33 protein-coding genes and 5 pseudogenes are annotated in these 55721 nt (G+C 53.6%); 17 read left to right on the top strand and 21 right to left on the bottom strand.

Going from position 1 to position 55721, the window contains the following annotated elements; all coding sequences use genetic code 11:
- Positions 1-189: hypothetical protein (locus CLV80_RS18570; RefSeq protein WP_207766611.1), on the bottom strand; the 189-nt coding region annotated here is incomplete at its 3' end.
- Between the two features lie 319 nt (positions 190-508).
- Between CLV80_RS18570 and CLV80_RS17385 the strand changes: the two genes are divergently transcribed.
- Positions 509-1612, top strand: a complete 1104-nt coding sequence (locus tag CLV80_RS17385; protein WP_106359215.1) for a Fic family protein — start codon at positions 509-511, stop codon at positions 1610-1612.
- On the opposite strand, the gene CLV80_RS17380 is transcribed toward CLV80_RS17385, so the two are convergent.
- Together CLV80_RS17380 and CLV80_RS17375 are read right to left on the bottom strand one after the other, a co-directional pair.
- Positions 1591-1962 carry a metallophosphoesterase gene (locus CLV80_RS17380; protein WP_106359214.1) on the bottom strand — a complete coding sequence of 124 codons (372 nt, stop codon included), beginning with the start codon at positions 1960-1962 and terminating at the stop codon, positions 1591-1593. The two genes, CLV80_RS17385 and CLV80_RS17380, sit on opposite strands and share 22 nt — an antisense overlap.
- A gap of 181 nt (positions 1963-2143) precedes the next feature.
- Complete coding sequence (locus CLV80_RS17375; RefSeq protein ID WP_133169795.1) at positions 2144-2986, bottom strand: hypothetical protein; 843 nt, start codon at positions 2984-2986, stop codon at positions 2144-2146.
- Between the two features lie 91 nt (positions 2987-3077).
- Here CLV80_RS17375 and CLV80_RS17370 point away from each other — a divergent pair, with 91 nt between their 5' ends.
- Complete coding sequence (locus tag CLV80_RS17370) at positions 3078-3311, top strand: helix-turn-helix domain-containing protein (protein ID WP_106359212.1); 234 nt, start codon at positions 3078-3080, stop codon at positions 3309-3311.
- Positions 3312-3691: 380 nt separating this feature from the next.
- On the opposite strand, the pseudogene CLV80_RS17365 reads toward CLV80_RS17370, so the two are convergent.
- A pseudogene (locus tag CLV80_RS17365) lies at positions 3692-4317 on the bottom strand (IS3 family transposase); the annotation flags it as partial.
- On the opposite strand from CLV80_RS17365, the gene CLV80_RS17360 reads away from it, so the two are divergent.
- Positions 4279-4935: a zinc-binding metallopeptidase family protein gene (locus CLV80_RS17360; protein WP_165793413.1), complete on the top strand. Its 657-nt coding sequence runs from the start codon at positions 4279-4281 to the stop codon at positions 4933-4935. The pseudogene CLV80_RS17365 and the gene CLV80_RS17360 sit on opposite strands and share 39 nt — an antisense overlap.
- 242 nt (positions 4936-5177) lie before the next feature.
- Here the strand turns inward: CLV80_RS17360 and CLV80_RS17355 are convergent, their stop codons facing one another.
- Positions 5178-6098, bottom strand: coding sequence for a LysR substrate-binding domain-containing protein (locus CLV80_RS17355; protein ID WP_106359210.1), 921 nt, complete (start codon positions 6096-6098; stop codon positions 5178-5180).
- A gap of 133 nt (positions 6099-6231) precedes the next feature.
- On the opposite strand from CLV80_RS17355, the gene CLV80_RS17350 reads away from it, so the two are divergent.
- Both CLV80_RS17350 and CLV80_RS17345 read left to right on the top strand, forming a co-directional pair.
- Positions 6232-6873 (top strand): glutathione S-transferase, encoded by a 642-nt coding sequence (locus tag CLV80_RS17350; RefSeq protein ID WP_106359209.1) that lies wholly within the window; start codon positions 6232-6234, stop codon positions 6871-6873.
- Positions 6874-6905: 32 nt separating this feature from the next.
- Positions 6906-8546 (top strand): FAD-binding oxidoreductase, encoded by a 1641-nt coding sequence (locus CLV80_RS17345; protein ID WP_106359208.1) that lies wholly within the window; start codon positions 6906-6908, stop codon positions 8544-8546.
- A gap of 365 nt (positions 8547-8911) precedes the next feature.
- Here the strand turns inward: CLV80_RS17345 and CLV80_RS17340 are convergent, their stop codons facing one another.
- The 6 genes and pseudogenes from CLV80_RS17340 to CLV80_RS17310 form a co-directional block, all read right to left on the bottom strand.
- Entirely contained in the window at positions 8912-9511 is a 600-nt protein-coding gene (locus CLV80_RS17340) for a hypothetical protein (RefSeq protein ID WP_106359207.1), read from the bottom strand.
- A gap of 677 nt (positions 9512-10188) precedes the next feature.
- Entirely contained in the window at positions 10189-10488 is a 300-nt protein-coding gene (locus CLV80_RS17330) for a CcdB family protein (RefSeq protein WP_106359206.1), read from the bottom strand.
- Entirely contained in the window at positions 10488-10718 is a 231-nt protein-coding gene (locus CLV80_RS17325; protein WP_106359205.1) for a type II toxin-antitoxin system CcdA family antitoxin, read from the bottom strand. The genes CLV80_RS17330 and CLV80_RS17325 overlap by 1 nt, the downstream gene beginning before the upstream one ends.
- A gap of 351 nt (positions 10719-11069) precedes the next feature.
- Positions 11070-11294, bottom strand: a pseudogene (locus tag CLV80_RS17320) (HPP family protein); the annotation flags it as partial.
- 388 nt (positions 11295-11682) lie between these two features.
- Positions 11683-11796, bottom strand: a complete 114-nt coding sequence (locus CLV80_RS17315; RefSeq protein WP_207766610.1) for a helix-turn-helix domain-containing protein — start codon at positions 11794-11796, stop codon at positions 11683-11685.
- A gap of 7 nt (positions 11797-11803) precedes the next feature.
- A pseudogene (locus tag CLV80_RS17310) lies at positions 11804-12623 on the bottom strand (IS3 family transposase); the annotation flags it as partial.
- A gap of 76 nt (positions 12624-12699) precedes the next feature.
- Between CLV80_RS17310 and CLV80_RS18325 the strand changes: the two are divergent.
- Complete coding sequence (locus CLV80_RS18325; RefSeq protein WP_133169792.1) at positions 12700-13074, top strand: hypothetical protein; 375 nt, start codon at positions 12700-12702, stop codon at positions 13072-13074.
- A gap of 53 nt (positions 13075-13127) precedes the next feature.
- Here CLV80_RS18325 and CLV80_RS17300 read toward each other — a convergent pair.
- A pseudogene (locus CLV80_RS17300) lies at positions 13128-13255 on the bottom strand (IS6 family transposase); the annotation flags it as partial.
- A 121-nt stretch (positions 13256-13376) separates the two neighbouring features.
- On the opposite strand from CLV80_RS17300, the gene CLV80_RS17295 reads away from it, so the two are divergent.
- Entirely contained in the window at positions 13377-14186 is an 810-nt protein-coding gene (locus tag CLV80_RS17295; protein WP_165793416.1) for a phosphotransferase family protein, read from the top strand.
- Here CLV80_RS17295 and CLV80_RS17290 read toward each other — a convergent pair.
- From CLV80_RS17290 to CLV80_RS17265, 6 genes are read right to left on the bottom strand one after another with little or no spacing between them, the layout of a single operon-like run.
- Positions 14183-16657 carry a hypothetical protein gene (locus tag CLV80_RS17290; RefSeq protein ID WP_106359202.1) on the bottom strand — a complete coding sequence of 825 codons (2475 nt, stop codon included), beginning with the start codon at positions 16655-16657 and terminating at the stop codon, positions 14183-14185. The genes CLV80_RS17295 and CLV80_RS17290 overlap by 4 nt on opposite strands.
- Positions 16658-16663: 6 nt before the next feature.
- Complete coding sequence (locus tag CLV80_RS17285; RefSeq protein WP_106359201.1) at positions 16664-21754, bottom strand: hypothetical protein; 5091 nt, start codon at positions 21752-21754, stop codon at positions 16664-16666.
- Positions 21751-22797 (bottom strand): hypothetical protein, encoded by a 1047-nt coding sequence (locus CLV80_RS17280; RefSeq protein WP_106359200.1) that lies wholly within the window; start codon positions 22795-22797, stop codon positions 21751-21753. The genes CLV80_RS17285 and CLV80_RS17280 overlap by 4 nt, the downstream gene beginning before the upstream one ends.
- Positions 22790-24514 (bottom strand): hypothetical protein, encoded by a 1725-nt coding sequence (locus CLV80_RS17275; protein WP_106359199.1) that lies wholly within the window; start codon positions 24512-24514, stop codon positions 22790-22792. Before CLV80_RS17275 ends, CLV80_RS17280 begins: the two co-directional genes overlap by 8 nt.
- 49 nt (positions 24515-24563) lie before the next feature.
- Positions 24564-29687: a DUF6603 domain-containing protein gene (locus CLV80_RS17270; protein WP_106359198.1), complete on the bottom strand. Its 5124-nt coding sequence runs from the start codon at positions 29685-29687 to the stop codon at positions 24564-24566.
- Between the two features lie 4 nt (positions 29688-29691).
- A complete protein-coding gene (locus CLV80_RS17265) occupies positions 29692-31734 on the bottom strand; it encodes a hypothetical protein (RefSeq protein WP_106359197.1) in 2043 nt (680 codons plus the stop codon).
- A gap of 357 nt (positions 31735-32091) precedes the next feature.
- Here CLV80_RS17265 and CLV80_RS18760 point away from each other — a divergent pair, with 357 nt between their 5' ends.
- The 4 genes from CLV80_RS18760 to CLV80_RS17245 are packed head-to-tail and all read left to right on the top strand — an operon-like array spanning position 32092 to position 42496.
- Positions 32092-33306 carry a hypothetical protein gene (locus CLV80_RS18760; RefSeq protein ID WP_165793415.1) on the top strand — a complete coding sequence of 405 codons (1215 nt, stop codon included), beginning with the start codon at positions 32092-32094 and terminating at the stop codon, positions 33304-33306.
- 24 nt (positions 33307-33330) lie between these two features.
- Positions 33331-34599 carry a hypothetical protein gene (locus CLV80_RS17255; protein ID WP_106359195.1) on the top strand — a complete coding sequence of 423 codons (1269 nt, stop codon included), beginning with the start codon at positions 33331-33333 and terminating at the stop codon, positions 34597-34599.
- Between the two features lie 2 nt (positions 34600-34601).
- Complete coding sequence (locus tag CLV80_RS17250; protein ID WP_106359194.1) at positions 34602-41714, top strand: type I polyketide synthase; 7113 nt, start codon at positions 34602-34604, stop codon at positions 41712-41714.
- On the top strand, positions 41711-42496 hold the full coding sequence (locus CLV80_RS17245; protein WP_165793414.1) for an aspartyl/asparaginyl beta-hydroxylase domain-containing protein: 786 nt from the start codon (positions 41711-41713) through the stop codon (positions 42494-42496). The genes CLV80_RS17250 and CLV80_RS17245 overlap by 4 nt, the downstream gene beginning before the upstream one ends.
- 307 nt (positions 42497-42803) lie before the next feature.
- Here CLV80_RS17245 and CLV80_RS17240 read toward each other — a convergent pair whose 3' ends face one another.
- Together CLV80_RS17240 and CLV80_RS17235 are read right to left on the bottom strand one after the other, a co-directional pair.
- Complete coding sequence (locus tag CLV80_RS17240; RefSeq protein ID WP_106359192.1) at positions 42804-43895, bottom strand: ParB/RepB/Spo0J family partition protein; 1092 nt, start codon at positions 43893-43895, stop codon at positions 42804-42806.
- Between the two features lie 10 nt (positions 43896-43905).
- Entirely contained in the window at positions 43906-45237 is a 1332-nt protein-coding gene (locus CLV80_RS17235; RefSeq protein WP_106359191.1) for an AAA family ATPase, read from the bottom strand.
- A gap of 475 nt (positions 45238-45712) precedes the next feature.
- Between CLV80_RS17235 and CLV80_RS17230 the strand changes: the two genes are divergently transcribed.
- Positions 45713-46396 carry a hypothetical protein gene (locus CLV80_RS17230; RefSeq protein WP_106359190.1) on the top strand — a complete coding sequence of 228 codons (684 nt, stop codon included), beginning with the start codon at positions 45713-45715 and terminating at the stop codon, positions 46394-46396.
- 77 nt (positions 46397-46473) lie between these two features.
- Entirely contained in the window at positions 46474-47556 is a 1083-nt protein-coding gene (locus CLV80_RS17225) for a Fic family protein (protein ID WP_106359189.1), read from the top strand.
- Positions 47557-47693: 137 nt separating this feature from the next.
- Here the strand turns inward: CLV80_RS17225 and CLV80_RS18675 are convergent.
- A pseudogene (locus CLV80_RS18675) lies at positions 47694-47982 on the bottom strand (hypothetical protein); the annotation flags it as partial.
- A 439-nt stretch (positions 47983-48421) separates the two neighbouring features.
- Between CLV80_RS18675 and kdsA the strand changes: the two are divergent.
- The 4 genes from kdsA to CLV80_RS17205 all read left to right on the top strand — a co-directional run bounded on the left by kdsA (position 48422) and on the right by CLV80_RS17205 (position 55579).
- Positions 48422-49255 (top strand): 3-deoxy-8-phosphooctulonate synthase, encoded by an 834-nt coding sequence (kdsA, locus tag CLV80_RS17220; RefSeq protein WP_106359188.1) that lies wholly within the window; start codon positions 48422-48424, stop codon positions 49253-49255.
- Positions 49256-49443: 188 nt separating this feature from the next.
- Positions 49444-50439: a KpsF/GutQ family sugar-phosphate isomerase gene (locus CLV80_RS17215; protein WP_106359187.1), complete on the top strand. Its 996-nt coding sequence runs from the start codon at positions 49444-49446 to the stop codon at positions 50437-50439.
- A gap of 164 nt (positions 50440-50603) precedes the next feature.
- The gene (locus CLV80_RS17210; protein WP_106359186.1) at positions 50604-51752 is read left to right on the top strand and encodes a glycosyltransferase; all 1149 of its coding nucleotides are present in this window, start codon (positions 50604-50606) and stop codon (positions 51750-51752) included.
- Positions 51753-51793: 41 nt separating this feature from the next.
- Positions 51794-55579, top strand: a complete 3786-nt coding sequence (locus CLV80_RS17205; RefSeq protein WP_106359185.1) for a capsular polysaccharide export protein, LipB/KpsS family — start codon at positions 51794-51796, stop codon at positions 55577-55579.
- Positions 55580-55721 lie beyond the last annotated feature (142 nt).

Genomic DNA, 55721 nt, shown 5'->3' with positions numbered 1-55721 from the left:
CGGAATTCTGGGGTTCGTTGTGGTGATGCCATTTCGTTTCTCCTTTGAGGCAAAATACCAAGTCAAAGGAGCGGAACAAATCCGCGACAGGTCCAGAACGAGCTGGTCAATCTTTGAATGCAGCTTGTGCACTTCGGCGGCACTCATCTGCTCAGGGGCTGAACCCGGTCGTGTAAATGCGGTCGCCATATTCTCTATCGCCGCTCGATTTTAAGTACCGATCTGAGTTGGATGCACGTCATACTTCTTGGGCAACTCTGCCAGCGTCATGTGATCCACCTCAATGACTGGTTTGAATCTCCGTGACCGCCGCTGTTGGGCGAGGCAGCAGTATGAGGTGCCAAACAGTGCTCATAATGTATCATTCTGAATGCAGTTTTATCAGACTTCCAGTGGTTAAATACTGATTTGCGGAGAATAAAGTTAGTTTCTCCGCAATATATGCGGAGATTATTCTTGTCTTTTGCGGAGATTAAGCACTACAATCTCCGCAAAAAGTGCGGATAAAATGTTTTATATTCATGAACACTCAGACTGGCCAACATTCACATGGGATAAGGCAGCACTAGCGGCGCAGTTGGCCGCTGTGCGCTATCGGCAGGGCAGATTGCTCGGGCGGATGGAGGATTTGGGCTTTGATCTGCGCAATGAGGCGATGTTGCGGACGTTGACCAGTGACGTTGTCAAAAGCAGCGAAATTGAAGGTGAGATGCTTGACAACGACCAAGTACGGTCATCCATTGCAAAACGGTTGGGGATCGATATTAGCGGATTGATCCCAGCTGATCGCAATGTTGATGGTGTGGTCGAGATGATGCTGGACGCCACCCAAGGTTATGACCAACGTCTTGATGCTGAACGGTTGTTTGGCTGGCATGCGGCTCTCTTCCCGAATGGACGCAGTGGCATGCAAAAGATCACTGTGGGCGCTTGGCGGCCCGCAGAGGTAGGACCGATGCAGGTCGTTTCCGGCGCAATAGGGCGCGAGCGTGTTCATTTTGAAGCGCCGCATGCTGACCGGCTTGATGGAGAGATGGCAATATTCCTCGATTGGTTTGCTGCGCCGCCCGAAACGGACCCTGTGATCATTGCCGCGATTGCGCATTTTTGGTTTGTCACGATCCACCCCCTTGAAGATGGAAACGGACGCATTGCACGCGCGATTGCAGATATGGCGCTGGCCCGATCCGAGGCAAGCCCACAGCGGTTCTATAGCATGTCGACTCAGATCCGGCATGAACGCAAGGCCTACTACGACATGCTTGAGAAGACGCAAAAAGGTGGTCTTGATATCACGCCTTGGCTGCACTGGTTTTTACAGTGTCTTGACCGGGCTTTCGATGGAGCCGACGAGATTCTGACGACGGTCTTTGCCAAGGCCCGATTCTGGGAAAAACATGCAAAAGCATCATTGAATGTGCGGCAACAAGAAATACTAAACCGGCTTTTGGACGGATTTGACGGCAAACTGACATCATCCAAGTATGCCAAGATCGCGAAATGCTCTCAGGACACGGCGGGCCGGGACATTCGCGAATTGATCGAGATCGGTGCTTTGCAAAAAGATGAAGCGGGTGGGCGGAGTACGAGCTACTCGTTGGTTGCGGGATAGTGGCACAACGTATGGGCCTGCTTATTGGGTCCATCGCGAACTTCTGCCAGGTGCGAGATGCTCGTCCATGGCAGCGCGAGCGTCGGCTCGAGATCATGGTTGCCAACGATCAGATGCTTCTCGGCGCCGGGCAGTTTTGCGAATAGTTTTTCCAGCCAGTCGCGGTCCTTGGCTCTTTGCCCAAACGCAAAGTCGCCAACGATCCACAAAGCGTCCCTAGGTCCTACCCTCGCCCAAAGGTTCTGCATGAGAACCGCATCCATGTGATTGGCAGACCGAAACGGGCGGTCGCAAAACTGGATGATGTTCTCATGCCCGAAGTGCGGGTCAGCAGTGTACCAATTTGTCATTGTTCGTCTCCGTCGTGCGATGGTGGCGCGGACGACTTTGAACAGGACAACGAGGGTGATGATCTCGGCGAACAGCGCGAAGCCGCCCGCCGTAAATGGGGCGCTAGGTGGGGGTGATATGTTTGCGCGATATGATCATGCGGGCATCATAACGGCTTCTAATGTGTCTGGCTATCCATGATCACAGATCCATATCTGACGCTTCGACTTCTTCGCCTGTCAGGGCCTCGACGATCTGACGATCAAGTTCATGCATGTGTATCCGTCCGAGTTCGTAATCCACCAACGAGAAGCCGATCAGGGTGCTGCCGGGTTCGCCACGATAGGTCAAGGTGAAGCTGGCAAGGCATCCGGGTTTGATCTCCTTGTTACGCGGATGTTCGAAACGGTAGTCCACCTCATTTAGGTAATGTCGCGCGTTGCCGCAGAGTTCATATTCTGTCTGGCGGACACTACCAGTGGCGCTGGTTTCCTCGTGGATTGCCGAGGGCAAAGCAGCCAGATCTGGGATGAAACCGTCCATACTCCATACATAGGTCAGCTTCATGTCCCGACCGTTGATCTCAAATCGGGACGGTGGGCCGTAGGTCTCTTCGATCTGTGCTTTCAGCTCCAGCGGTTCGGGCAGGTCGTCACTTGGCTGGCGGATACTGCGATGGATCGCCATTGGGCGCTGTTCCATTATATCGGATGAGAGTGTGGATGTCAGTTGATCCTGATCCATTTTGGCCAGGCGTCCGTTTACGCCGACATCGCCGTCAGGTGATTGCACTCGAAGCACTTCGCTTTCACTGGTTGAGTCACGCTCACTACGTTCTGCATAGAGTGCCATGACATCGTCCAGCGGATCGCCGGGCTGGAGACCGAGGATCTCGTAAGGGTAGGGGCGCTCAGCAGTCGGGGGCAGAGCGGTAAGGTTATTTTCTGCAATGGCTGATGTTGCCATTGCGACAGACATGACAGCGGCGATTGAGAAACGGATCATGCGGCCGCCCTTGGTAGCGAAGAATGTAATTATGTGCATGCGTAAACCTTCCTCATGAAATTCATAATATACTTCATTATTCATAAAATACTTCATGGTGGCAAGCATATGTTAGCTGCTCAGTCAAATTATGAAAAACGAAGATGATAAAGAGCTTTTGGATGCGTTTAGCAAGACGCTCAGACGGTTGCGTACAGAGGCTGGGCTTTCTCAGGAAGAGCTGGCCCATCGGGCGGGTAAGAGCATCCGCTATGTGTCGTTACTTGAGAGTAGGAAGCATCAGCCGAGCCTCGCAACTCTCAAAAGAATTTGCGATGGGCTAGGCGTGACGATGACAGATTTTATAGCGGAAGTCGAAGCCTGATAAGCTAAATTATGTTAAATGTATATATTTTCCATTGGGTGCTTCAGTAAAATCAGAAGTTTGACGATTCTTAGGCCACTGATGTTATCATAAAAAATCTTAGAGTGCTTTCTGCACTGAGCCGTAGTCGACCCCCCTCCTATGTTCTCGTGGGCGATCAAGGGGACATTTGCAGTACGGGGTGAAATGACACTCTAAGCAAAGCATGTCACACAGGTCGCGAGAGATGCGTCAACCCAGCATGAACTGCTCGGGCTCCACCAGCGCAAAGAGATCGACAAGTTGATACGCTTCCGCCACTTCTTCGACTGGGCTTATTGCAATGTGCCCAAATACAGCACAATTGCGACCAAGACTTGTAGAACGCCAAGCATTCCCTTGTCCCATGTGTCCCGCCAGATCAATTCGGCTTTGATGGTTTTGAAGAAGGTCTCGACGGCGGCGTTATCATAACAATTGCCCTTGCCGCTCATCGATACCTTGAAGCCATGCTGACGCAGGATCTTTTGATAATCGTGCGAACAATATTGGCTGCCACGGTCGATATGATGGATGCCGCCCTTGGACGGTGCCCGGAAGGCGATGGCCATCTTCAACGCTCGGATTGCCAGGTCCCGCTTCATTCGATTGCTCACAGCCCAGCCGATCACGCGCCGAGAATGCAAATCCAAGATCACAGCCAGATAGAGCCAACCTTCGCGTGTCCAGATGTAGGTAATGTCACCAGCCCACTTCTGGTTTGGCTGATCCGCTGAGAAGTTACGATCCAACAAGTTCGGGGCGATGTTGAACTTGTGATTACTGTCTGTCGTAGCCTTATGTTTGCGCGTTCTGACAACAGATATTCCGTTCTGGCCCATCAACCTGCCGACGCGGCGGGCCCGACATTTAAGCCGATCTCTTTCAGTTCTTCCGTCATCCGTGGCCTGCCGTAGCTGCCAAGGCTGAGACGGGATTGCTCTTTGATATGCGCCAGCGTGACTATGTCAGATCGCTGCCTGCGGCTGTACGCTATTACGGATGCCCCGCCGAAGAGGGGGGCGCGGGCAAGACCTTTATGGTTGCTGCAGGGCTGTTCCGCGATGTCGGTATCGCGATCACCTGGCACCCAAGCTGTATCACCCAGATCATTCGCGGCAGTTCTTTGGCCTCATCGCGAATTGATTTCACCTTTCATGGTCGCTCGTTCCACGCCGCCAGCCTACATCTTGGCCGGTCGACCCTGGATGCAGGCAGTATCAAAGCCGCCTATGAATTCGTCGGCTGCACCAAGAGCGAAGACAAAGCCCTGTATGACGTTCTGTTACCCGAAGACCATTCACCGAAATCGCTGGCGGCATCGACCGATGTTGGCGACGTCAGTTGGTGCGTTCCAACGGTGCAAATCTGGGGCGCGAACTATGCGATCGGCACGCCCTTTCACACATGGCAGATGGTCGCCCAGGGCAAGAGCCGTTTGGCCTATCGCGGTATGTTCCACGCCGCCAAAGTCATGGCCATGACTGCCAAAGAAGCCTTTTGCGATCCCGACCTGGTGCGCGAGGCCATGGCCGAGCTGGTGCAACGCGTCGGGACCGGTTATACCACCCTTCTGCCCGCTGACGCGCGTCCCGGTTTTGATTGACATCCAGGGGCCGGACCCGCGCGGGTCCGGGGCGCGAGTGATGGCTTTTATGACAATCTTTCCGACATCCCCGCGCATTTGTGGGTCCAGTGGGCGCAACTGCCGATGCGCGAACTTGACGGAACAGTTGACCTGTAAGGCGGCATGCTAGAGCGAGGTCTTACCCAACTCGAAATCAAATGGAGCAGGCCCATGCGCCGCCCTTTCCTCCGGTTTAATCTTCGTCACTATCTCTATTGCTTTCAATCTTTTACCGACGGCCCTTGCTCATATCGCAACGCACCGATCTGTCGCAGTCGATTGGCGGAAAAGTCCAGAAATGCGCGCAGTTTGGCGGGTGCCTTGCGGCCCAGGGGATGGACCAGGTGCACCGGTATCGGGTGTGGTTCGTCATCTGTCAATACAGCCACAAGGCTACCTTTTCGCAGATCATCTGCAATCTGGTACGACAGCACACGGGCGAGGCCCCATCCTTGTCGCGCGATCGCGATCGCGGCGGCAACGCTATTTACCGTCAATCGCGGGTAAATGCGGACGATTGTCGATTGGTCAGGCCCAAAATGCCATTCCTGCAAGGCGGCGCCTGTTACCACGACACGGTGATGTTTCACCAGATCCGCCGGAACAGACGGATGACCAAAGGCTTCAAGGTAGGCAGGTGCGCCGCACACAACCCGGCGCACTGCACCGACCCGGGTTGCCGAGAGGCCCGAGGCGGGCAATTCGCCAATGCGCAGCGCCACGTCATACCCTTCCTCCACCAGGTTGACGTACCGGTCCACCATCAGCACCTCGGCCGTGATTTCCGGATAGGCCTCGAGAAAGTCAGCGACAAGCGGGGCGACATACATCCGCCCGAACTCTTGCGGACAGGTGATACGAAGCCGGCCCACGGGTGTTGCCGCCGCGCCAGACACCGAGTCTTCTGCAGATTGGAGCTGTGCAAGAATATCGCGCACCTCCTCGGCAAAGCGATGGCCAACATCCGTCAGCCGGACGCGCCGCGTGGTTCTGGTGAACAAACGGGCCCCCAGAGCATCTTCCAGCGTACTGATGGCCCGTGTCGCAGAGGGGGCGCTCAGCCCAAGCGACCGTGCGCCCGCTGTGAAGCTCTTGGTCTTTGCCACAGCGACAAAAACTCTGAGCGCCTGTAGATGATCCATGTGCCGTGCCTTATTGCTTCGTATTCGGTAATAATGAACTTCTGTTTTACGGTATTATTATTCCCTTTGATATCTATTAACTTCTGCCCCAACGGCAATTGCCGTGACATATGACTGACGAGAGGACGACACAATGACTGACGCAGACGCCCGCAATGGCGCTCCCATCACTCTCTATCGAAACCCGAAATCCGGGCATTGCCACCGGGTTGAACTGATGATGGCACTGCTTGATGTCCCGTATGAGACCGTTGATCTCGATATGGAAAACGCTGCGCATAAGGCGCCGGAATACCTGAAAATCAGCCCCTTCGGGCAGGTGCCCGCAATCGACGATAACCACCTGACCCTGAGCGATTCAAACGCCATCCTAACCTATCTGGCGTCCCGCTACGGCGATTTGGACAACTGGGCGGGGCGGTCCCCGATAGAGCGGGCAGAGATACAACGCTGGCTTTCGGTCGCGGCCGGTGAGATTTACCAGGGGCCATGCTCGGCCCGTCTTGTCACATTGTTCGGTGCGCCCTTTGATCATGAAACAGCAAAAGCCAAGGCACATGCTCTCTTTGCAGTGATGGAAGCGCATCTTGAGAAGCGCGACTGGCTCGCTGCGGGGCGTGTCACCCTCGCCGATGTTGCAGGGTATAGCTATATCGCACATGCACCAGAGGGCGGTGTGTCCCTGTCTCCCTATCCGAAGATACAGGCCTGGCTTGCCCGGATCGAAGCGCTGCCCGGTTTCGTTGGCATGGCTCGCTCTCCCGCCCTCGCCTGATTGTGTCAATGCGATCTAATCCGGACATAACGATGACCCGACAGATCAGCCCCTTTCACGCGGGTGAGATTGAAGCGCAGCACCGTGCCGGGGTAGCGGCGCGCGCTTCACAAGGCGGCCGCTTCATTCGCGATCATATGCCCCTGCAACACCGTGATTTCTTTGCCGCGCAACCGTTTCTTGTGGTGGCGGGGTCCGATACGTCAGGCAAGCCTTGGGTGTCGATCCTTGAAGGAAAGGACGGCCCTGTCGCGGCACATACTGAGCGCAGTCTGATATTGGTGGGCCAGCTGGCCGCTAATGATCCGCTGGCGCAGGGCGTCGTGCCGGGGGCACCCATCGGCATACTGGGGATCGAACTGGCGACAAAGCGACGTAACAGAGTGAATGGCCGATTGCGATCCGGCACCGCCGGAGCGCTGGTTCTGGATGTGCAGCAAAGCTTTGGCAACTGCGCGCAGTATATTCATGAACGGACGTTGCGCCGCGTTGACCACTCCCAGCACACCCCCGAACCGGCCTTGGTAACAACCTCGCTCAACGAAGATCAAAAGCAATGGATTGCAGCCGCCGACACATTGTTCATCGGTTCCGGCTTTTCTTCGGGTGCGGGGCACAGCACCGAAGGATTTGATGCCTCACACCGGGGGGGCGAACCGGGCTTTGTCGGCATTGATAGTGACGGCAAGTTGCATATACCCGACTATGCGGGAAACAACTTTTTCAACACCATCGGCAATCTGGTGCGTGATCCAAAAGTTGGCCTGTTGTTTGTAGATTTCGCGACCGGCGGCCTGCTACAGCTGAGCGGTCATGTACAGATTATCTGGGATGGCAGCCAAAGCCATGATCCACAAGCGCGCCGAAAGGTTGTTGTGACGGTGGACAGCGTGGTAGAGCGGCCACAGGCTCTGGCCCTTCGATGGCATACGCCGGATGCGGGCACGATGCAGCTGCTGGTCACGGACAAGGTTGTGGAAAGCCCGGAAATCATGTCGGTCTATCTCGCGCGGCAGGATGGGCATGCAATGGCCGACTTCACGCCGGGCCAGCATCTGCCCCTTGCCCTGAAAGTCCCCGGCCAGCCAGGTCCGGTGCGCCGGAGCTATTCGCTTTCGGGGCCAGCAGATGCAGAGACCTACCGGATCAGCGTCAAGCGCGAGGCGCACGGCATAGCCTCACGGTTCCTGCACGACGTGCTGAAATCCGGCGATATGATCGACGCCAGTTCCCCTTCAGGCGATTTTATCCCACCTGAAGGAGCCGATCCGCTGGTCCTGGTCAGCGCGGGCGTCGGTGTGACGCCGATGCTATCTATCTTGCACGGGGTAGTGGATGCGGCGTCGGGGCGTCCGGTCTGGTTTGTGCACGGCACGCGCAACAGAGATACCCATGCCTTTCGACAAGAGGTTGCGGATTTAGGGCGCCGCGCGAAGAACGTAGCGCAACACCTCTATTATTCTGCGCCCAGCCCGGATGACCAAACGCAGAACGCCCACGTTTCACAGGGGCGCGTCACGGCTGACGCTTTGCTGACCCTTGGCGCAGGACCAAGGGCGCATTACATGATCTGCGGGCCCACCCAGTTTGTCGCTGATCTCAGCGATGGCCTTGAAAGGCTGGGCGTTTCACCTGCGCAGATCCACTACGAAACCTTCGGCCCGGTGGGCTGACCGCGCGGCGATCATCGCGTCTTACGGTTAGAAACGGGCTCACCACATCGGGGATAACATTCGATGCGAGTTGGAGTTTCTTACAGATATGGTCTCTCTGGAGATATGGAAGTTGATAGAAGACATCCGCCACCTAGGAAAATTCGGGTGGCTCGGGCTCGATCTCGGCATTCCCGGCGTCCTGCATTAGCGGCGGGTCTAGAATGAACCACCTTTCGCTGCGGCGCGCATGAACTGGCATGACGCGGACGGAGCTGCCGTTCGCGGTTCACGCACCACTGTCCAGCTTAACCAACCGTTTAACAAATGGTCGTTGTTTGAGAAGGTGGTGCCGGTGCCGCGAAAATCTATCGTCTAGGGCATCCTTACAAATTTTTGTCCTTACGTTTACGTCGCCATAAGAACCAAGCAAACAAATTGATCACGAGTAAACTGCTGACTGACGGCACAATTGCCGCCATACCTGCATCCTGTCCAAAGACAACGCTGACAATAATTTTTAGGACCGTGCCTGCATTGATAAGAGCCAGCCCATACCAAGGGTTTCGCTGCCAGAACGCATAAAAAAACAGCCCCAAAAAAATAATAACCCCAGAAACGAATGCGACGAGGGGCAGCTTGTTGTTGTTAATAAAGAACAACTGCTTTTCCCATTCTAGGTACTCACTAACAGACTGTGGAACTGTGACTGGCGCTTCAAACCAAAATAGGCTGGTCGCCAAGAGGGCCATGAATCCAACGACATGCCACACCCTATGGCGGTAGGCATAAAAAGCCGCTGGGATCACAAATAGCGGGCGTGAATACCAAGAAAACTGGTTCTGATGACGTTCCCAAACCCACGCGCCCATATCTGCACCTGAGAAATAGGCAGCGAAAAAAATGACCGCCGAATACAATAAGATCAGCCCTATAAGCCACAGAACGAGCTGATCTAGTGTTTGACGGCCTGCTGTTTCTGACATGCGTTTGGCTCCAACCGAGGAAAGCTTGTATTGAGAATAAAGTAAGACGACCCACGTGGTCCGACAACCGTTGCCTTTGTTCCCCCCGATCTGGCGGCAAGTGGAAACCCCGTTCATCGCCGAAGTCGATGTAAAAGGTGTTTGGGTCATCAGATTGGTCTCATGATGCGGCGCGTTGTCCGTGACGTAAGCAACGCCTCCTCAATCAATTCTCGTAAGGAATGGACGTGGCTTGGACGATCTTTTGATATATGAGAGTTCTGTCTTCAAACTTGCCGGCCCGGAGCCAATAACGCCCGCGAACGAATTTGCGCTCCAACCTGTCCAAGATCGCGCTGATATCGACATTAGCTGACCCGAGTTCAACTTCGTACGTTCAATCCGCGTTTACGATGTCCTAATTGATGACGACCGAGACGATGGGGATTGCGATAGGTATGCCCGTGTTCGCATCGGAACTTATGACACTCAAGGAGGTTTCAGCTGGCAAAGATCCAACAGAAGCGCAGTTCCGACAGCATTCGGGCGCACCAGTCATGGATGTTCCCTCTTCGCCAGAGCGGTGTTCGTAGATTGGCGAGACTATGTTGGCAACTATGATTTCAAGCGTGTCGATTACTGACCGTGCGCAATGATTATTATGTAAAATGGATGGCAAGTGGATAGATTTTGATTACCTAAAAACCTTGTATTAGCATGTCAATCGCGGTTGTGACTTTCTCAAATTCATCATCGAGATTTCCAATGGCGCTCTTAAGAATGCCAGTTGGCACCGCCGCCATGAACTGAGTGACCATCACGACCGGCCGATCATCGAATTCGAAAACTGGGTTGAGCCTCGTCGCCGGCTTCGGTGCGCTTGATGGTGGCAGCAATGGCACGACAACGCGGGTGTTCAGATCACTCAGCAGATCGGTTTGAACATCCAAAAGATAGCCGTCTCCGGACGGATTGGGAAATACGTCATACTTGGGCATTAGAACTGACGATAACGATCGAGCGGCAAACCAAGCTTCTCGACGTATGAGTTGGAACTCCGAATTGCGGCAGCATTCTCAGCCGTCCACTGTTCCGCTTTAGCTGCAGCAACTGCACTCTGAATCCCGTTCTCAGCCGCTCGAGACAGATTCACCTTCAATGCTTTGGCTTCTGTAAGCAAAGTTACGTCTAAGGACAGATTTGTAGGCTTTCGAGTATGAGAGTTCATGATTCTCCCTCCTAAAAAGAGATTACACCTTAGGAAAATGCGCGTCAATCATGTGCATCGATTATGCGCATGATTGCCAGCCTTATGAAAAAATTGTGACCGTCACGTAGTACTCTTCGCTCCGGGTTAGGGCGTAACATATTGAAAATTATGCGAATTTTATCATGCATCCGGGCACATTTCATTTTGGATTTCCAATCAAGTTACCCTCCCCTGCTGGGAGCAACCCGACTTTCGCTAAGTTAGCGAACATTCCGCGTGCCAATTCGTGAGTTGAGCGGCAGCAGGCTGGGAAAATTGGACCTGTCGCGGTTTGATGCCGCTCCTTTCATAGCACTGACCAGTGGGCTTAGCCGACCACGGCTGCGCCAAAGGGCTGTTCGGGACAGCAAAAAGAAGAACTGAACTCGCCCCGAACGGCGCGACTAAATATAAACCTAGTTGCAGGTCAATTGTTGGCGACAGAATAAATGCGCCGGCCAATGCCAATCCGGTGAAGGCCCCAAGCCCCGCGCGCAGGGCTCCTCCAGGCGAGCTTTTCGCTACGGCGGGGCCAAATGAACCAAGATGAAGCAGAGAAAAGCCTTTCAGTTGTTGGCAAGCATGGTTTTTCAAAACTAAATTTAATTTGCAATGCCTGCTAAGCTTGCGATCCAAGCTAAACCTATCAGGTCATAGCTCTGTCGTTTCCGAATTACTAAGAAAATAAGCGCTACTGGTGCGGCCTTAGAGGGATTGTGATTGGGACAGGCCTATCACGTTACTGGTTAAAGGTTTCCAGACACCACGACCAAACGGTATCCAGCATTGGGCGAGGCCGCTGCGACTTCTTTCGAACAACTTACGCAACTATCGGTAGGTTTCAATACCAAATATTGCCCTAGAAACGGTAGGATTTTGAGTTGATGAACTTTGACGGATTTGGTCCAGTCCGCGAGGCTTGTAATGCATTGTCCAACGATGGTCACCGTGGCAAGGCTCTGCCTTCGTGTATTTTCAGTGTCCGGTAGACAGTGGGCCGTGATACGGAAAACACCTCGGCCAAATCGCTGATGGAATAGTCACCGGTGCCATGCATCCGACAGAGCTCTGAATGCAATTGCCATGTTCAACGCCCGGATCGCCAGATCGCGTTTCATGCGATTGCTAACGGCCCATCCAATCACGCGCCGAGAATGCAGGTCCAAGATCACAGCTAAATACAGCCATCCCTCACGCGTCCAAACATAGCTGATGTCGCCCGCCCATTTCTGGTTTCGCTCGTCTGCTGTGAAGCCCCGATCCAGCAGGTTCGGCGCAATGTTGAACTTGTGGTTGCTGTCGGTCGTCACCTTGTGTTTACGAGTTCTGACAACGGATATGCCGTTCTGGCGCATCAGCCTACCAACGCGTCGGTGCCCGACATCCAGACCAATCTCTTTCAGTTCTTCTGTCATCCGCGGCCTACCATAGCTGCCCAGGCTGAGCCGTGACTGTTCTTTGATATGCGCCAGTGTGACTAAATCAGACCGCTGTCTGCGACTGGCTGACCGGCTTCGAAATGCGCGTAGCTCACGTGTGCTGACGCCAACGACATCACACAGCCGATTGGCTGGGAAGCTGCATCTGTGTTCTTCGACAAACCTAAATCTCATTGCTTTAGGCCCGCAAAGAACTGGGTGGCCTTTTTAAGATTTCCCTCTCCTCCTTCAAGAGGCGGTTCTCCCGTCGAAGTCGATCATTCTCTTGAGCGAGGTCCAAATCTTCTTTGGAAACCATGTTTGTGTCTCGGTGCCCGGTGATCCATTTATTCAGCGTCGACATACCAACACCCAGATCGTCAGCCACCTGCTTACGCGTCAGACCACTGGTCAATGCGATACGCTCCGCATCTTGGCGGAATTCGTCCGTCCGTTTCAGTCCCATAGTTCGTCTCCTTTGGTGCAGTAAATGCTATCAAAGGGGCGGCATCAAACCGTGACAGGTCCACAGGTCCAACAATGTGGACCCTGAGTTTTATTGCGAGCAGTCGCGGGACTATGCTCAGGCAAAGCACAGCTTCCCAATGATGGGCTGGATCACATATTTGTCACAGGAATGTATCGACGATTATGCGCTGGATATGGACCGTATCAGGGCCGTTGCGCAAAAAGTCGAAGAAGTCGGCCCCACCAAAAGCGCGGGCATGTTGTTCCGCATCCAATTCCACGAGGGCCGGGACGACTGGCAAGAGACGCTTCCCGCGATTACACAAATGTGCCTTGAGGCAGATCAACACCGCTACAAGCTGGGAGAGTATCGTGAGCGCCCTCCCGAAGAACGGTCGGTTGATGGATGGCATACATGGCTTTTGCCGGACGAATGGTGGAAGAGCTGAAGCGATGCGGGCGGGTAACATGAAATCAAGGGTTTGTCCGTCACGGTCAACTGCGTGGCATGATCAATTTCAACGCCGTGCTCGGCCATGATTTCCTCAAAATCTCGATATGAGACCCCGTAGCGGATATAAAAAATACCGCCTACAAGATAACCGATTTTGGATAATGGCTGCTTATGATACAATTTAGCCCTCAGCCGGTCTCGACCCCAGTAAGGATATCAATAGTATAGTGTACATCCCTTGCTTTACCGGGGCGTTTTATGCTCCGATACGACGGATTAAAGCTCACGAGAATTTGCATGAAACAGATCGCCTCCGGCAAAAGAGGACGTGTTTATGATCTGGGCGATGGCCAGATTGCAAAATACTACGTCCCTGACGCGCCAGACACCGCTTTAGAGCGCGAAGTCTTGGCTGCCAGGCTGGCCCATGATCACGGCGTGCCCACGCCCAAGGTTCTTAGCGTCGATCGTGACATCGCACAGGGCCGGGTCGTTTTTGAATATGTGTCAGGGGTGGCCGTGTCGTGGTATGTCCTAAAACGACCATGGCGGCTGTTTTGGGCCAGCAGGGAAATGGCGCGTTGTCTGGCCAATCTGCACACCATCCCCGACACACAGACCCCAAATCTGAAAACAGAGATGTGCAAAGAGATCGACAGCCTCTCTTGCCTGACGTCAGACACAAAAAAAGAGATCCTGGATCAGATCAACCAGTTCAGCGGACCCGAAAGGTTGTGTCACTTCGACTATCATTCGAGCAATGTCATGGTGTCAGACGGAGCCTGCGTGGTAATTGATTGGGGCGCTGCGCGGAGTGGGCCTCCTCTCGCGGATCTGACCCAAACCTGCGTAATCAACCGTGTCGATAGCTTTCCCGATGGCACCGGAGCGTTAATGCGGCTGGTGATCCGGGCGTTGCGCTGGCTGCATATTGAACTGTTGATCGCGTTCTACAGCCACTACAGCCAAGACCACAGCTATGCATCGGTCCGGCGCGGCATTCGTGCGTGGCAGCGCCCTATCGCAGCTGCCCGTTTGGCGGATGACATTGCCTATGAACGCACTGCTTTGCTGAGGTTGGTGAACAGCCGGACCTCGTCGCTCTAGATCAGGTTCACAAACGGCGCAAACTCGGGGTCTAGTCGGTACACCCCACCCACTTGGTTCGAAGGGAAGGTTATGGCAAAAACCGCCAGCCCATCGGGTTGCGCCACAATCGGGCCAAACCCTGACCCCTGATACAATATGGGCTGCCCGATCTGCGCTCCTGTGGCCACGTCATAGACGTAGATCAACCCATCGCCCCGCACGCTGACCCCTGACACAAAAAGATAGGCCCCATCTGCTGAAAAACACAGGCTGGGCCTGTAAATGGCCAGAGACCGCATTGGCGGGACATAGGATATCTGAGTGTTGATCCCCACAGGTTGGACCGTGATGTCAGAGGTTCTGACAAAAAATATGCGCCCACCGATAGCCTTTCCCTGAGGCCGCGACCACACAGCCAACAGTGATCCGTTCTGAGACAAGCTCATCGGTCCTGCTTGGTATGAGCTGCCCCCTGATGTCAGCGCCAACGTCGTCGAGGATGTGCCCAAACTCGGGGTCAGGGTGATGTGGCCCAACCCTCCGCTGTCGCTGTGAAAAATGTTTTGCGCTGATACTGCCAGCCCTCGGTCATCCAACGCGGGCACGCTGACTATCGGCGCGGTATAGGTCGACCAATCCTGTGATGTGTCGATGTAATAGATCGCAGGTGTGCCGCTGTTCTTGTAGCTGCTGTACACGACATGGCTGCCGTCGGGCGTGGTGGCGATGGCACCTCCGTCTTGCATGGCGGCATGGGGGATATTTGTGAAATTGGCTGACGCCGCAATGGATGATGATTGCGTGGCAAGCGAGGTCGCATCCAGTTTGACAATATCTTGCGCCAACCCGGTGCTGTCCTGACGCACGACATAGACCATGGTGTTTGTTGGATTGGCCGCGACATTCACAGGGATCAGCCCGTCAGCAAAAGCGGTCTTTGATGTTTCGGCCAAGGTTGCGGTGGAAAACTGATACAGCTGAGCCTGCGCATCTGCACCCAAAGCAGGGGCAAAGACTGATTGCGCATCAGGTGCGGAGCAGACCGTGGAGAGGTGAGAATACCCGCTCGCGGCTACAACCTGATTTGTTGTCCAGACTGCGTTGACCTTGGCATTTGCTACAGGATCGGTTTGAGGCGTCCTGTTGGCGTTGTAGCTGGCCAAATCATATTGGCACAACAACGGCGTTTGCACTGAAACCGGCACGCTTAAAGGCCCTGATGGGTCAAGCTGCGCTTGTCCGCCGTGCTGCACCGAAGAAATCGTGACAGAGGTGGTGTTTTGCGTCTGCCAGTCCAACTCCACCGCCGATGCATCAGGCGCAACACTGACTGCAAAGCTTTTGGTCTTTTGCACCGGGTCTTTATCAACTGTCAGTTCCAGAAACTGGTCGTTGAAACCGGGGAAATTCTTTGTTTGGATAAACGCCACGGATTGTGGGGTGCTCGGGTCAATCGGCAAAGCTGTGCAGATGTTGCGCAGGTAGATGTTCAGAAATGGATCGGCGTTGCTTACGCTGATCGAGGTAAAGACATGTTGATTGGTGGCGGCCGGTCTGACATGCCACACAGGGGCTGTAGCGTCATCGCTGACGTCTACTGTCACCTCCCAGTTCGACGTGGATAACACCCCTTCGCGGTTGGAACTCAGAGAGATATCGATGTTCCGCCCACTGGTTGGGCTAATGTAACCTTGAGATTTAGTTGAGTTATCTGTCAGGGCAAAATTCGGATCGATATTGGACAACGCGTTGGCATAAGGAAACCGGATGGTAAATTCTGGCGATTTGCCGGTGTCAAAGGATTTGATCAACGCTTGAAGTGGGTCGTACCCGGTGTGCGTTTCAGGACGGTTGTTCTGACCTTTGAACGCGAATGACAGCTGAACCGTATTCAAAACAACGCTTTCGGGTTTGATATTGCTGGAAGCGGGTTTGACGCTGGGTTCGATTTTGTTGGTCGATGCAAGACTGTTGGTGGCGCCAGTGATGGTCGCGTCCACCTCTAACGCGCGGTTCGGCCCCATCAATGTTTGATTGTCCGTGCTTGGCACCGCCGTGCAAATCAGCAGATGCTGCGCTTGCAGATCGGCAAATGGGATGGATTGTGACACGACAATCGACCCGTTGACCGCCGTCGTCGGAACGATTGTTGACAAGGTCAACGTCATCATCTCCGTGGGTTTCACGACGATGTCAGCTTTGGGGACAAGTGAGAACGTATAATACGGGTCAGCCGACCCGTTGGGATTGGTCAGCTTGGTTTTGGTCCACGCCGTATCAACCGTGATATTGGCCGCATTGGTGGTCGATATCATCTTGCCTGGAAACTTCAGTGTCATTGTTTCCGTCGTCTTGAACGTCACATCAAAAGCGGTCAGGTTTTTGATCTCTAGCTCAATCGCGTTGGGCGTTGTTGACCCGACATAAATCGTGTTCAGCTGTCCTTTGGTCAATGCCGGGTTTTTCAGGTTAAGTGAGAAATTCGCCATGAGGCCCTACCCGTCTGCGCGTTTCATCAATAACCAGCCATCCACCAGGCTTTGCGGCGTATCTGGAAAGGTCGGGTTGGTCATGTTTTGGGCTCCCGAAATATGGCTGCCTTGTGGGGTCAGAGTTGTCACCCATTCCCATTCAAAGCCAGGCTGAGGCGGAATAGGCAACTCTGGCACTGGTGTGCGGGTCAAAACCGGAGCCGTCAGGAACGTGATTTCGATATCACGTAACACACGATTGAATTGTTCTTCAGGGATTTTGACCGACGACACCGGCAAAACGCCGGTAGTGGCATGCACTGCCGCGCGCGGGTCCATGATAAAGGTCATCACCGACGGCCTGCCGTTCGGCGTGATTTTGACTGGAAAATCGGCGTCATCCTCAGACAACGAGACAATGCCTGCCGATGATGTCAACTCAACTGGGGTGTAGAATTTGGTGAAATCCCCATCGACAAAATACCCCGACAACCCATCGTCAAAATAGGGAAAGCGGTCTTGGTTCGGCAGTTTCACCATCGCGGTACCAACCCGAGTTGGCAGTGTGACATCCGGCAAGCCCGCGTCATTAAAGTTGTCCAAATGATAAGGAATGTATTCTGAACTGGTCAGCGTGAACTGCGGCCCGTTTTCGTTCCATTTAGGATAGGTGCTGTAATCGGACGCGCGGTCGATGTTACCTTTGAGTTCGACCCCAATTTCGGCTTGTGTCACCACCAAAGGTCGCCCGACAAACAAACTCAGATCCGCAGAGTTTTGCAGCGCCTTGGTGATCACGAAGCTTTGGGATTTTTCCAAGACAGCAAGGAACGTGTTGAACTGGGTAGCCGTGGCTCTGGTGGCATCGCCAAACAGGAACTGGGTCAAAACGGAGGTGAACACCGAGTTCGCGCCGGCTGCCTGAAGGTAATCGATCATTGCCTGACGATTGCTGATCGTAACGCTTGTGGTCTTCCCGGGTACCGGGAACCAATGCACCAAAGGTCCGTCCGCCGGGTTGGGTGTGCCCTGCAATCCCAAAGACCCCAAATGCTGACCGTTATGGTCATAAAGCGACACGGAATTGTCCAGATGGTTCGGCCAGAGCCAACCGCAAACAGGCGACACGGCCGGACTGGCATTGCCCGGTTCTGCAAACGGTTTGGCAGACAAAGACGTTTGCGCCCCGATCCAGTCGAAATTCACCCGCGCGGGCTGAACGATGCGCGGCGGCAAATAGACGTCATTGGGGGCCAAGGTGTCCGACATGCTTTCGGCCACATATGTGGGTTCGGGTGCTGTCAAGCTGACATAGCGCCCAAACACATCAACAAGCTGGATTGCTTGCATCGACAATTTTCCCGCCCGCAAAGGGTTGAAATCGACAAATTCGGCGTTGCTTTGTAACGCTAAAGGGTTGGGTGCCAGATCGTTCCAATTGGCGGGCCAATCGGCAGATTGTGCGTGCAGAAACTGTGTTGGCCAGAAATCAGCCGTGGACAACGTGCCTGACGTCCACTTGGTGGGAATATTCACCGGCAATTGCATTTCCTGCACACGTTGCACCAAAGCCGGGTTAAACCCGGACAGACCCTGGCTTAGAATACGCTTACTTTTGTAGGCGTTATATGCGCCGTGGAACAAAGCCTTGGTGTCGTAGTCAGAGGCGCTCTTGTCCGGCGGGAGCTTGGGGTCGTAATCCAGATAGGTCATGCAATATTTCGAAATCTGTTCGCACAGGCTGTAGGTCGCATTCGAAGACATGGCGATCACACCCCGCAAATCAAAGCTGTACGCGCCGTTGCTACCTCCGGTAAAGTTCCCCTTTGACGCCGCCGTGAGATGGTTTTCCACCTCATATGACCCCAATTTGAACTGCTTCATAAAGTTTGCGGGCAGGTTTTCTGCCGCGAGGTCGAATTTGTCAGAAAACGTGTAAGTCGCGTTCCACCAGATAAACAAAGGCAAAAACGGATCGTTGTCAGTGCGCCAGTTATACGCCACGTAGTACGGCAATTTGCCGGTCAGCCCTGTGGGCGCGGGGTTCAGCGCCACGTGACTGTTAGCATCGAATTTGAGCGTTTCATTGCTTTTTGCTGCTGTGGCAAGGTCGTTTTCTGTGACCGGAGACCCTAATTCCGGCGTCAGCAAAACCGCCTCTTGGGCGAGGCTTTGGAACACCGCGCTTAACCCCCGTTGGGTTGGCTTGATTTTGGTTCCGATTGAATTGATCTGAGTAGGATAGTCCGGTGGATGGGTGGCGTTGACAATTTCTGACGGCATCCGACAGGGGATGATATCGGCTTTACCGTTGCGGGTGAACGGTTTCAAAATCGTCTCTCCGCTCGCGTCCTGACCCATCAGGATGACAGGTTCGTTTGGCGCAGAAAACGAATTGGCCGGGGTAGCAACTAATTCGAATTGGCTTTTGATGCGGTCATACAAAGCGGTGTTGTAGATGCTAACCTGTTGCGCACCGGGCAGCCTGTCCAACACCAACTTTGTGGCGGACTGCATGTCGGTGCCAATGTCCCGCCAATCCTGCCCCAACAAGGTCGTGGCAATGGCTGGAAGGTCCGTGGCACCCTGCCCCAACATCGCATTCAAAGCAGCCAAAGCACCGCTGATGTTCGCAGGCGTGGCCGACAAGTCCGCTTGCACGCTGGCCAATGTTTGTGACGCGATTGTCTCTAGCGCGGCCAGCGCCGCTGCAACCTCCACCCCCGTCAGTTTCGCAACTGCAGCGGTCAGATCAGATGCGATTTGGGTCGAATTTTCCTCTGCCTGCATGAGCGTTTGCAAGCAATATTGCATGTAATAGGCCCCAGTGATGTTCCACGGATCACTGGATTGGATCACATAGATATGCGCGCAGGCCAGATAATACCCGGCAAGGCTGGTGTCAGAAACAAACGCCGGTTTTCCCCCGGCCCCGCCATAGGTGTCCAGCAACTCTTTGACGCCTGGAAAACCCGCAGACCCGCTGGCAAATTGTGCCAGCGTCTGCGCGTCAGACGGTTGCAGCGTGTCTTTGAAAGCTGTGGCAGGCGGCAATGGTAAGGGGGCCGGTACGGTTGTAACGGTTGTGTACCCCTTGAACGCCGTCACCAGCGCTTTGATCGACGCCGCGTCGCGCGTGGCCTCTGCCGACAGCGCCTCTACGCCTGTGGTCTGATTGGTCAGATCAGCGGCAAACTCCGCCGCTTTTTTCAACGCTTTGCTAGCGTCCGTCAGGGTTTCAATCGCGTTGTCTACCAGCGTGCTGATCTGGCTTTGTGCCGACGGCGCCGCAGCGGGCACAATTTGTGCCAATTCCAGCAAATCAACCGTTTCACGCAGGCTCGAAAGACCCAAAGGCACCAATTCTTGGGCCGTTGCTTCCGCATTGATCGCCAAATTCACCAGTTCCGACGCAAACCCTCCGGCGGTTGGATTAAAGGATGAAAGAAAGGAATAGGATGCGATGTCGCTGGGCAGGCTGGTATGGGCCGCCGCAGGTAAGGCTATGTTGAAACTGTCCGCAGTGGGCACATAAGCCGATGTTGGCTCGGTCAGGTCAGTGTAATTGCCCGCCGCATAAAGCATCGGAAAGTAATGCAGTATCCCATCCACAACAAAAGACCCGGTCACATCATCGGTCAGGCTTTGCCCCGATCCGCCGAACACGTTGCTCTGAAGTTGCCCTGCATGATAGGACCAGTCGAGGAATAACTGCCGCCGCTGACTGGCGATTTTGTCGCGCGTTTGATCAAACGCACGCTGCGCGGTGTTCAGATCGGCCAGAACTTTTCCCAGATAGGGCGGTAACGGCACTTCGTTGTTGTTGCCCTGCCCTTGGGATTGAGTGCTGTCCTTATCCTGCTGCACCGCCCAAACATAGCCTCCGGGTGCACTTGAGAACCCCGAGGAATGCAAGAACTCTTGTAACTGTCCCACCCCGGCGGCCCCTGAATCCAGCTTGGGCAATTGGTCAAATTGCAACGCGTTCAAAAGCCATTCCGTTTTTTGATCCACTTCGGGCGCGTTGGGATTAAAGAACGGATCTAGCACTGTGCCATTGAGATAGGCTGACAACGCATCCGCAGTGTTCGACCCAATGCTCACTTTGATGCCTTGCTGCGTCGGAGTGCCGGTAGGATAGGTAAGAACCGATCCTGATGACATCTTCCATGTGATGTCGGCCACAAGCCCGCTCATCACGGCCTGTGTTGTCGGGATCGTCGAAGCAGTCAGTCCGGCGTAATCGCTCAGCGACCATTTCAGCTCGGTCGTCATGATCTGTTCAATATACGCCTCGAGGCTGGGTTTGTCGCGGGATGGCAATTGCCCGTAATCTGCGAGCGCTTGTTTCAGCGTGATATTGCAAATGTCCGAAGCCGTGTCGCTGACCCAGCCCACCACGAAATAAGACGCGCTGAATTCGGCATCTGTAGTTAGCTGATTGGGTTTGGTGAAGTAATCCTCCAGAGGATCGTACAGCCCTAGAATATTACCTGAACTCGGCAGATAAGCGGTGAACGTCTCGCCTGATCCATAGGGCGCCTGGAACTGCGATCCCAGATACCCGGGATCTTGGCTGCCAGCGCGTGCCGCAAGGGTCTGCATCCCGGTGTTGGGCTCGCTCCAGGTGTCGGTGATGTGCAGCTTGCGACCCAGCAGGTTGCCTTTGAGGCCTTGAATATCGCTAGAACTGTCCATCCATGGCGCGAGCGAACCGCCCACCGGTGCCGCGCCTGACGCAACAGTGTGCGCATCGCTTTCCAACATCCAAAGCCGGGTATCGGTCGCAGGTTTGCCCGCACCCGGTTTGGCGTTTTTCAGCATACGGATCACCAACCACCGGTTTGGCAGAACCGGAAAACTGATGGCGCCAGTGTCACGATTTTGCGTGCCCTTGGTATAGGCCCGCGGCAAAGACCAGTGCAGATGGATGCCCGGTTGGGTGCCCAGATTGGTCACAGACGAAGAAAAGTTCTCTGCCGCGATCATCCCGCTGCCCGCAGAGCTGGCAACTTTGCCCAGTTCGTCAAACTTATACAGCGCTGTCTTCGCCTCTTGCGAGGTATTGGACGTGACCCTAAGGGCTTCGACATGGATGGGAGTAATAATGGTCATGACTTGGCCGCCGGTGCTTGTTTGTTGATGAAAGAGACAAGACCGACGCCCTGCACCATCTCCATCCCAAAATCAGACGAAACGAGATGGTCAATATATGGCTCGGGCGGGGGGGTATTGCCCGCCCCTGCGGCCTGATAGTACCCCGGCGCCGTGCCGTCTTTTTTCAAAGTCGTGGCCATCCATTCGCTGATCGCGGCCATGTTCAAAACCCGCTCAGACGGGTCGTGAAACGCGTTGTCCATCTGCTTTTGGCTGAGCGCGTTATAAGGCGACTTTTCTTGTTGCCATCCGGCAGTGGGATACCGCAAGTCTTTGATAACATTCGGCGGCGACGCTGTTGGATTGATCTGATCAAATCCGCAATGGATCGCTTCGGCGGGCTGATGGAACACCAGTTCGAACAGCTCACCCTTAAAGATGCCAAACAACACATCATCGGATAATTGTACCAACCGCACGATGTCCAAAGGCACAACTTTGACCTTGGAGTTGAGGTTGTTGTCATAAGGTGACGACCCCGAAGGATAGCCTGCCACATCCATGCTGGGCCAGCCTCTGACCACTTTGGAGCGCAACAAAAACCCCGTCATCACCGGCGTCTGAGCCAACGCAACAGGCGTTGCGACGCCTTGGGTACTGCACATCTTTTGCATTTTGGCATAGGCGCGCGCGGGAAGTTCGCGTTTGGGAATTTGCGACAACTGGGTCTGGCGGAGCATCTGTTTCATCTCAGCCGTCTGCGACCGCGCGGACAACAGGTTGGCATGTTCAGCCTGCTGCGCCAGCCCCAAAGCGTTCTGGCTTTCGAAATGTCGTCCAATACTCATGGCGCCGTCGACCAGAGCATTGACCCAATTGGGATCAATATGGAATTGGCGCAGCGTTTCGGGCGGCAACATCTTACTGTCAGGGAGCAGGTAATTGAACGGGACGCCTACCAAATTTTCCATATTTGTCAGCCAGTTGGCCAAATCGTCTGGCATGGGATCGATGGCTGTAGCCTGTGCCAGTTCGGCCAGACGCGCGGAATACTCACTCATTGTCGCCTCCTGTCTGAGCCGCCATCACAAGGCTGCTGACGGCGGATTGAAGCAGCGTATCGGTCGGAAGGCCACTGCGAGTTTTGGTCAGTTCGTGCAACGCAAAGGAGACTTCGCGCTGTGGCGCGAAAGGCTGCGTCACACTATCCATTTCATAGGCTGCGCGCAGGCTATAGACGCGGCTGCGCTGCCATTGGTAATAGGCCGTCGAAAAACTCTGGTCGTTCAGCGCCATCAACCGCCCCAATTGCCATGCCGCCGCATAAGACGTGTCGTAGAGCCCGACATCGGGGTCGAATTTCAGCAAAGCATCCGCCGAATAGACCATATGCGCCACAGTGCTGTTCTGAACGCCGCCCCCCAAAGGCCCGTCTGCGTCCGCAGGCACGACAAACGGTGCCAAAGGTCCGCGATACCACGACACAGTCTGGATTGGCTCGGCCCCATTGGCGGTCACATCTGGTACGCGGGTCAGATGGTTCATCGGCACATACCCAAGGCTCAACATGGTTTGAACCGTATTTTCAGCCGGCGTTGGTTGCGAATAGCTGGGCGGATTGGGCAGCCGCATCAAGGGGTCGTCCAATGGCGTGCTTTCTGGATCATCCTCGTCCGGCACGCGCTCATTCAAGTGCTCAAGCAGGGTCACAAATTCAAAACTGGTGTCCTGATACGAGGTAAATTCCCACTTGGTCAGCACCACAAGCCGCACAAAACCCTTGGGGTTGGTCTGAATGGTGGATTTGAAATAGCTCGTATCCGCATAGCCACGCAACGCGCATTCCAGATATTCCAACGATACCACCATCGCGGCATTGGCACCTTTGGGGTTTTCACCAGGCGTTGGATTGTCCAGTTCCGATGTCGGCAAAGACTGTGGAAGCCGGTTGGCCATCATTACGGCATATTCGCCCTCCGGGTCGATCACATCACTGTCAGCCAGCGCCTTGTTATCCATCCTGACCGACCGAACATGGGACATCATCCGCAAATCTTGTATCGTCGGGGCCAGTTTCGCGAACAGCCCGACAGGAATATCGATAAAGCTGATGGGATCCGTGCCGTCATAGCCGACACCGGGGTCAAGTTCTGTCCCCGCCGGTTGGGTCTCCCCACTTTCAAACACATAAGAAAACGAGGAGTAACCTTTAGTCGCGGGCATCTTTCCGGGGGCGGCTTTACCCAGAGACCGCACCGTCATTGTGTCGGGTATCAGATCTGCAACCGTGCCCTTTTTCACCATCTGTCGCGGCATCGTGCCATCGAAATCTGACGCGCTCAGCACCATGATAAACAGCCAACTCGCCTTGTCGTCATCATATTTACCGGTGGGATTGGTCGTAGGATAGGCGTGCGTACGTATCTGTGGCTCTTGATGATAATAAGGCGTTCGGATCCACGGCAGCTTTACCGCATTTTTCAAAACGATCTGAGGCAGCGCGGTCGAAAATTCACCCTGTGCCCCTGCGGCGGGATAGATGCTGTGGATGAACCTTGTGGGCAGGGTGTATTTGTCCCCCTCCACCCCGAAGGAATGCGACACAACAGGCAACGCCCCGTTGGTCACCGACGCGCCCTCGTCATCGTCGATCTTTTGCTGGGCTGTGACAGTATATTTGCCCGCGCTCAACCCTGGCAGGCTGTGTTGAACAAACGAAGCACTGACCTGAAACAGGGGCGAGTCATTCGTGGTCACAATGGTCTGTTTTGTGGTCATCTATCTAGTCGCTTTTCGGCTCTGGTGCGGGGCGTGTCGGGTACTGTATTCAGGCGGCAGTCATGTGAACCAGCTCAGCCGGTTGCACGTAGTTCTGAGTGCTCAGTTTAGCGGAATTTTCCAAATTCAGCTGGGCGAACCCTAGGGTATTTAATGCATCGACCGCTGCGCTGCGCGTAGCCTGGGTCGTGGCAAAGGCACTGCCATTCGCCATGTCTTCAAGGATCGTCGTTGGGTTGGAAAACGGTGTCTGATCCTGTACCGGAGCCGTGTCTTGTTCCAAAAACACATTATTGGTCGTAAACACCAAATAGTAATACTGGATATAAGACGTATGGCTGGGGAAATAGAGGTTGGGTAGAAACTCAACCCCGACCACCGTCCCGGTCATCGTGTTGGACCCGTCCGGAACCGGGTTGCTTTCCGATCCCCATAGCGCGGGGGAAACACCCGATTTGATCAGCCGGATCATGACCTCCTTATAGTTGCCGTGTTCGTCTTTTAACGTCGTAATCAACGTGCTGGTCAGCTTGTCCAGTTTTTGTGGCGGGCTGCCGATGACCACGTCAAACCAGCTTGGGTCATTCGTCGCAGGAGCCGGGTCGATGATGTAGGGGTGGTGATCAACCAGTTTGGGGTTGACCTTGAACTGCTGTCGCAGATTGCCTGGCCGCAGGTAATAGGTTTCATCCTTGGACAGGGGCGAGTCATTGTAGCTGATGGCATTTGACGGTGCGCTGCATTGGGCGCGGATCACAAAGTGATTGGCATCGACGACAAAGTCCACGCCCGAAGCCGTTGCCGCAGCCTGATCGCGGGGCAATTTGCCCTTACTCACATCGATCGACACCAGCGTTTTTTCGGAAGTCGTCGCCGAAGGAGCGGCATCGTAAAATGCCACCGGCTCCATCATGGCAAAGGCCTTGATCGGCGCGGCGCGCATCACAGGGGTAGGTGCCTGACTCTCAGTCTTGCTAGGCAGGAAGTTGATAAATTCCTGCCAATTCAGTGTCGGAGCGTCCTGTTTCGAACTGCCGAAGTCAATTGCAAAGGAAATGATCGACAGATCAACAACCGCACGTCCGCCAAAATCCGGGCCCCAAACGTCCAGACCCACACCGACATGGATGGTCATCTTGATCGTGACAAACCCGATATCCAACGCAAATGTCGCACCAAGCACAATCCCGACATGGGCCTGATAGGTAAACGGTTTCCACCCAATCAGGAAATCGGCACTGGCGTGGAACCATGCGGTAATCGGGCCCAGGTCGGCTGTGGCTTTGATGTCGATCCCGGCCATCAAAGCCGTGGGCACCAGCGCGAAATAGCCTTCGCCCTCAATTGTGAGTATGTCGATCTTTGCCTTAAGCGACAGTCGCGGCACATCAGGGTACAGGGCAGGTTTTTGGTAAAACGGGCTGTAGCCGCCGATGGTCAGAACGAAATCACCCGCATGCGGCCCGCCCGTCCAGACATAGAACGCAAACCCGCCACCCAATCGGATGTCTTTGGTTAGGATGAACGACGACGGCGTGATCTCTCCCAATATAGAAATACGATCGTTGGCCGAGGAATAGGAAACAAGGAAATTGATCTGAATATAGGCCAACGGATCGCCGCCCACATCCACAGGTAAGGTCATGCCCGAACTACCGATAACCGCCAGTTGCAGGTCGTTGCCAATCGACACCGACAAGATCGCCGTTGTCTTGATCATCTCATAGGTGGTCACATCCAGACCGGCCGCAAACCAATACTGGCCTTTGCGCTGCGGGAAGAACGTCGCCAGATTTTGCAGCGCCGTCTGCATTTTCTCCAGCTTCTGCGCCGCACTGATACCGCTGAGCTCTGTCATAGACGGAATGCTGTTACCCGACGGGAGCAACGGATAATCCGCCAATTGGTCGATCGTCGGCAAAACAAAATCGCGGTTGACACCAAATCCACCCGACACACCATCGATAAAAAAGCTGGGCGGCCCGCCAATCGGCGCCATCAGATGCACAAACAGAAACAGTGACGGGTCAGAAAGGTCGCCAGAAAAGGCCCCGTAAGCGTCCAAGCCATAAGGCCCGGCTGTGATCGACAATTGTCCCAGCATGTCCAGACTGTCACCGGGAAGGTTCAAAAACCCTCCGGCAATTGTCAGGTTGGGTTTTTCGAGGCTCATAAACAGCCCGTTCAGATGGAAATGTATCTGGGAAATTGGGTCTTTCACTGTGCCGCCGGGTTTCGGAAGCGGGAAGGTGATGCCTAACCCATCTAGATACAAATCCAATCCTGCAAGGGCAAAACCACCATTGAAATAGACGCCAAACACGCCCAGTTCGCCGCCCTCCCCTTTGGGCGGGGTGGAATAGCTTAGCCCGACCTTTTCCAAGGACACAGGGCCGATGGTCTTGTTCAAATCCAGCCACGCAATCGGCGCACTGGTGGTCGTTTGGTCGGCGGCAAACGATTGCGTGCCCTGTGCAGGTGCCGCTGTCGGCGCGCCCAAGCTCATGCTGCCATCGCTATCGTCGCTGCCGAAGCTTTCCCCTGACAATGCCGTCGCTTCGATCACTGCGCTGTCGGTGGAACTCTTGTCCTCATCTTTGGCAAACAGCGCCAAAAGATTGAATTTTGGACCATTTAGTTTGGCTTTGGTGAAATTGGATTTTTTCTCTTCGATCTTGGCCAGATCGGGCAATGAAAACGTCAGTTTTGAACTTTTGGTCGGGAAGGTCGCGTTGGTGTAATAAAACCCCAGCTTATCGATGTTGTATTGCTCAATTCCCGGGATCGACCCGACCAACGGCAGATTGCTCACGTCCATCGGCCCGCCCAAAGCCACCCCAAAGACATACGGCAGAGGCGTTTTGGGCGCCGCAGCGCCCGCCTCATCCTCGCAGACAGACAACGTAACTGCAGTTTTGTCCTTTTTCTCAGCGTCAAAGGTGGTGTCGTTGGTATAGGCGAAATACAGGCTCCAATCTGTATTCCCGCCGACATCTAGGTCAAATTGACCCGCAGCATGGACTTTGGTCGGCTTGCCGGTTGCCTCCGTCGCATCCACGATCATTTTTGACAGTGTGGCATCCCAATTCAGCGCCTGCGGGAATTGGGATGCCACATCCAGCTTCTTACCCAGCAGCACCAGAAAATCCGACAAGCCCGGAGGGTTCTTCCCCGACCAAACCGCGCGCGTCGTTTTGGTGCTGACACCTTTCACGGTGCTATTCGTGAAAGTGAGTGAGAACTTCAGGTCAACCCCGTCTTCACTATATGTCAAAACGGCTGAGATAACTTGTGTCCAAGTATTGGCAGCCTCGTGGGTCAACCCGATAGTCAACACCACCGCTAACCCCGGCTCGGCTGTGTCCTTCAGCGTGACTGTGAACGTATAATTCTTGGATTTTGTATTATACGTCACGGCCAGATTGCTTAGTGTGATCCCGGTCAGCCAATCGGGCAGGTCAACTTGCCCGAAAAGATTGGCGAAATCACTGATCCACGTACCAAAGGGGATCGGATGCGTGTCGGTGGTGCCTTTGAAATCCACCCCGGAATCGGCCTTGGCATTCAGCGCGGCACTCAAGGTTACGGTGACGCCGCCAATCTCCAGCTTGCCTTCGAAATTGCCTTTGTAATCAAACTCGCTCGACTGCGCCAAAGCGGTCGACGTCTTGGGCGTGCGAGACAAGTCAAACGACAGAGACTTGATGCTCAGATGGTTGTCGATCAACACCCATTCGTCCGTCGAAGCCGCCGACAGCTCAAACGTCATGTCCTTAGGTTTCACTGTAAGGTTGGCCTTGGAAAACACGATCTGAGGCGCGGTGTCCGGCACCTCGATCACCCCGTCAAACAGCTGACTGGCAACCGAGGTCAGGTTTAGCTTTTGATCCGGTAGCAACCCGGCTTCGATCACCCAATCCTGATCCGTGGCAGTGTTCTTGATCCGGCAAAACAATGGCGCGGTGGCTATGTTGAACGCACCATAGACCTCTCCGATCACCTTGCGGTCTGCAGGCACATTGGCGTCGGTGATGTCAAAATCCAGCTTGACCTGTTCAACGACAAAATAGTTCGGCAACACCGTCCAAGCATGGGCGGTCTGAACCTTGAAACTGACCTCTTTGATCACATCCGCCGTGGAATCGAACACCACATTCAGCCGGTCGATGTCGATACTGGGCAAGGTCGAAATCGCCGCGGGCAAGCTAGAGGCAAAACTCGTATCGCCTGCTAAAGACAACAGATCGGCAAATGTGTTGACCGTCGCGGTTTGTCCCGGTTGCAGGCCAAATTGCCAAACGGCCGAGTCATCAATCGTTGCATCCAATCTAAGCGGCAACTCTGTCCCACCCAGTTTCAAAGTGCCCTTGATCTGAGCTTCGGTGTGTTTTTCAGATGCCGCGGCAGCGGCTTTGACACCTTTTGCAGCTTGCTGCTTTTCGGTCATCGTAAACGACAAGCCCAGGCCAGGCTCTAAGGTCACACCGGGCGCGATGGGCCAAGCGTCAGACACCGAAAAACCGGTGTTGAAATAGCTTAGATCATCGGTTTTGGCGTTGAACGTTGCCTCTAATCCGGTCATGGCAAAAGATGTCAGCGCAGTTTCCAATTTCGCCGGCAACAGTTCATTCAACGCGCTGCCGCCTAACAACGTGACCACCTGCGCACTGGTCAGGGTTTCGCTGGTGCCACTTGCCACGGTCATCGACCACACGCCGCCGCCTTGATAATCTAGGGTCACTGGCACCGCTGTGCTGGTGTCTAGTTTCAAAGAGGCCCCAAAATGGAACTTGGCCACCGCTCTGGTTTCCGTAATCGTCCCCCAGAACGCCACATCTTCCAGCGTGATCCATGTCAACAAAGGCAAATGCACCGCAGCCCCCGCGCCCAGATCACACGAAATCGTCGCAGTAACCGACGCCCCGTCCAGATTAAACGTTAGGGTGACCACAATCCCGGTATAGTCAAAAACATCGGCTGTTCCTTTCAGCGTGGCGCTGTCCTGTCCGATGATGACTGTGGTCGAGGTGAACTTGACCGAAGTTGATTGCAGCAAAAAGTTGAACACGTTGTCCACAAACGCCAAGTTGAACGTCTGTGGGGTCAGCGTAATGTCGCTGCCACTGGTCGGAAACTTCTTGAATGCGTTGATGATAGTCTGAAACGTGCTCATGGCTTTACCCTAGCGTGACGACAGAAGCAGGCGCGAAATCCGACCCAAGACCCAAGGCCTTTGACAGATCCGTTTTCAACGCATTGGTGCGGGCGATACCCGCAGGGGTGCCCAGAGTTTTGATCTGGGGGGTGATCACGCGGTCGCTGCTTGGCGTGTCCGCGAAATAAGTCGCGCGATTTGGAAAATCCGCAGCCCCTTTGACATCCAGAACCGTTGTGTTGCCGGGATGTTGGGGATCAAGGTACAGCGTGATCGATGCAGGCACCGGGATCACTGTTCCATCGGGTCCCAAAACATCCTGTCCACCGATCTGGTGATACAGCTCTGGCACTTGCAATGTCTGCAGCGCTTTGCCTGCCAGCAAAGGCGATAGCGCGATAAAGGCCGGGTCAGCATTGGTGTCGCTAGCTGTTTTGTAGGCCGTCGCTGCAGCCGATAAATGGCTGCTGACCGTGGTGTCGCAAGCCTTAGTCAGGGTCAAAGAAGACCCCGCGCGCGGCAAGTCCTCGAAAATTTCCTGATACATCGTGGCCAGCAACGCAGGCGAAATCGCAGGCACCGCCACCGCCACATTCGCCGTGCGGGTTACAAAGGCATCTACAGAGCTTTTATCTGCCCCAGTGTAAATCGACTCCCACAAGGTCATACTCGCGGCAAAGCCCTGCACCAAAAACGCGGCCATTTCCGGCAGGCCCAGCACACTGGCGTTGCCGGTGGCATCCGCCGTCCACAATCTGTTGGGCGTCCGCAGATTGACAGTTTGGGTCTCTAACTCCGACCCATTTGCATTCAGCGTCGTAACCTGCGCGGGTTGATACGATCCGTCCACGCCCCCCTGCCCCGGTAGCGCCGAAAAGAGACCTGTATCTTCCAGCCCCGCGACCGACGCAATAAGCGCCGCGCTGGTGTCCGGTGTATAAGGAACAAAGGCCGAGGCCACGATAGCGCTGCTCGACAATCCGGTGATGGAAAACGTGCTACTTACCGCACAGATGGCCCCCATCGTCAGGTGAAACGCGCTGCCGATCGTCGTCACATTCGCATCCGGCTGGATCAACACGTTGGCCGTCAGGCTCGATGTTTGCTGACGTTGCTGGGCAGTCAATGGCGGCGCTGTGAGGCTTTGACGGTACCCATAGGACGTCGCCACCGGCGGCGTGGTCTGAGACGACGGGTTGCGCGGCAAAATCAGTTGCACGGGCAATGGTTGTAACTGCGCAGCCAATGCCTTGTCAGTATTGGCCGCCACCGCTTTGTTGAAAATCTCGGCCAGGGAATTTTGCTGAAAGCTGGTCTTGGTCGCGCGGTTGACCGCATCGGATACACCACAGATCAAACAATCGATCTCAACGTCCCGTGGCTCATAGGTCACCCAGATTGTGTTGCCAAAGCGATTTGGGTCAAACATCGATCCCGCCGACGGAGCGCCAGATACCACCAGCTCAACCTCAAGCTTTTGTTGACCTGTATGACCAAACATACCGCCCATAGGCACGATCTGTTTGATCCCCAGCAGGTGAAACATGCTGTCGAGCTGATCTGCGTACAATGCCTGCAATGCGGCCCGATCGGCATAGAACCGGGTGCACGCGGTTTTTATGTTAGCCACTACCTGCGCCGCCGCAACGTCCAGCGCGGATTTCACAATCGGCTGTGCGGCGAAAAACGTATCCAGATTGGTTTGATACTGCGCCGGAGTAATCGACCCTGTTGCGGAGGTTGGCAGGATGTTGGTCGCGAAATAACTATCATACCCGTCCGGCGCCGGAGCGGAGCCCTTCGCCATCTGGCCCTGAACGGCAGGCTGCACCAGCCGGTCCAACAGGCCAGCTAACATCGACAAAACATCTTCCGCTTGTAGCGCAGCGCTGGCGAAGCCATACGCCTCTGCCCCTAAACCGCCCTGATCGGTGGGTTTGGCAAATGTAGTGACAAGCGCGGTCTGCGCCTCGGTCAGGTAGCTGATATATAATGCCGCTCTTAGCAAATCCGGAGGCGTAACAGCTAAATCCGCCAAACGAGCCGATATGTCAGAATAGTTCATGTTCACCACATCCTGTGGATAAAATTTTATTCCCGATACAGCCTATTTCAATCATCAGCCCTCTATTGATTCCACCTTGAGTTGCAGCTGTATCTCTGATTTTGCCCTGATGTAGCCGACCATAGATCTAGCGCCGAATCCCTCAAGGGAAATAGTGTAACCAGTTATTTTAACTATATTATTTAGAAAATTAGTACAATTTAATCATCAAGCACTTTACAATTGATAATTGAAAGCTAACAATTGAAAACTATTATGGCTAGTATTTTTTAACGCCTTAGGTGTTTCGAGAGACAGATGCGATTTTTAGACTTGGAAGCTGTTGCACGATTTGAAGAAATCAACTCAAGAGTTGGTTTGTCATTACGTGACTCAACCGTTTCTGATGAGTTTGAGATCGCGCAGGGCCAGACAAAGACGCTTACATCGGATGACACATCCGATGTTGTACTCCCGCAAACCACTTTGGAAAGCGTGGCGCATTTTGCCGATATTGCGGCGCTGGCCTATCGTGGTAAGGATCACACTCCGAAATCTTCTTACGTCGTTCCGGACACGGCGCAGATTGATGCATTGGCAGCGGCGGCCGATCAGGGGTTACATGCGCTGTCTTCGGATCAGCGCATGCTGTTGCACAGCGCGCTTTGCGATGTGGTAGCCGACGGCGCAGGCCGCGGCGGCGCTTTGCTTGAAATAGCTGATCGGGTTCTGTTTCCCACTGCCACAAGCCTGTTTGTCACTCCGCGTGTGGTGATCCGCGACGGAGCGCTCTTGCGCTTTACCGGGACTATGCCAGTGCTGGTCAATATCGGGCAGCTTGTAATCGAAGGGGTCGGTTGCTTTGCTAGCCACACCCAGATGATGTTTTTCGCCCAATCCACCGTCATCCAGGCTCAGGACGACCGGGCGCTTACGCTGACATCTTCCGGTCTGCATGTTAATCCCAGTATCAATTTCGTGCCGCCGGATTTGCCTGTTGCATTGACAGGGGACCCAGGGACAAATGGCACCCAGCCCGCCAAGGCGGCCAATGGCAAAAGCCACCAATCCACAACCGGAACTTGCCCTTATGTTTGCGATAAGGCGCCAGGTGATGGCGTCAAAGGGAATCCGGGCGGCACAGGTGTTGTAGGTGCAACAGGCGGCGCAGGCACGAGTATCAACCCGCCATTCCCACTCAACCTCGGAGCGGTGACAGGGGTCGTCACAGTCAATTACGGTGGCGGCAACGGACAGACCGGCGGTACCGGAGGCCCTGGCGGGCCAGGGGGACCGGGCGGCCAACCCGGGGATGCGCCCACAGGCTGTACGGCAAAAACTCAAGGACCAGTAGGTCAAGGCGGACGCGGAGGTCCTGGCGGGCCAGGAGGGCCGGGCGGCTCGGCGCCCCCCGGCCCTTATACGTACAGCGGACAAGGCAGCGTCGAAATCGCATACAACGACGACAATGGCGGCGCTGGTGGCGCAGGCGGTGGGCCGGGCATCGGGACGCCCGCCTATGCCGACGGCGGCAGGGGAACAAAGGGCGCGCCGGGCACAGCCACGAAGTCGGGTCGGCTACACTTTCCCTAACTGAACGAGGCGTTGGAGGATACTATGGATCAAAACGTAATCGACGAGCATTTCCAGGTGGTGAACAAGTATCTCGGCCTTGGCCCTAAGGATTTTACTGCTGGTGCGGACTCACATGTCGACGGGGATAAAGACAGCCAAGAGGTCATTCTCAATAATAGCGGCGACTGCGCGATCAAGGGCCACATACTGAAAACCTATGACCTTAATCAACTGCGCGCAATTGTACTGGCCGATACGTTTTTGAACGCGGCGGACATGCGGACATTGAGCGCGCTATATGACAAAGTCGATCCCGCCCTTTTGACCCTGCTGGCCTCCGGCGATGTGAAACGAGGCTCGGACAAGCTCGACAAACCCGAACTTCTGAAGTTGGCTTCGCTTTATGTGTTTGGCCATTCGACAATTCCCCCCAACGTTCTGGAAACCGCAAACAGGTTGCTGTTCCCGTCCAAAGTCACAGTCTACACTGGAGATACCCTGACAATCGGCCCCGACACTCGGCTGGTGCTCGAAGATAACGACCCGATCATCCTTAACTTCAAACATGTGCGGATGGCAGCTTCGGCCCAAATCGGGGTGTATGGCAAAGCCTCGTTGTTCTTTGGCCAACTCACGGTTCTGCCCCCCGCTAAAGATCACGAAAAAAAGTGTGACACCACGGTCTACATCTCGGGCAGACCATTTGACCCCGACAAGGCCCAAACAGGAGAGCTGGGTGCCACACCCGATGTTGGCGCTGACGGCACGCCGGGCGAACACAAGTTTGACAAAGCCACCGACACCTATATCTGCACCCGTCCTCCCGGCGATGGCGCCCCCGGCGCGGCGGGGCTCGAAGGGGGCAAAGGCATCGAAGGCCAGCCCGGCCGGGCGATCCAGCCCGCCAATATCGACATCTGGTACACCGAAGGTGACCCGACCATTGTTGCCCAGGGCGGATGTGGTCAAAGTGGCGGCGATGGCGGGCCCGGCGGAACAGGGGCGGCAGGTGGTTTAGGCGGCTATGCGCCCTCGGGCTGTATGCCCGCCAAAAATGGCATCTCTGGCCCCGGCGGGCGCGGCGGCGAAGGCGGTGACGGCGGCAATGCCAACCTCATCACCGAACCTGTCCGCGTCGTCAAAAGAAGCGCAAACCTTACGGTCGAGGCGCGCCGTGGCGCGGGTGGTGCAGGCGGACGCGCAGGTCCTGCGGGATACAGCCCTGACGGCAACGGCAGCCTTGGCGCGGCAGGGCGAGGCAAGGACGGACAAGACGGCGCGACACCTTTGGTTTTTACGGTCAGAGATTAAACTTGCAAAAATTTAAACTGCTAACCAATCTGTTCTGTCAGGCAGACCCGGATCTGGCCACTCGGGACTGTCTGGTTTTCCTTAATGCACGCGGCGCTGAAACAGACCGCTATTCTTACGCCCAGCTGCGGGTTTGGACCCAAAGGCTGGCACAGACCTTTATAGAACACGGGCTAATCCGGCGCGAACCCGTTGCAATGATCATCACCCAACAAGCAAGATTCACATTGTGTTTTGCGGGATTGATGCTGGCTGGTGCCGTGCCTGCACCGCTCGCCGGGATCACGCCGCGCGCAGAACACGCCAGTGTCAAACGACTTCTGCGGATCCTGCACGCTGACGCGATAAAGACGCTTGTGGTCGAAAGCGAGCAACACGGGCAAATACAACAACTCTTGGCGCAATCGGGATTGGAGGATGTCAAAGTGCTTGCCCTCGACGATCTGATGGCACAGCCACCGCAACAGGCCTTTGACCTCACAAGCCACCCTGCCCCCGATCCATCGGACGTAGCCTATGTCCAATACACCTCCGGCTCAACCGCGCGCCCCAAAGGCGTGGCTTTAAGCCATGAGAATGTGCTGGCCAATCTGGCCTTTATGGACCGTATTTTTGAACAAACCGGCACCGTGCGTATGTCCTGTTGGTTGCCACTGCACCATGATATGGGGTTGGTCGGCAACCTTCTAAAGGTGCTCTATGGTCAGGGGTTCGGCGTATTTATGCCCCCCAACGCGCTGATGTATAACCCCGCGTTGTGGTTTCAAACCATCCATGACAACCGCGTCAATACTGTGGCCACGCCTGATTTTGCGCTTGGGCTGTGTGCCGATCGGGTTGATCCCGATCCGGGGTGGGATTTGTCCTGCCTGACGCAAATCTTTGTCGGAGCCGAACCCGTCAAACTGGGAACACTGAACACTTTTGCCGACAGGTTCCATGCCTGTGGACTGGCCGCGTCAGCCTTGCGCCCGGTCTACGGCATGGCCGAAGCAAGCCTTTTGGTCGCCGGCGGTGCCCAAGACCTGACCCAGGTCCGAGACCATATCCTGCAACGCCCGCTCGGCGGTGGCGATCACACGCGCGACCTGCTGCCTTATGCCGTGCATGATGGCATCACTGTGGCCATCCGCGATCCTTTGACACAGGACCTATGTCCTGATGACACTATAGGCGAAATTTACCTGACTGGTGACAGCCTTGCGCGCAACTATCTGGACGGGTCAGCGCTGGCCCCAACAGACGCCGGGATGCCAACCGGAGACTTAGGATTGTTACATGACGGCCGCCTCTACATCACAGGCCGCAAGAAAGACGTGGTGATCGTGCGCGGCCTCACCCTGCCGGCCGAAGATATCGAAACGCTTTTGCAGCAAACACTGGGCAAGGTTCTGGGCGGTTTGCCTTCTGTTGCGATATCACGGCACTTTGGCGATGACGAACAACTGTATCTGTTCCAAGAAGCACCGCGCTCTGCGACGGGGGCGGATCTGGCATCGCTGCGCAAACAGATTTCCGCCACGTTGATCGAACATTACGGCTGGGCTCCGGCCCAGATTGTGTTTGTTCCAGCGAAATTTCTACCACGCACCACCAGCAACAAAATCGCGCGCGCGCTATGCATGGAGCAGTACCTAGCGGGAACGTTAAAGACGCTTTCCCCGCGCGCGCCCGAGACGCCGATCACCACGGTGCCGTCAGTCACACCCGTAGATCCAGACGACCCAATTGTGATTGTCGGCATGGCCTGCAATTTCCCCGGAGCTGCGTCTATCGACACCTTTTGGGAAAATCTATGCAACGGCGTGGATTCGATCACCGAAGTGCCGCCTTCACGGTGGGATAATGACCTTTGGTACGACCCCCGCCCCGGTATCCCAGGCAAAACAAACACCAAATGGGGCGGATTTGTCGATGAGCTGGACCTGTTTGACGCAGATTTGTTTGGCATGTCAGCCATCGAAGCCCGTGAGACCGATCCCCAACACCGCATGTTGCTGGAAACCTCGTGGCGGTTGCTAGAATATATGGGCCACAAGAAATCCGATCTGGCCCGGTCAAATACCGGCGTGTACGTGGGCATCAGCGGTGCGGATTACCTGCACGCCAAAATCTCCCTCACTTCGGGGTTGACCAGCCACAACGCTTACACCGGGTTGGGCAATGCCCATTGCATCGCGGCCAACCGGCTGTCGTATTTCTACGACCTCAACGGCCCCAGCATGAGCGTCGACACCGCCTGTTCATCATCTCTCACCGCGTTTAATCTGGCGGTGCAGTCCATGCGGCAGGGCGAATGCGATCAGGCCATCGTGGCAGGCGTGAACACGATGTTCACCCCGGGATCGACCACCGTGCTTAGCCAGTTTGGCATGATGTCCCCCGACGGACGGTGCAAGACCTTTGATGCCAGCGCCAATGGCTATGTCCGCTCTGAAGGCTGCGGCATGGTGATGATCAAACGCAAATCCGCCGCTTTAGCCGCAGGCGACAGGATTTTGGCGCAGGTTTGTGCCGTTGTGTCGGCACAGGACGGCGCAGGCTCGGACCCCGGCGGCGGTATCACCTTTCCCAACGGCGCGGCGCAGCAAGCGTTGATCGCCCGCGCATTGGATCAAAGCGGGCTTTCTGGGGCCGAAATCACCTATGTCGAAAGCCATGGTACGGGCACCACCGCAGGCGACCCGATTGAAGTCGCACAAATCAAACACCATTATGGGCAGATCAATCCGGATGGACCCAAGCGGTGCTGGATGGGTGGGGTTAAAGCCAACATCGGCCATCTGGAATCAGCTGCCGGGATCGCGGGGCTGATCAAAACAGTATTGGTGCTTCAGCACAAACAGATCCCACCGCAAATCCACATTCAGGCTCTCAACCCCAATATCAACCTTAGCGATACCCGGCTTGCCATCCCAAACGCGCTCGAATCGTGGGACTTGCCCGACGGCACACCGTATCTGGCGGCCGTCAGTTCCTTTGGTTTCGGTGGGGCGCTGGCGCACGTGATCCTGTCAGAGCCCGACATCCAACCCCACAACGCGCCCCAAAACCCCGACATGCCCGGGTTCAAAACGTATCCTCTGGCCGTTACCGCCAATTCGCATGACGGGCTGCGGGCGACACTGGCAACCGTGTCGGGCTGGCTCAAAGATCGTCCCGGTCTGCCACTGTCCGACATCAGCCATTCCTTTGCCAAAGGTCGCACGCCATTGAAACACCGCGCTGCGGTGGTGGCGGTTCAGGGTCAGGATGCCGCTGCTCAGTTCGACGAACTCTTGGCCCAAGACACCTGGGACACCGCGGCAGACCACAGCCAACTGCCCTGTTACCTCTTTTCCGGTCAGGGAGAGCTTTACGCCCAAATGGGCAAGGACTTTTATCAGCGATACCCGGTCTTTCGCGCAGCCTTTGACGAATGTGCCGCAGTGATTGACCCGCTTGAGCCAGGCTTTGATCTGGCCGAATACGCCTTTGCCGACCGGGACCAACATATCGACAAAGACCGCTACAACCTGCCGATCCTGTTTGCTAATCAACATGCGTTGACCACCCTGTTTCACGCATGCGGCCTGACGCCATCCTATGTGCTGGGTCATAGCATGGGCGAATTTGCCGCCGCTAGCGCCGCCGGCGCGCTATCCCCCCAAGATGCCATTTGGCTCTTGTATCATCGCAGCCGCCTGATGGAGGATGTCGTCGAACCGGGTGCCATGTTCGTGGCCAACGCACCACCCGAACAGGTCAACGCGTTGCTCGACCCAGATCTGGGACAGATCGCAGCGTATAATGGACCCAACCGGCTGACCGTGTCAGGCCAGATGACCCATATCAACCAAGTCCACGCAGCACTTGCCGAGCAAGGGGTGAAAACCCGACATCTCAACACTAATTTTGCCTTTCACAGCCCGCTGGTCCGCCCAGTTTTGGACGCCTATCGCAGCTTTTTGGATCAAGTCACGTTTCATCCGCCCAAACTGCCGTGGATCTCCAGCGTTACCGCCGATTTTGTGACAACCACGCCTGACGCAGACCATTGGATCAACCAGCTCAGCCAGCCAGTGCTTTATGACCAATCCCTCGACCATCTGCGCCTGCAATCGGTCGATTTCGTCGAAATCGGACCGGGCGGCGCCTGCCTCGCGTTGGCACTGGCCTGTTTGGGCAAACGCGACGCGCACCATATGCGCACGATGTTATATGCCGAACCGTCGCGCAAAGAAGACGGGTTCTTCATCGATATGCTGAAAAATCTGTATCTGCGTGGGCTGGATTTGGACTGGTCAGGCGTGATGGGCGGGCATTTTTACCCCGAAAAATTACCACCCATGGTGATGGATCGCAAACGCCATTGGCTCAAGGTTATCTCACCCGAGACCTTTGTCAAATTCAACGACGGCTCGTTGCATCACACCGATGACCCGGTGCCATTTGCTGCGCCGGACCGGGTCGAACCTAACCCAGCGAAACCCGAGCCTGACATCACGTCCCAGGAGGGCTGGCATTACACCACCTCATGGACCCCGACGCCCGCGCCGCCCGACACTGACTTTGCCGACCGCGCAATGAGGTGGATGGTCGTGGGCGCCAACACGCCTTTGACCGCGGCCTTGTGCCACCAGATTAAAGCCCGCGGAGATGGATGTTACTGGATCGAACATGGGACAGATAAAGCGGTGGGACGGGGCAAATCCGCGCAAAATAGCACCAAGCCAGATGCACATATCACCTTGTCCGATGCCACGAACCGCGATCAATGGCGGCAAGCAATCTGGGACATTGCCCATCGGTGGAGCACGCAAGAACCGATCCCGTGGAAAATCCTGTTTGTCTGCCCGGACACGGATCTGGTGGACAATGATCTTGACGGGTTGAACGCCTATCAATCGGGCAGTTTCACCAGCTTGATCGAAATGCTGCGCGAGCTGAAGGAACAGGTATTTTTCTGTCCCGTTTGGCTTGTGACCCCGAACACGCAGGCCGTTCAAGACCAAGGCACCGTATCGCCAATGGCGGCCCCGATCTGGGGTTTTGGTAAAACCTTGTTCATGGAACAACCTGACATTCGCGGCGGGATGATCGACTATGACCGCGCGGATGATCCTGTTGGCACGGCCGATCACATCCTGCGCAAGGCGGTGACGCCGGAATTTGAACCCTTTGTCGCCGTGCGGGACGGCAGGATGTATGTCCAGCAAATCACCCCCGCGCCTTTGCCCGCGCAAACGCGCGCAGACTTCAGGCCCGATGGCGTTTTCATCGTAACCGGAGGATTGGGCGGGCTGGGACTGGCCACCGCCCGTTGGCTCGCCGACAAAGGCGCGCGGCACATTGCGTTGTTGTCGCGCCGTGACATGCCGCCCAATACTGCGTGGGGCTCCCTTGGCCAGGACGATCCGTTTTATGCGGCCAGCCGCACAATCAGCGACCTGCGGGCGCAGGGCATTCAGATTGATACGCACGCCGTCGACCTGCGCGATGCCGCATCGGTTACAGCTTTGTTTGATAACTTCGATGCTGCAGAGATACCCATCCGTGGCGTGCTTCACGCTGCCGGAGAAAACTGGTTTGATCGCGTGCAAGACATTGATATTTCAGCCCTTATCGACACGCTGAAAACCAAAGTTCAGGCAAGCTGGCATTTGCACAACCTGACCAAAGACCGCGACCTAGACTGCTTTGTGCTGTTTTCTACGGTCTCCGCGCTGTGGGGGTCCGCCAAGCTCAGCCACTATACAGCTGGCAACCATTTTTTGGATGCTCTGGCAAACCTGCGTGCTGCACAATCGCTACCGGTGACCAATGTCAATTGGGGGCCGTGGGACGACGTCGGGATGAGCGCAAAGGATAGCGAAAAACCCACGCTGCAAAAGCTGGGTTTCTACCTGATGCCCGTCCCCGATGCCCTGACTGCGATGGAAACCGCCATGGCACAAAATCGCCACTCTAGCATGATCTGTGCAGTGAACTGGCAGACCTACGCGCCGATCATTAAATTCGCCACGCAACCGTCTTTCTTTGCCCCTATTGATCACGGCGACCACAGGAAATTGACCACAGCCCCCAAACGGCTCAAATCCCTGCGAGCTTTGGACCGGGACGTGGCTTTGGACGCAATCGGACGGGTGATCCGCAAAGAATTACAATCCGTTACCCTGCTGGATGATACTGATGAACTAAAAGGAGACATGCGGTTCAACATCATGGGCATGGACTCTTTGATGACCATGACCTTTGCGGCCAATCTGGAAAACTACTTCCAATGTGAATTCCCGACCACGCTGGCCTATAATTACCCCACCATCGACACCCTTGGCACGTTTATCTACGACGTGATCCATCAAGCCGCACCGGACAAGGTCACACCTGACACGGAGGACCTGACCCCGTGGCTCAGACCCTTGAACAGGTCAGTCGTAGATGTGCCAAAACTCGTGTGCCTGCCCTTTGCCGGCTCCGGGGCTTCTGCCTATGCGGAATTGGCGGCCAAGCTGGACGGCACCCGCGATGTCATCGCGCTGCAACTTCCTGGCCGCGAAGACCTAGCCGACATGACCCTCTGGTCCAACCTGCAAGACGTGGTGGCCAAAATCGCCCAAGATCTTGAGGCAATCCAAGGGCCCTATACGCTGTTTGGGCATTCCATGGGGGCGATTTTGGCCTATGAGCTGACCGCGTATTTGCAGCACGCGGGCCAACGAATGCCCCAGCTCCTAATCCTATCTGGCGCCGACTGCCCCATCCCCAACACGGACGCCCGCGCGGTACATCTACTGGAGGACGATGTATTCATCGACACCGTTCTGGACAGCTACGGATCGGGAGACACCGACGACGAACGTCGCCAAGCCGTTACCCGGATCAAAGACCTTTTACGCGCCGATCTCACTTTGCTGGAAACCTCTGAAGCCTCCGACATTAAGCTAACCTGCCCTGTGGCCGCCATCCATGCCACGGACGACACGCTGACCACGCGCGATGGCATGGCCGCATGGGCAAAGCTGTGCAAAGATGCGTTTTTCCTGCAAACTCTGACGGGCGGACATCAAAAGATCATCGACAGCACCGACACTGCGCTTGGCGCGATCACCAAAGCAGAGCACCTTGTTCTATGACACATACTCCAGAAACGGCGCAGACCGTGACGCAGAAAGACCCCTGGTACGCAATATTTGGCGGACGGTTCCCCGGCGATCAGCCGTTTTTCTATGACCCGAACGAATTTGATTGGGTGGCCGTATTTGAATCCCAATGGGAAACCATCCGTGATGAATTGTTTGCCCTCACACAGATTGAGCCCGAACGCGTCAAACCCTATGACTTCAACCACGCCATGTCATTTCCACCTCTGCACTGGAAAACCATGGGGCTCAAATTCTGGGGCATTCGTATTCATAAGAACCTCGACCGTTGCCCCACACTCGCAGGCATCCTTGAGGCGCGGCCCGAAATCACCAGCTTGTCTCTCAGTATTCTTGAACCCCACTCTAACATCAACCCGCATCAAGGCGACACAGACGCAGTCTACCGCTGCCATCTCGGGCTGAAGGTACCCGCGCCTTTGCCGGATTGCGGGTTTCAGGTGGGTACGGACATTCGCAGCTGGGAAGAAGGTAAAATTCTGGTTTTCTGCGATGCGCAGACCCACACAGCATGGAACCAGACCGATGAACGGCGCGCAGTGGTGATCTTTGACGTGATGCGGCCGGAATTTCAGAACCGCACACGCGGGATTTGCACCCATGTTATGGCATCCATGATCATCCAGAAAATGTACTCGAACTCTGCGTGGTTGCGACAACGCAGAGCATGGGTCAAACGCTGGCTTTATACAGGTTTACGGTTGGGGTTCTACGCGTACATCCCGTATAAAAACAAGTTTGGTGCCCGTCGCTGATTGGTCTTGTCCCACTTACGTTCCTGTCTTTCGTTCGAAAGCCGAGGGGCTTTGGGCACCCAGTGATGAATGGTGGAAGCGCCGAAGCGGGGCGGGTGCATTTACATCCGTCCGATCGAAGTTTCGAGTTATACCGGTGATGTTGAAGTTACGTTCAAAAGAGCGACCGACCGCTGCGTATCGAGATCGCTTGGATACCGCCCCTCACCTAAAATTCACGGTGGTCCAAGAACTTTGTGTAAGGGGCGTAAAAAATATATTAGATTCAGTACTTTAAAACACTGATCTGTTATGAACAGTGTCCAGTTTATTCCAAAGCTGCCAATAGCCTTGCGATCCCCTGCTCTAGCTTTTGTCGGTCAATGGCTGTTAGGTCGCGGTCCATTTTGAGGGTAAGTTGCCCTACCCCAGCAACGCATTTGACGCGGTCTGTGCCGGTGCCAACTTCGAATGTGGTGCGCGGGCGGCGGCTCGCGCCCTGCCCTGCCCCATCCGCTGCTTTGCTGGCCGGGCGCGGTGCGCTCGCGGTGGTCATTTCGCGCAGCACGCCGAGTTCGTCAGCGACGGAGCGGTTATCCCAGCCATCCAGTTTGGCCCGCAATGCGCGCAACGCCTTTGGGTCGCTTTCGATCAGTTTCAGGACAGCGAGCCCGAGATTACGCGACATTTCTTCGGGGTATCTGAGAACGCCATCGACCAAATCCATCAGCCGCGCAAATGATCTGATATAGCTGCGGCGCTGATAGTTGGCAGATTGGAACAGCTCGGCCACCGCGTCATCGACGTTCATTGGTGTGGTGTCTGGATCAGCGGCATAAGCTTGCGCCGTTAACGCCATTTCAGCAAATGACAAATCTTTACGGATCAGGTTTTCATCAACCATGCGACGGTACAATCCGGCGACACCTTCCCCGCGGGGAAGAATACCAGCGGGGATTTCGCCCCATGCATCGCCATCCTCGGCAAGCAACGCGCGATAGGCTGACAGTCGACGGAAGCCTTGGATCAGTTCATATTTGCCGTCGTCGCGTTCTTCGACACGAATTGGGTTGGAAAGCCCAACGTCGCGGATCGAGGTTACCAGCTCAGACAGATCAGGGTCTGGGCCCGGTTTGCGGTCACGGACCAATACTTGGGTCACGATGGCATCAAGTGGGATCATCGCAGTGACAAGCCCTGCCCGTTTCAGCGCGACAAATTCATGCGCGAGCGCATCGTTTTCTGCTCTGATCTTGGCTTCGGCACTGGCGCGTTCATTCAGCGCGCCAGCGTTTTCGGCAATGGCGCTGGCCATGGGACCTTTGCGACGCGTGCTGGTATCTGGGGTGCTAACGCGCTGTGTTTCAGGCTCCGCCATGTCGGGCATCGCGATGTCAAAAATGCGTTTCTTCTTGCTCATCATTGGCTCCTTATTCTTTCACATCTTCCCCGCGGGGAAGATCTTCTGCGGCCATCTTTTCCCACGCGGGAAGCATAGCATCGTGGAATTCTGTCCAAGCTTGGTCAAACGATCCACGCGCACGGCGCCATGTTTCGCGTGTCATTTCCCGGTAGTCGATTTCATAAACCGAGCTGAGGAAGCGGTTGGATTGTTCGACAGCCCGTGTGGTTTCAATTGGGTGTTTTGCTAATCTATCGCCAAAGACCTGTTCAAATGCCTGATACATCGCGCGGTGCAAATCGTTGCCTTGTTCATAGCGCGTCAACAGGAACCGAATTTCGCGGAACACTTTGGGCAAGTCGATCTTCCCCGCGGGGAAGGATCCGGTGAACCCGTCTGACAAATCCTCGAGGGCCTCGGCCAGCTGACCGATAAAGGATGTCGTGCTGTCGTATTCCCAGTAGCCCGGTCCTGATGGAATGCAGAGCATGTCCGCCGCGAACACAGCGTTCATCGATTGGTAGCCAATTGCTGGTGGGCAATCGAAAAAGATCAGGTCCCATGTGTCGTCAGGCAGCTGATCCAGATAACGCGACACAGCCGCAAAGAATGACCATTCGGGGTTCAGGTGCCGGTACTGCGCGCTGGCGAATTCAACAAAGGCCGCGTTCGCACATGATGGGATGATGTCGATCGTGGGCCAGTTGGTTGGACGCACGAAGTCTCCGATGCGCAAATCCTGAAGGCCGAGTCCGCGAATTGAATCCGGGATTGAGCGACGGGGCAGGGCGGTGCCGCTTTCGGCGGCAACGGGCGCTGCATTCATCCGGTCGGTTTCGCGGACCAGATCGCGCGCCATGATGCCCCAGACGGTTTGTTCTTCGCTGACGTCGGTCAGCCCCATAGAGTGGGACAGGGTGGCTTGTGGGTCAAAGTCGACCACCAGCACGCGATAGCCATCAAGTGCGGCGGCGTGCGCGAAGTGTAGAGCGACGGTAGATTTACCAGCGCCGCCTTTGAAGTTGGCGATGGCAGTACGGAAAGCGCGGCCAGCAGGGCGGGCGGGCATCAGGGATTTACCCTTTACCTTCATCTTGCGGCGCAGGGTGTTCACCTCTTCTAATGAGAACCAACGCTGCCGCCCGTCGGGTTCGACCTTCCCCGCGGGGAAGGTGGGGTCAGCGGCAAGGCGCCCCCGAAAGGTAGACTGGTTCATCCCCAAGATCAGCTCTGACACTTCCCATGAGGAGAAACGACGGAGGACTTTTTGATCCTCTGGAGAGAAGGTCTGCTGGCGGATCCAGCTTTGCATTTTCAATGAACGCGTTTGCATGTCACGCAGGTCTTCGTGTGTATACATTAGTTCCTCGGACGCTAATTCTTGTATAATTTTTAAATACGCCTAATTTGCACGTCGTGTCTACACGCGATATCGTTTTTTTATATCTTCCCCGTGGGGAAGGTCCCCAAGGAAAATAAGGGGCCACAGGCAGGTGAACCGATTCGGCGCAATGAGGCTCTATCCTGCGGGTTGGTGACCATATTTAGGGGGACACGGGATGTGTTCTTCTAGCTGATGGGGGGACATCAAGGCCTAATAGGGTGACACCCTGCATGTCCCCCTATACCATTATATATACCCATTTCTTTTTTCTTTGATTGGGAATGGGGTTGTAAAAACACGAATCCTTGACAATTCACCCCAACTCAACGCTAATCACGTCGAGGTTCGGAATAGCGTTGTAAATTCGTAAATCGACCGTACGGTTGGTACATAACAAATATACGAAGCAGCGTTCAAACTATCCGTGGCAGTGCCGCACGGGAGAGCAGTGATGCAGGTGAAAGCAACGGGGCCTAAGGCTTCCGTCGTCAAATATGATATTCTAACAGCCCTGATGACGCTCGGGCTGCATGATAAAGGTATTGATGGCCGCCTTGCGCAACGTTTGGCTTTGTTGATCACTGCACGGTTTAATTGGCAATCTGAGACATTCTGCGTTGGCTTGCGCGAGATCGCGCGGATGTGGTCTGTGACTGAGCGGACGACAAAACGCGAGCTGGCGCTTATGCGCGCTCGTGGGTGGATTTCGGTTCATCGCAATGCGGCGCGGGGCAGGGTGACAGAACACCGTGTGCATTTGAACGCTGTACTGGAAGCCACTCGTTTGTGCTGGCCACTGGTTGGTCCTGACTTTGTTGCACGGATGGGGCAGGGGCCCCAAGAGCAGCCAGCGAGCGAAAACGTGGTACCTTTTGCCAAGGCGGGTGCAGAGGCCCCGCAAAACGACGGGACAATTTGGGCGGCCGCTTCGCGGGTGATGTTCGACAATGACCCGGCAGTGCATGCGGCGTGGTTTTCGAAGGTTACCGAAGTCGGTCGTGATGGTTCACGGTTGGAACTGGCGGCGCCAAGCGCCTTTGCTGCGCGTTATATTGAAACCCATTATGCGGGGCGTGTTTTGGCGGCGGTCACGGCTTGCGATCCAAGCGTGACGACGGTGCGGATCACTGGATAATGCTATGAAGTGATTGGCTGGATTTTTCACATCAAAATAGTTCTTTATTTGATCTGAATAGCTGCTACAATCACCTCATGGTACAGATATGGCAGTCGGGGCTTTGGCCCAAGTTCATTTACGATCACGAAGCAGTGGAACCGCATTTGGCGGATGCGATGCAGGTTCTGGGCGAGGTGCAGGGCGTTCATGCTGGTATGGGGCCAGATGATCTGGCCGAGCTACGCCGCATGCAGATCGTGCAAGAGGCGCTTGCTTCGTTTGAGATTGAAGGCGTTACTCTTAACCATGATGAGATCGAAGCCTCTGTCATCGCGTCGATAAAACATCGCGAAGGTGCTGCCATTGCCCGCAGGTCTGATGCGATTGCGGCCTTGATGATGGCCGCCCGTAATGTGCAGGGACCTGTGAGAGGGCAAGACCTGTGCGAATGGCATCGTTTGTTGTTCTATGGGATTGAGGTTGAAAACCTTGGTGCTTGGCGCGGTTTCGATATTGAGATCGTACGCTCTGCGACCGCAGGATCCCATGATGTGCTGTATAAAGCCCCGCCGCCAGATTTGGTGCCGGGGTATATGCAGGATTTCACCGCATGGTTGGCGGAGGAGGTCGCGTTGCCTGTGCCGATCCGCGCGGCGATTGCCCATTTGTGGTTTGAATCCATTCACCCGTTCTCGGATGGGAATGGCCGGATTGGCCGCGCGCTGATCGAGGCGGTTTTTGCCGCGTCTCATCCGCTGCCATTTTCACTGTCGCGCCAGATCGAGAAGGAAAAGCTGGATTACTACGCGGCCCTTCAGGCCGGTCGCCAAGAGGGCAGGGGGGGCATTGATGCGACCCCGTTTGTGGTGTGGTTCTTGAACACGCTGACCCGTGCCGCTGATGCCGGCCGGGCAGAGGCGATGTATTTGGTCCGTCGTAATCATTTCTTTGTGCGCCATGCGGCTGATCTAAACGCCCGTCAGCACAAGGCGTTGACGGCTATCTTTGCGCAAGGTCCCGAGCGAGTGATGCTTGGCCTAAGTGCGAAGGGGTATCGTAAGATTGCCAAAACCACGGCCCCCACAGCAACTCGCGATCTCGCGGCGCTGGAAAAGGCAGGGGTGCTGAAACGATCAGAGGCCGGTGGGCGTTCGACAAGCTATGAGATTTTGTACTGAGTTGAGCGTCGTTTACCAGAGGTCTAGGAGCAGGCGTCGAGATGCCTAACCCATGTTTGGGTTTTCGGGGCCTGATCTGCTAAGCGCCTGTCTTGTGCCACACGATGGTTGGATGAATCAGTCCAGCTTCGTTTGATTTATGAAATATAGCCATTAACAACTGAATAGCCCCTAGTCTCTGAGACACCTTCTTGGTTCATGATGTGCCGTCTGTTTCCGAAATCGATGGGCGACAGGATCCCGCTTCTGGTATGTTTGCGTTTCAGATTATACATGTCGTCGAAGACGCCCTGTCTTGCTTACTCGCGCGTTTTGTAAAGGCGGCTGGCGTTTGAGTGGATTGAAGACGCTTTCGGCGGCTGCATTGTCATGACAATTTCCGCGCTTCCTCATTGAATGTTCAAGATCGTGGGGGCGAAGGAAGTGGGAACATCTGGTGGATCTGTGGTTGGCAAGTTGAAGCCCATATGGTGCGCAGATGGTGAGATGTCTAATGATCAAATGGTGGAGCTTCTAATATGCAACCTGTGTAAGGAACCAAACCCCTCATAGGGGATGTTTTCGACAAAGCGCGCAGGGAAACGCCGGTTTATGAATTTCACGGCTGAACCCATTAAAAATGGGGGGATTACCAATCCAGTTCAAATCATTCATAGCGACGACCGAACAGGTCCAACTAGAGGCTTCGCAGGAGAATAGGCCGCGCACTTTATGTGAAGCCATCGGGACAGTGGCTGATACTTGTTCATAATCTTGCCAGCACTATTCCTCACTATGCAAGATATCGGGAAAAGTTGCTTTTAGTTTGTTTCAACCTGAGGCATACGACATGCAAACATCGTGGCCCAACATAAGTAGGTAAGTCATGCACAAAATTGATATTGGCCATTTGAGTGTTAGCAATGACGCCCCACTTATGCTGATAGCCGGGCCTTGCCAGCTTGAGGGCTTGGATCATGCTCAAATGATTGCAGGTCATATGGCTGAGGTTTGCGCAGCTCATGGTGCACAGTTTGTTTTTAAAGGTAGTTTTGATAAGGCTAATCGAACATCTTTGAATGGCAAACGCGGTCTTGGCATTGATGAAGGTCTAAAGGTTATGCAAGCTGTCAAAGATAGCGTTGGATGCCCTGTGTTGACGGATATTCATACACCTGAACAGTGCAGCACGGTTGCTGAAGTCTGTGATATTATGCAAATTCCTGCGTTTTTATGTCGGCAAACTGATCTACTTCTTGCAGCTGGCGAAACAGGCGCTGTTATCAATATAAAAAAGGGTCAATTCCTAGCGCCATGGGATATGCCGAATGTCGTCGCGAAAATTGAAAGCACTGGAAACAATCGGATACTTCTAACTGAACGGGGATCATCGTTCGGCTATAACACGCTAGTGGCTGATATGCGTTCGCTGCCGACAATGGCGAAAAGCGGATATCCAGTTGTGATGGATGCAACCCATTCCGTGCAGCAGCCCGGTGGGCAGGGCGGATCGTCTGGTGGGCAGCGAGAGTTTGCGCCAGTTATGGCTCGCGCTGCTGTTTCTTTAGGTATTGCAGCGGTCTTTATTGAAACGCATGAAGACCCGGATAACGCTCCATCTGACGGTCCGAACATGATACCACTTGATAAGATGGAGGCTCTTGTCGAAAGCTTAATGGCTTTTGATAGGCTGGCCAAAGCTAACCCTATACGTGTATGATCGTGTAATAAGTTAGGTACCACCTTACTCATTCTTTCGCTATTTAGGTTAATATTCAGGCATTCAGATTCTCACTACCTCAAGGGGGAATGTGAAGAGATATATACCCGTGTGCCAGACACGATACGTATATATCACGGCCTTTAACGCTTAGCGAAAAGATACTTCCGTAGACTTGAAAGGCTAAAATGAAACTAGCAGAAGCCAATCAAAACAATATTTTGCCGATGAGCGATGAAACTACGTCTATTGTCCAGTCAGTATTGCAGGTTGAAGCCGAAGCATTGCTGCAGTTAAGCCGCGAAACACCACCTGAGATTGCGCAAGCGATTCATTCAATCCATGAATCTACGGGTCCTTTAATCGTAGCCGGTGTTGGAAAAAGCGGTCACATTGCGCGCAAAATCGCGTCTACCTTTCGATCTCTTGGTAAGCGTGCGGCGTTTCTTCATGCTGCCGAAGCAAGTCACGGAGATCTGGGGATTATTCACGACGATAGCGTCGTTTTGGTTCTTTCCAATTCAGGTGAAACGACAGAACTCGCAGATTTGCTTGCCTACTGTCGGCAATACAAAATCCCGGTCATTAGCATCACCGCAACCAAAGAAAACACCCTTGCTAGATCAAGTACGATCGCGATTGCTCATGGTAAGGTTCCCGAAGCTTGCATCAACGGTTTAGCACCAACCACGTCTACGACAGTTGCGTTAGCTATTGGTGACGCACTGGCCGTTGGTTTTAGTCATCTGTTAAAATCGGTACCTGAAGATTTTCGGCGTTATCATCCAGGTGGGAAGCTTGGATTACGACTGCTAAATGTTGGAGACCTGATGGTAGCTGGGGATCGCCTGCCTATTGTTGCCCCGACTACACCAATGCATGATGTCGTGATCACAATGTCATCAAAAGGATTAGGTGTAGCACTGGTCATTGACGGAGACAAAACGTTAGGTCTGATCACCGACGGTGATATGCGTCGTAATGTAGAACGCCTGTGGGATTCACAAGCTTGCGATTTACTCTCGAGTGCAAAGCCTGTGAGTATAGCGAAGATGACAACGGCGAGTGAGGCTCTCAAAGAGATGACCTCACGCGGGATCACCTGCTTATTGGTTCATGATAGATCAAAAAAAACATGTGGGCTTCTACATATACATGACTGTTTGCGCGCTGGTGTGGAGTGATTAGCGCGACGTATTGGTCAAAATCTGATGTTGGACTGTGGAGGTTTGGATGACATTCCGTCAAAGAGTAAACATTCGCTTGGGTTGTGAGGCTAAAATGCTGGATGAAATCCCCCTACTGATGTTCATGACGTTTCAAAACTTCCCTACGAAGGAATAGATCCATGAAAATATCCTTTATTGTACCTTGGATTACAAAGAGTCGTGGGGGTACCGAAAACGTTGGTCACCTCATGGCAAATGCGATGGCCAAGAAAGGGTACGAGATAAACGTTTACACGTTTGATGATAGTAAATCTCCATCAGTATGGCCCTTAGCCGACACGGTAAAGATTCATTACCTTCCTCAAGGAGATAACATTAAGGCAAGCTATCAAATGACAGTCGCCTTGGCAGAGGATTGTCCAGATTTGATTGTCGGGCTTCATATGAACCAATGGCTTCTAAAATATGCGGTAACCGCACAAAAAATAGAAGTCCCCTTGGTGCTATCAGAGCATATTGACCCGCATTTTCCTAAACGACTTGGTGTTTTTAGTGAAGAGCAGAGATTGGCGGCTTTTACTGGAGCTACTAGAATACATTTACTCACCGAAACCTTTAAAGACGCTTTGCCAGAATATCTGCAGAATAAGACTGATGTCATACCAAATACGGTTATGGAAACGGATCAGCTATGTGATCCAAGGGGAGGGGGGCAAAAAAAGCTGATTACGGTTGCGCGCCTAGTACCGCGTAAAAACTTATCACGGCTTATCGATGAGTTTGCCATCATAGCGGGACGTCACCCCGATTGGGTGTTGCAAATTCTCGGTGACGGTCCTGAAATGAAAAATCTTAAAGTCCGGGCTAAAGATAAAGGCGTTGCTGGACAGGTTGAATTTTTGGGGCATTCAGACAGCCCTTATTCTTACTTGGAACAAGCGCAACTTTTTGTTTTACCGTCACTTTTTGAAGGATTTCCTATGTCTTCACTTGAAGCTATGGCACATGGGATGCCTCTTGTTGGTTATGCAGCATGCAATGGTATTAATGAACAAATCGTCAGTGGAGTTAACGGTCTTCTTGCTAAGCGCAGCCTGGAAGCAGGGTGCCTAGCTGAATGTCTCGATGAGTTAATGAGTAAGGACGATCTCAGAGAGAAGATGGGGGCAGCCTCTAAAAAGAGATTTGATAAGTTGTATTCGAACACAACAGTATTCGATGCGTGGGAGACTATTTTCAAGACTGCTATAGAGGCTGGACCCTCAAATATTAACACTCAAATAGAAACCGATGCACAAAGTGAAATTTGGCAATTGGTCAACTGCTAGCAACTCACGCCTTCCCATGCACAAGTATAACTGAGATATCCATGCCAAACGAAAACCATATAGCATTTGAAAAATTTGATGATCATTTACGTCTAGCCCGAAACGAAGGCGTAAATGATCCCGAGTTCGACTTTCGAGATTGGGTTATTAGTAACCGATATCAAGCATGGAATGTCGGTTATTTCGAAGCAAACTTAACCAAACGGTATGGCGCTAACCTACGTAAATTGTTCCCGAACGCATTGGGAATAGAGGACAAAAGGCATGGGAAAAGTCAACACTATATGATCTTAGGCACTATCTATAAAGATCCTGAGAAAAGTCATAAGGGCGGAGTGAAAACTTTACAGTCATTCCAAACAGGCGACACCTTACTATTGTTTGAGCAAGGTTTCTTAGCCTCTACACATAGCTGGTCCGAGTCATTTAAAGTCAATGATCCCGGGTTGGGATGCCTTGGCTATGTATATGACGACATTTCATACTATTTTATGGCGGACTATCCAAATCGTCTTATCCACCGCATGAATAGTAACAATGAGCTGTCGGATGAAGAGGTCAGCCGTGCACGAGCGGTAATGGCTCGGATAGTGGAACAAAAGATATCTAAGTACAATTCTCAGCCCATTGTTATGCCTGCAATGTCGGATGGATACGATGACCGTGTCCTAGTTTGTGATCAAGCTTTTGCTGATGCGTCGACTATCTATGGAAAACTGACTGAACGCGATTTTGAAAAAATGCTGCTGGCTGCTATTCGCGAAAATCCAGATTCACAAATCCTGATTAAGACACACCCAGATACTCATTGGGAGAAGGGTAAACGTGCAGGTTACTTTAATCATCTTGAAGATGTTGGCCGTATTCGCATCCTGCGAGATCCAGTAAACCCGTACAGTTTGTTCAATTGCGTTAATAAAGTGTACGTTGGCTCATCTCAAATGGGATTGGAGGCGTTATTCGCGGGTAAAGAAGTTATCTGCTTTGGTGCACCATTCTATGCGGGATGGGGGTTGACAGATGATAGGCAAACCATCCCGCACCGCCATCGCAAAAGATCTTTAGAAGAAGTGTTCCATTATTTCTATATATGGTACACGATCTACCATGTTCCGAATTGTGTAATTCCGAGTAGCATAGAAGACGCAATTGATTTTATAGAACAAAACCGTCCAGTAAAAATGCCGATTGGTGCTCAGAACGAATGCGATAGACCAAGCGTATCTGTAATTTTACCAGTTTATGGTGTGGAAAAATATATCGATCAATGTCTTAAATCTATCCGAAATCAATCGCTTAAAGAAATCGAAATTATAACGGTAAATGATTGTAGCTTAGATGGAAGCCAAGCGATCATTGATCAGCATGCTGCTGAGGATCCACGTATTAGACCTATCGTCCTGAACAAAAATGCCGGCCAAGGGTTTGCTCGAAATGTCGGTGTTGAATCTGCACGCGGAGAGTACGTATTTTTCTTGGACTCAGATGACCTTTTCTATGATGAACATATCCTTAAACGTACACTGCAAGCGGCAAACGACGATCAATCTGAAATGGTCAGAGTTCAGAAAGTGGTTTTCCAAGACAAAACTTCACACAAAAGTGGAAAACTGGATGGGAATGAACGTTACTTTCAAGAACAAAAAATTGTACCGAACAGTAATAAATCTGCCGAAATTTTGAAAAGTTGGCATGTATGGCAATTTCTTTACAAACGAGAACTGCTTATTAAATACGATATAAAATTCAAATCAGGACAATGGGAAGAACGAGGTTTTGTATGCGAGTGTTATCGGCATACAAACCAAATTACCTGTTTGCCTCTACCTGGTGTTGCATATCGAAAGCGATCAGACAGCACAATGAGCAAGGTACGTACCGAAAATGACTTAGCAATGTTTTTGACCAATATCGAAAGCGTTCAAAAGTCCATGAGGGGATCAGCAGCCGAAGGCTTTGCACGGTATCAAATGATTAATGCTCTTATGTTACCGCAATGGTGGAAAACTGTTCAGCATGTTGCTTCTAAAAAAGGTGAGGCCAACACACTTAATAGAATAGCTCAAGCATTCGGTTCACCTGAGAGCGGGGACGACGCAGATCTTAGCGATTTTCCATCACTGAATCTGCAACGACCACGCTTATTACTCGCCCTTCAAGCAATCTACACATCTCGTTGGGACATTCTGGAAATAGCTGCCGATAGAAAAGAAATTCCTCAAGCGGAATACCTCGCCGAAATGCTCCACAATCCTCAAAATGATGAGGAACGTATTTTACAAGAAGCTCTGTCGCTTTACGCTAGAAATGAGTTGGTAGCTACCGATAGAGATGCGGTCCTTCACAGCAAGACGATTGAGCAAAAACCAAGGCTTCTTATACACATAGGGTCAACGAAGACTGGATCTACGTTCATCCAACACTTTCTAGAACAAAATCGTGCAGCATTATTACGGGATGGTGTTTACGTACCGGAAGTAGGTTTGTTTTGGCAGAAAACCCGGCCTCATAAACAGGCAGGGCACGCCAATTTTGTGCCTGAAGCTGTTCATGGGAAAAACAATCTAAAAGAGCACGTTGATGCTGCTGTGTCGCTTATGGGTGATCGAATACATACTGTTATTTTGTCCTCTGAAGCCTTCTTCCTTAATCCTAACGCTATAGAGTTAGCTCGTCATTTTTCAGATTATGATGTGGAGATGGTAACCTATTTACGTCGCCAAGATGACTGGGCCAACTCGCAATACGCTGAGTTTGTCGCAGGTGGCGCCGTTGGGCGTGTGGATAAGTCGATCGAGGATTGGTTGGAGACTGACCAAACGCGCAATCGAATGGACTACTATGGTCGCATAAAGCTTTGGGAGACTGTAATAAATAAGTCAAAAATACATATAGGTATTTACGATAGAGAACAGTTGAATGATGGTGATATCATTAGTGATTTCTTAATGCTCACCCATCTGGAAAAATATGCGGATTTACCTCGACCAGAAGCTGGGAAAGAGAACCAGTTTCCGTTCGGGACGGCTCACGTTAACTTAATCCGTAGGTTGAACAAAAATGACTGGTCAGATCGAAATGCATATTTCAACTTCATCGAGGAGGCTGGGCGGAAGGTCACCGAACTTCGCGAATTGAAGAAAAACATATCCGCTTCAAAGCTCAACCTTCTCACTAATACTCAGCGAAGTTCGATTATGCTGGAAGTGGAAAATACAAATAAAAACCTCGCGATAGAGTTTTTAGGTCGTCAAGATGGTACACTATTTGCACCTGTTATACCCAAGAACGACGACATATTAGATTCCATTAGCAACGATGAATTTGATGCAATTATGCGCGCCAATGATAAATGGGCGCCAAAAAAGAAGGCATCGAATGCTCAATCCCTAAAGAGAGTAAAAAAGAAGGACAATCTAGAAGCTGAATTGACGAACGTTACGCCTTTCAAAGTGTCGGATAGTCTATTATTTAAGACTTTTTCAATTATTAGTTATCCATTTCTATCAAGGAAAAAGCGGAAAAAGCTTCATGAGCAACCACGCAAATTTTTTAATGATAGTAGAAGTTCATATCTTCGCGCTACCTACAGCGTTATCAAGTGGGAAAAGTCCAAGAGAAGCAGGGACGATGAAAGTGACGGCTCATTGTTTCCTACACACAAGACATTAGTCGTAAAGTTTATTCGGCTATATGGCCGAAAAATGAGCGGGCAAAAGCTCGCTAAGCTTAATAACAGCCCTGACTTATTTTTCTCGGATATGAGTGGTATCGGGGCTAACACAATTCGGAAAGTTTTGATGATTGAACGCCGCTGGCGCAGTTGATGTGAATTCTGTAAATGCAAAAAATCACATTATTGCCCAGGGCAATCTGAATAGCCCCTAGTTTCCTAGACACCTTCTTGGTTCACATTTAGCTGTCTGTTTTCGAAGTCGACGGGCGACAGCATTCCGTTTCTGGCATGTT

It is taken from the genome of Yoonia maritima, assembly GCF_003003285.1.
Classification (GTDB): domain Bacteria; phylum Pseudomonadota; class Alphaproteobacteria; order Rhodobacterales; family Rhodobacteraceae; genus Yoonia; species Yoonia maritima.
This window is presented reverse-complemented; position numbering and strand designations above follow the sequence as displayed.

Bases quoted from the DNA above. Each gene is read 5' to 3' on its own strand.
- CLV80_RS17380 (WP_106359214.1), bottom strand. From the start codon at position 1,962: ATGACAAATTGGTACACTGCTGACCCGCACTTCGGGCATGAGAACATC.
- CLV80_RS17350 (WP_106359209.1), top strand. From the start codon at position 6,232: ATGACTGACGCAGACGCCCGCAATGGCGCTCCCATCACTCTCTATCGA.
- CLV80_RS17385 (WP_106359215.1), top strand. From the start codon at position 509: ATGTTTTATATTCATGAACACTCAGACTGGCCAACATTCACATGGGAT.
- CLV80_RS17265 (WP_106359197.1), bottom strand. From the start codon at position 31,734: ATGAACTATTCTGACATATCGGCTCGTTTGGCGGATTTAGCTGTTACG.
- CLV80_RS17210 (WP_106359186.1), top strand. From the start codon at position 50,604: ATGAAAATATCCTTTATTGTACCTTGGATTACAAAGAGTCGTGGGGGT.
- CLV80_RS17360 (WP_165793413.1), top strand. From the start codon at position 4,279: ATGCGCCAGCGTGACTATGTCAGATCGCTGCCTGCGGCTGTACGCTAT.
- CLV80_RS17340 (WP_106359207.1), bottom strand. From the start codon at position 9,511: ATGTCAGAAACAGCAGGCCGTCAAACACTAGATCAGCTCGTTCTGTGG.
- CLV80_RS17280 (WP_106359200.1), bottom strand. From the start codon at position 22,797: ATGAGTGAGTATTCCGCGCGTCTGGCCGAACTGGCACAGGCTACAGCC.
- CLV80_RS17230 (WP_106359190.1), top strand. From the start codon at position 45,713: ATGCAGGTGAAAGCAACGGGGCCTAAGGCTTCCGTCGTCAAATATGAT.
- CLV80_RS17235 (WP_106359191.1), bottom strand. From the start codon at position 45,237: ATGTATACACACGAAGACCTGCGTGACATGCAAACGCGTTCATTGAAA.
- CLV80_RS17225 (WP_106359189.1), top strand. From the start codon at position 46,474: ATGGTACAGATATGGCAGTCGGGGCTTTGGCCCAAGTTCATTTACGAT.
- CLV80_RS17240 (WP_106359192.1), bottom strand. From the start codon at position 43,895: ATGAGCAAGAAGAAACGCATTTTTGACATCGCGATGCCCGACATGGCG.
- CLV80_RS17285 (WP_106359201.1), bottom strand. From the start codon at position 21,754: ATGACCATTATTACTCCCATCCATGTCGAAGCCCTTAGGGTCACGTCC.
- CLV80_RS17295 (WP_165793416.1), top strand. From the start codon at position 13,377: ATGAAACAGATCGCCTCCGGCAAAAGAGGACGTGTTTATGATCTGGGC.
- CLV80_RS17255 (WP_106359195.1), top strand. From the start codon at position 33,331: ATGGATCAAAACGTAATCGACGAGCATTTCCAGGTGGTGAACAAGTAT.
- CLV80_RS17315 (WP_207766610.1), bottom strand. From the start codon at position 11,796: ATGCATGGCACCGGTGACTATTCCATCAGCGATTTGGCCGAGGTGTTT.
- kdsA (WP_106359188.1), top strand. From the start codon at position 48,422: ATGCACAAAATTGATATTGGCCATTTGAGTGTTAGCAATGACGCCCCA.
- CLV80_RS17275 (WP_106359199.1), bottom strand. From the start codon at position 24,514: ATGACCACAAAACAGACCATTGTGACCACGAATGACTCGCCCCTGTTT.
- CLV80_RS17290 (WP_106359202.1), bottom strand. From the start codon at position 16,657: ATGGCGAATTTCTCACTTAACCTGAAAAACCCGGCATTGACCAAAGGA.
- CLV80_RS17330 (WP_106359206.1), bottom strand. From the start codon at position 10,488: ATGCCCAAGTATGACGTATTTCCCAATCCGTCCGGAGACGGCTATCTT.
- CLV80_RS17215 (WP_106359187.1), top strand. From the start codon at position 49,444: ATGAAACTAGCAGAAGCCAATCAAAACAATATTTTGCCGATGAGCGAT.
- CLV80_RS17355 (WP_106359210.1), bottom strand. From the start codon at position 6,098: ATGGATCATCTACAGGCGCTCAGAGTTTTTGTCGCTGTGGCAAAGACC.
- CLV80_RS17270 (WP_106359198.1), bottom strand. From the start codon at position 29,687: ATGAGCACGTTTCAGACTATCATCAACGCATTCAAGAAGTTTCCGACC.
- CLV80_RS17325 (WP_106359205.1), bottom strand. From the start codon at position 10,718: ATGAACTCTCATACTCGAAAGCCTACAAATCTGTCCTTAGACGTAACT.
- CLV80_RS17370 (WP_106359212.1), top strand. From the start codon at position 3,078: ATGAAAAACGAAGATGATAAAGAGCTTTTGGATGCGTTTAGCAAGACG.
- CLV80_RS17345 (WP_106359208.1), top strand. From the start codon at position 6,906: ATGACCCGACAGATCAGCCCCTTTCACGCGGGTGAGATTGAAGCGCAG.
- CLV80_RS17245 (WP_165793414.1), top strand. From the start codon at position 41,711: ATGACACATACTCCAGAAACGGCGCAGACCGTGACGCAGAAAGACCCC.
- CLV80_RS17375 (WP_133169795.1), bottom strand. From the start codon at position 2,986: ATGCACATAATTACATTCTTCGCTACCAAGGGCGGCCGCATGATCCGT.
- CLV80_RS17205 (WP_106359185.1), top strand. From the start codon at position 51,794: ATGCCAAACGAAAACCATATAGCATTTGAAAAATTTGATGATCATTTA.